This window comes from Rathayibacter sp. AY1C4 (genome assembly GCF_002932195.1).
In the GTDB taxonomy this organism is placed as follows: Bacteria; Actinomycetota; Actinomycetes; order Actinomycetales; family Microbacteriaceae; genus Rathayibacter.
This window is the reverse complement of the sequence record NZ_PSWE01000009.1, coordinates 1-56,560: the sequence shown is the minus strand read 5'-3', so window position 1 is coordinate 56,560 and position 56,560 is coordinate 1. Positions and strand designations below refer to the sequence as shown.

Below are 56,560 nucleotides of genomic sequence, written 5' to 3'. Positions count from 1 at the left end.
GCACGATCGAGACGCCCTTGGCCTTCGTGAGCGCCACGACCAGCGGCTGCTGCCAGTCGGTCATGAAGCCGGGGTGCACGTCGGTCTCGATGATGACCGGCTTGAGCTCGCCGCCCGGGTGGTAGAAGCGGATGCCGTCCTCGGCGATCTCGAACGCGCCGCCGACCTTGCGGAAGACGTTGAGGAAGGTGGTCATCTCCTGCTGGCGGGCGCCGCCGACGAAGATGTCGCCGTCGGTCGCGAGGGCCGCGGCCGCCCAGGAGGCCGCCTCGTTGCGGTCGAAGAGCGCGCGGTGGGAGTAGCCGGTGAGCCGGTCCACGCCCTCGATGCGGATCACCCGGTCGGTGTCGACCGAGATGATGGCGCCCATCTTCTGCAGGATGTTGATCAGGTCCATGATCTCGGGCTCGATCGCCGCGCCCGAGAGCTCGGTGATGCCGGAGGCGCGCACCGCGGTCAGGAGGACCTGCTCGGTCGCTCCGACGCTCGGGTAGGGCAGCGACACCTTGGCGCCGTGCAGGCCCTCGGGGGCCGACATCCGGATGCCGGAGGGCAGCTTCTCGATCACCGCGCCGAAGTTGCGGAGGACCTCGAGGTGGTAGTCGATCGGGCGGTCGCCGATGCGGCAGCCGCCGAGGTCGGGGATGAACGCCTCGCCCAGGCGGTGCAGCAGCGGGCCGCAGAAGAGGATCGGGATGCGGCTGGAGCCGGCGTGCGCGTCGATGTCGGCGAAGTGCGCGGACTCGACGTTGGAGGGGTCGAGGATCAGCTCGCCGATCTCGGCGCCCTGCTTCACCTTGACGCCGTGGACTTCGAGCAGGCCCTTCACGACGCGGACGTCGCTGATGTCGGGCACGTCGCGGAGGGTGGAGGCGGTCTCGCCGAGCAGCGCCGCGACCATCGCCTTGGTGACGAGGTTCTTGGCCCCCTTGAGCTCGATCCGGCCCACCAGCGGTCGCCCGCCGTTGATGGTGATCCGCTCGGTCGTCATTCCCACCCGTGCTCCCGACGCCTTGGCGTCCTGCAGGGCCTTGGCGTCCTGAAGAAGTGTGTTCACGCTATTTCACCGGCAATGTCTTGGGCCGCCAGCTTTCGCGGCGGGTCTCGAATTCGGAAATGAGCGCTTCGTCGCGCAGGGTCAGGCCGATGTCGTCCAGGCCCTCGATCAGGCGCCATCGAGTGTAGTCGTCGATCTCGAAGTCGAAGGTCTCGCCACCGGCGGTGACCGTACGCGCAACCAGATCCACCGTCGGTTCTATTCCCGGGGTGCCCTCGATGATCTCCCACAGCCGCTCGACGTCGGGCTCCGAGACGACGGCCGCGAGCAGTCCCTGCTTGCCGGCGTTGCCCCGGAAGATGTCGCCGAAGCGGGGGGAGATGACGACCCGGAAGCCGAAGTCGCGCAGCGCCCAGACGGCGTGCTCGCGGCTGGAGCCGATGGCGAAGTCGGGGCCGGCGACGAGGATGCCGGCGCCGCGGTAGCGCTCCTGGTTGAGGACGAAGTCCGCGTCCTGCCGCCAGCCGTGGAAGAGCGCGTCCTCGAAGCCGGTCTTCGTGATGCGGCGGAGGTAGATGCCGGGGAGGATCTGGTCGGTGTCGACGTTGGCGCGCTTCAGGGGCGCGGCGATCGCGGTGACGGTCTCGAACTTCTGCACGGTCAGACTCCTGCTCTCTCGCGGACCGGCTCCAGATCGGAGGGACTGGAGAGGGTGCCGCGCACGGCCGTGGCCGCGGCGACGAGGGGCGAGACGAGGTGGGTCTTCGCCCCCTTGCCCTGACGACCCTCGAAGTTGCGGTTGGACGTGGAGGCCACGCGCTCCCCCAGGACGAGCTGGTCGGTGTTCATCCCGAGGCACATCGAGCAGCCGGCGAAGCGCCACTCCGCGCCGAACGCGGTGACGATCCGGTCGATCCCCTCGGCCTCGGCCTCGAGCCGCACCCGGGCGGAGCCGGGGACGACCATCACGCGGACGCCGGGGGCCTTGGTGCGCCCCTCGACGACGGCAGCGAAGGCCCGCAGGTCCTCGATCCGCGAGTTGGTGCAGGAGCCCATGAAGACCACGTCGACCGGGATCTCCTTCATCGGCGTGCCGGGCTCCAGCGCCATGTACTCCAGCGCTCGCAGAGCGCTGGCGCGCTCGTTCGGATCGTCGAGGACGTCAGGGTCCGGTACCGCCTGCGAGAGCGAGACGCCCTGGCCGGGGTTCGTGCCCCAGGTGACGAACGGCTCGAGCGCGTCGGCGTCGATCACGACCTCGGCGTCGAACACGGCGCCCTCGTCGCTCGGCAGCGTCCGCCAGTAGGCGACCGCGGCGTCCCAGTCCTCGCCCGCCGGAGCGTGCGGGCGGCCGTGCAGGTAGGCGAAGGTCGTCTCGTCCGGCGCGACCATGCCGGCCCGCGCACCCGCCTCGATCGACATGTTGCAGATCGTCATCCGGCCCTCCATCGAGAGCGCGCGGATCGCGGAGCCGCGGTACTCGAGGATGTAGCCCTGGCCGCCGCCGGTGCCGATGCGGGCGATGACCGCGAGGATGATGTCCTTGGCCGTCACCCCCTCCTTCAGCGTGCCCTCGACCGTGATCGCCATCGTCTTGAAGGGTTGCAGCGGCAGCGTCTGCGTCGCCATCACGTGCTCGACCTCGCTCGTGCCGATGCCGAAGGCGATCGCGCCGAACGCGCCGTGCGTGGAGGTGTGCGAGTCGCCGCAGACCACCGTGACGCCGGGCATCGTCAGGCCCAACTGGGGGCCGACGACATGCACGATGCCCTGCTCGACGTCGCCCAGGGAGTGCAGGCGGACGCCGAACTCGCCGGCGTTGCGGCGCAGCGCGTCGATCTGGGTGCGGCTGATCGGATCCTCGATGGGGCGTCCGATCTCGAGGGTCGGCGTGTTGTGGTCCTCGGTGGCGATGGTGAGGTCCGGCCGGCGCAGCGGGCGCCCCGCGGCACGCAGGCCGTCGAACGGCTGCGGGCTGGTCACCTCGTGCAGCAGGTGCAGGTCGATGTAGAGCAGGTCGGGAGCGCCGTTCTCGCCCGCGACGACGACGTGGTCGTCCCAGACCTTCTCGGCGAGGGTGCGCGGCTTCTCGGCTCTCCTGCCGGTCCCTGCTCCACTCGACGCGGGCGCGGCTGTGCCGGGTGTGGTCTCGATCATGACGGTTCCTTCTCCTCCTGGAGTCGCTGCTCGGCCGGGCGAGGCACCGCGACGAGGGAGGCCGTCAGTTCGAGGTCTCGTCGCGGCACGGAAGGAGGTGCGGGCCACTCAGCATGGACCGAGAATAGCACCGCGCTCCCCCGCCTCCCGGGCGGGCGCGGCACGGAGTCGCCCGGCTCAGGCGCGGGCGTCGAGCACGGCGTCGACGACGACGACGGTGACGTTGTCCCGTCCGCCGGCCTCGACCGCCGCACGCACGAGCGCCTGAGCGAGGTCGGCAGGGTCGCCGGAGTCGCGGCGGGCGAACAGGGCGGCGATCCGCTGGTCGGAGAGCTCCTTCGTCAGCCCGTCGGAGCAGAGCAGGTAGCTGGCGCGCGGCACGACGGGCAGCGTCCAGACGTCCGTCTCGACCTCCTCGTCGGCGCCGAGGGCGCGGGTGACGATGTTGCGGTCGGGATGCGACTCCGCCGACTCGGGGGTGAGCAGGCCGGCCGAGACGAGCTCCTGCACGGCGGAGTGGTCCACCGTCAGCTGCTGGAGTTCGGCACCGTCCCAGCGGTAGACGCGGGAGTCCCCGACGTTGAACAGCGCCCAGCGGGCCGGGCCCGCGGGCTCGGGGAGCACGAGCATCAGCCCGGTCAGCGTCGTGCCGCAGAGCGCACCGCCCACGTCGAGCGCGCGCACGGCCGTGTTGGCGCCCTCCACCAGGTCGAACACCGCGTCCACCGGACCCAGGCTCGTCGGCCGGTTCTCGCGCAGCGCCTCGACGGCGGCTGCGCTCGCGAGGTCCCCTCGTGCGTGCCCGCCCATCCCGTCCGCGACTGCCAGGAGCAGCTCGTCGGCGAGGAGGGCGTCCTCGTTGACGCGGCGGACGGCGCCGACGTCGGTGCTGCTGCTGACGGCGAGCCGCAGCGCCCCCTGGGGCAGGTCGACCGTGGTCGTCGTCATCGCGGGATCACTTCTCCTCGGCGGAGGACCGGGCGTCGTCCGCGACGACCTCGGGGTGCCCGTCGTGCAGCTGGATGTGGCGGTGCTCGCGGCGCATCTTCGCCAGGCTCGCCAGCGTCGCCACGGTCATGCTCAGCACGATGACCACGAGCGAGGTGATCGTGTCGATGTCCCACACCGGCACCGGCTCGCCCCCGTTGAGGAAGGGCAGGTCGTTCTCGTGCAGGGCGTGCAGGACGAGCTTCACGCCGATGAAGGCGAGGATGAACGCGATCCCGTACTTGAGGTACTCGAGCTTGTCGATCAGCCCGCCGAGCAGGAAGTAGAGCTGGCGGAGCCCCATCAGCGCGAAGACGTTCGCGGTGAACACGATGAAGGGGCTCTCGGTGATGCCGAAGATCGCCGGGATCGAGTCGAGCGCGAAGAGCAGGTCGGTCGAGCCGATCGCGAGGAACACGATCAGCATCGGCGTGAAGTGGCGCGTGCCGTCGATCGTGGTGCGGATCCTGGAGCCGTCGAACGAGTCCGAGATCTTGACGCGGCGGCGCAGGAGCCGGATGAGCAGGTTGTCGGTGCCCTCGTCCTCGTCCTCCGCGCCGAACGCCTGGTTCCAGGCCGTGTAGACCAGGAACGCGCCGAAGAGGTAGAAGATCCAGCTGAAGCTCTCGATGAGCTGCGCGCCGAGCAGGATGAAGACGCCGCGGAAGACCAGCGCGATGATGATGCCCACCATCAGCACCTCCTGCTGGAGCTTCGCCGGCACCGCGAAGCGGCCCATGATGATGACGAAGACGAACAGGTTGTCGACCGAGAGGCTGTACTCGGTCAGCCAGCCTGCGACGAACTGGCCGGCCAGCTCGCCGCCGCCGAGGATCAGCATCAGCAGCGCGAACACGAGCGCCAGCGACACGTAGAAGCCGACCCACAGCCCCGACTCCTTCAGGCTCGGCACGTGCGGGCGCTTGTAGACCAGCAGCAGGTCGGCGGCGAGGATCAGGCTCAGGACGACGAACGAGCCGATCACGAACCAGACGGGCAGATCGAGCATGAGGGCCTTCCGAGTGGGTGGGGGCCGAAAGTCTCTCCCCGGGGAGCGGACGGCCGTGCCGGTCCGCGTCACCCGTCCCGCCCCCGGCGCCGCGCAGGGGCGGTGCGTACTGACGGGAGCGGAAAGGCGGGATACTCCCCTTCGCGGATGCGATCCTAGCGCCGATCCGGCGGGATGCGGCCCCGGGGAGGCGGAGCGGGAACGAGGCGATCGGCGCGATGCGTCGAGCGGGTGCCGCGTGGCGAGCACCCGGGTGTTAAACGAGAAGAACCCCCGGTCAGACCGGGGGTTCTTCTCGTGTTGCCGTGGTGACCCCAGCGGGATTTGAACCCGCGTTACCGCCGTGAGAGGGCGACGTCCTAGGCCGCTAAACGATGGGGCCGCGTTTTTGCAACTCGAAGAGTGTTGCACACGGATCCGCATCGACGCAAATCGAGCGCCCGGCCCATCCGGTCTCCGCTCGGCCCCGGCCTTGCCCGCCGCCCGCCGAGGCGGTTGGCTCGGGGCATGAGACTGACGAAACTCGAGCACGCCGCCGTCCTGATCGAGGAGGACGGCGCCCGGCTGGTGATCGATCCGGGGTCCTTCACCCGGCCCGTCGAGGGGACGACCGACACCGTCGCCGTGGTGCTCACCCACGAGCACGCCGACCACTGGACCCCGGAGCAGCTGCAGCGCCTGCGCGACGCGGCCCCGTCGCTGCGGATCCTCGGCCCGGCCGGGGTCGCCGCCGCCGCCGAGGGCTTCGACGTCGAGACGGTCGCCGACGGCGATGTCGTGACGGTGGGCCCGTTCGAGCTGCGCTTCTTCGGCTCCCGTCACGCGGTGATCCACCGCAGCATCCCCGTGATCGACAACGTGGGCGTCCTGGTGAACGGCCGGGTCTACTACGCCGGCGACTCGTTCACAGTGCCGGAGGGCGTCGATGTCGAGATCCTCGCTGCTCCCTCGGGAGCACCGTGGATGAAGATCGCCGAGGCGATGGACTACGTGCTCGAGCTCGCCCCGCGGCACGCCTTCGCGACCCACGAGCAGGTGCTCTCGGAGGCGGGGCGCTCGCTCGGCCACGACCGGCTCGGCTGGGCGGTGCGCGAGGGCGGCGGCGAGTACCACGCCCTCGAGCCGGGCGACGTGCTGGAGCTCTGACGGCGGGACTCGCCCGCGATCACTCGTACCATCCGGGCGCCCGCTCCTCGTGCCGTGGCTCACCGGACCGGCGGAGCCGCCGTCGCCCGAGCGCGAGAAGCAGCAGGGAGAGGCCCCGAGCGAGGATGCTCGGCGGGACGGCGACGAGGAGCGCCGGGCCCGGAGCGACCGCCTGCAGGACACTGCTCGCGCTCGGCTGCCCGTCGGCCACGCCGACCACGAGCGCTATCGACGGCGACACGACGATTAGGGCTGCCAGCCACGCTGGAACCAGGACGAGGGCCGGAGCGAGCGACGGTGTCGACGTCGATCGCCGAAGTGCCAGCGCCGCACACGGGAGGACGAAGACGAGCGCTCCAGGAAGGAGCCCGACCGCCGCGAGGAAGAGGAGGAGGGAGGCGAAGCCGGGTTCCACGAGCGCTCCGAGTCCCGCCAGCGCCGCCGTCACGCCGACCGGGAGGAGGGAGACGGCTGCGGCCCACCCGAGAACGCGCAGCGCGCGGGGCTCCGCGCCATCGGAGACGTCGATCACGAGGTCCTCGAGGGGGCCGGCGAGCGTCGGCCGCCGGTGAAGCGAGGGGTCGACGACCCCTCACGGCCTGCTGGAGTCCTGGCGGTGCAACGACGACGGCCGGGCCGGGGGCGGGCCCGGCCCGGCCGTCGATCCGATCCCTCACCGGATCAGTAGTACTCGCCCTGGCGGTAGTCCCAGGAGTTGAACTGCTCGGCGAGGTTCAGCATGATGCGCTCGTAGTCGAGCCCGCGGCGGATGAGCACGGGACCCGGGGTGATTGAGCGCTCGCCGCCCTGCACCGGGATGAGGGCGCCCGAGGCGTCCACCATCGAGACCATGACGCCCTGCTCGTGGCGGGAGTCCTCGTCCTTGTCCGGCTGGATCGAGGAGACGTAGGAGTCGGCCGAGACGATGACGTCGGCCTCGTTCTCGATCCGCTCGCCGATGTTCGCGACGCGGCCGCGGTTGCCCACGCCCGAGGGGTTGGCCGAGCTGGCGAAGGTGAGGGTGCGGTCGCGCTCCCACATGGTGGCGACCAGCTGCTCGGCCGGGCGGCCGAAGCGGATGACGAAGCAGCTGGTGCCCCGTCCGTCGCGGACCAGCTCGCGGGCGTCCTCGTCGATCAGGTCGACGGCCTCGGCCTTCCACGGGAGGATGCAGCCGAGCAGGACGTCCTGGTCCCAGTGCTTCTGGTAGAAGGCGAGGACCTCCTCGTTGAGCTCGGCGAGCTCGGTGAGCTGCTCGATGCTGGAGCAGAGCACGACGCCCGGCTTGTTGCGGTTGCGCTGCTTGGCCGAGAACTTGCGCTCGAGGCCCGCTCCGTCGGTCGTCATCAGGATGTAGCCGACCTTGGTCGCGCAGACGACCAGTCCACCGGGGGCGTAGAGCGCGTCCACCGCTTCCGCAGGAGCCTGCTCACGCCATTCGATCACCGTCGTGCTGGTCATTCTTTCCCTTTCGTGGTGTCCAGAGACGCCATGGGCGGGGCCCCGGCCGAGCGGAAGCCTAGCGGATCGCCTCCCGTCGTCCGCGGCGGTGATGCCGCGAACGGACGCGCACCGGGCTCCGGATCGACTCCGGTGCCCGGTGCGCGCCCGTCCGCGCCGCGCGCGCCGACGGGACGGCTCAGGCGAGGGCCGTGAGCGAGCCTCGCGCGAGCGTGTTGACGGTCAGATGGAAGCCGACCAGCGAGGCCGGAGTCGACTCGTCGACCGGCAGCGTCGGCACTCCGAGCGCGTGCACCGTGAAGAGGTAGCGGTGCGGGCGGTCACCGGGCGGCGGGGCCGCACCGGCGTAGGCGAGCGACCCGAGGTCGTTGAGCGCCGGGCGCCCCACTTCCGTCGAGCCGGCGGCCAGCTCGGTGACCTCCTTCGGGATGTCGACCAGGACCCAGTGGTGGATGCCGCCGAGGGTCGGCGCATCGGGGTCGAACACGGTCACGGCGTACGACTGCGTGCCCTCGGGGCCGGCGCTCCAGCGCAGGGACGGGCTGGTGTCGCCGCTCCCCTGGGCCTCGGCGAGCCGCTCGCCGTCGGTCACGTCGTCGCTGGACACCTCCAGGGGCGCCGTCGCGGGCAGGAAGTCGAGCGGGTGCGGGGGCGTGCTCCTGGTCAGATCGGTCATGTCGTTCTCCTTCTCTCTCAGTCGGTGACTCGGCCGCGGACGCCGTCGAGCCAGTAGTCGGAGTGGCGGTCCGCGGTCGCCGCGTCGCGGAACGAGTACGTCTTCAGCAGCCAGCGGAAGCGGGTCTTGTCGCGGTCCTGGACGTCGACGAGCTGACGGCTGTGCAGGCCGTCCTGGTTCGCGATGATCAGCAGGTCCGCGTCGCGGATCCGGTGGTACTGCTCGCTGACCTTCGAGAGCGCATCGCGGAACTGCCAGAGCGCCCACAGGTGCGGCAGGTCGTCCGGGTCGGCCGGCACCGTCCGGGTGTCGTAGTAGCGGAAGCTGTGCTCGTTCTCGAGCAGAGCGTGCTGGTCCGACACGATCTGGTTCTTGTTCTGGGCGCGCGAGAGCTCGTCGAACGGGGTGATGTAGACCGCCTCGCGCAGGAGCGCCTGGTTCTCGGGTGAGATGAAGCGCAGGATCTCGCGGCCGTCGACGTACTTCGTGTAGACGAGGTCGGTCTCGGGCGTGCGCAGTCCCAGGAGCGAGATGAAGTCGGCGCGCACCGGGTGCGCGGTCCGCTCGTTGTGCCAGTACAGCTCGCCGTCGGTCTTCTGCGTCTGGGTGTTCGAGAAGCGGTTGTCGGCGTAGACGTCCTGGAAGAAGTCGCCGTTGTTGCGGGTGGCGTACGCGAGCAGCGGCGAGCCGAGGTACTGCGACTGCAGCTCGAGCAGGCCCTCGCCGACGAACGTCAGCTTCTTGCGGTACTTGTCCTCGAGCGCGTCGTCCTGGTCGAGCCAGGGGATCTCGTCGTCGACCGGGTTGTTCGAGATCAGGTGCGCGTAGGTGATCTTCTCGTCGCGCTCGCGCCGGATGCGGGCGAGCGCGTCGACGAAGCCCTGCGGGACGTCGCCGCTGTCGATCAGCGCGGCGATCGCGTCGCGGAAGCGGTCGTAGTCCTTGTAGGGGTCGATGGCGACCGCCAGCAGCGACTGCTGGAGGGTCGATCTGTCGGAATCGGAGAACGTGTAGATGGGCTGCATTGCTTCACTCCTTGCACGTGGATGAGGGACTCCGCCGGCGGGCTCGTCCCGGACTTCCTCTGTCACTCCGCTTCCGCGGTGACGGCCCTCCTCTCCTGTCGTCGCATCGAGACGGCCCCGATCGTCTGCGCGAGGACCGCGAGGACGACGAGGACGATGAGGGTCGGCGCGGTCCCTCCCGTGAGGGGGACGAGTATCCCGGCGCCGACGAGCAGGACGGCCTGGAGGATCCCCTGGTTGCGCTCCAGTCCGCGCATCACCGCGACCCGGGCGCCGTCCTCGAGCCCGTTCATCGCCGGCGCCAGGGCGATCATCGTCGCGGGCCGCACGAAGCCGCCCGCGATCCCGAGCAGGGCCAGGCCGGCGATCGCGGCGCCGAGCACCCCGAGGGTGGTCAGGGCGAGGCCCAGCACCTGGGTGAGCGCCGTCAGCCGGAAGACCAGGGGCGTGCCGGCGATGAGCGGCGAGAGCCGGGCGGCGGCCAGGCCGGCGAGCGTGTAGAGGCCGAGCACCAGGCCGAACGCGGGCAGCGTCAGACGCAGCTCCTGGAACAGCAGCAGCGGGATCACGAAGGTGTAAGCGGCGAGCAGGACGGCGCGGTTCACGGAGTAGTAGAGGGACCAGAAGCGCACCGCGGCGGGCAGGACGGCCGGCCGCACGGCGCGCGCCGCCACTCCCGAGGCGGCGCTCGCGCCGAGCGGCAGGCGGGCAAGGAGCACCACGGCCAGCGCGGCGCACGACACGAGCGCGCTGAGGAGGAACGGCAGCCGGTCCCAGAGCGCGAGCGAGGCGGCCCCGAGCACTCCCGCGCCGAAGGAGGCGAGGAACATTCCGCTCTGCACCCGCGTCTCCTGGCGGCGAGCATCGGCTCCGGCGCGCAGCGAGGAGGCCAGCGCGGCGTCCCGCCCGGCCGTCAGCGAGAAGCCGCAGCCGGCGAGCAGCTGGCTGATCACGACGGCGACCGGATCCGCGTCCAGCACGATCACGACGAGGCCCAGTGCCTTCACGCCCTCGCCGACGACGAGCGCGCCCGCCGAGGACAGGCGGCGTGTGAGCGGCGAGAGCGGGCCGTCGGCGAGCGCCGCCACCACTCCGTAGAGCGCCAGCAGCAGCGCCACGGCCAGGATCGGGTAGCCCCGCGCCAGCAGGAACACCGCGACCACGGGCAGGTGGAAGTAGGCGCGCGAGACGATCCGGTAGACCGTGATCAGCCCGGCCGCGCTGCGGCCGCGCGGGGCGTCCCCGCGCCCGAGGTCAGACAAGGGAGGGCACGACGACGCGCAGTGCGTCGGCGCCCACGTCGCCCTGACGGACGATCGACGCGCCGCCCACGAGGGAGACGATCGTGCTGCTCATCGTGGAGTCGGGGGCGGTGGTGCTGCGGATCAGGTAGTCGCTGTCGCCGCCGAGGTGCTCCGCGGCGAGGTCGAAGTCGACGAGTCCGGTCGACACCGTGCCGCTGATGTTGGCGGAGGTGGCCGCGAGCGGCAGGCCTGCGAATATCGAGAGCAGGTTGATCGGGGCGCTGAGGTTGTGCACGACCGACACCGTGTCCTGGCCCGAGGTGACCCAGTCCGGGACGACGGGCTTGCGGCGCAGGATGACGTTCAGCGGCCCCGGCCAGAACGCTGCGACGAGCGCGTCCATGTCGGCCGTCTCCGGGGCGAAGGCCCAGGTCGCCCAGTCGCGGGGCGCGGAGACGAAGAGGGTGAGCGGCTTCGCGCCGTCCCGCTTCTTCATGTCGTAGAGGCGGAAGCAGGCGCTGCGCGAGAAGGGGCTGGCGAACACGCCGTAGTTCGTGTCGGTCTGCGCGATGACGGTCGCGCCCTCGCGGAGCTCCTGCCCGACGCGCCGGAGCTCGTCGAGATCGGTCGCGTCGATGATCTGTGCCGTCATGGGTAGTGCTCCTGCTGCGCTCGGGCGCGTCCGGGCGGGGCCGGATCGCGTCGCTGTCGTGTGGCCCGCTGACGGCGGCGCCCCACGGAGGGCGCCTGGCGGGTCGGACGGCGGAGGCCGTCCGGATGCGGGTGACCACGGAGGAGAGATGCGGCTGCGTCCTCCCCCCGAGGACGTCTGCCCGGTGAAAGTAGCAGGGTGCGCATCCGGCCCGCGTGTTCGCGACGCTGCATGACGACAGAAGTCGTCGACGTCGGGGAGCAGGGTCGGGGATCGGTATGTTCCGCTGACGCGCCGCATCTCCGCGGCGTTCTCCCGGCTCCGCGGATCCGCGCGATCGTCCGTCTGGCGGCGCACCACGGCCGGGGCTGGACGGCTCGCGGCGACCCGGTCTCCGGGCCCTCCCGCTCCTCGACAGAAGGACCGCCCATGACCGACTACTGGCCCGTGCTCCTCATCCTGCTCACGATCGTGGCCGTCGTGGTCCTGATCGTCGTGCTGAAGGTCGAGCCGGTGATCGCCCTCCTCGTCTCGGCCCTCGGGCTCGGCCTCGTCTCGGGGCAGGGCGGCGAGGGGACGGTGACCGCGATGACGTCCGGATTCGGCGCGGTCCTCGGCGACATCGGCCTGCTGATCGCGCTCGGCCTGCTGCTCGGATCGCTCCTGGAGGCGCTGGGCGTGGCCCCGCTGCTCGCCCGCTGGCTCGTGAAGCGCTTCGGTCGGCGCGCGCTCCCGGTCGCCTACGCGCTGACCCTGGGCGTCGCCTTCCCCTCGATCTACTCCGACGTGCTGGTCGTGATGAGCGCACCGCTGACTCGTCTGGCCTCGCGGGGGCTCGGTGCCGGTGGCTACGGGCTGCTGGCCGGCTCCTCCATCGTCGGGATGATCGTGGGCGTGGTCTTCGTCGTCCCCGGAGCCGCCGCGCTGGCCACGGCAGGCATCGCGGGCGCTCCCCTGCCGTCGATGGTCGCCATCGGCGCCCCGCTGGGCATCGTCACCATCGTGCTGACCGTGCTGGTGTACAGCGCCCTGGTGAAGCGCGGCGGCTGGCGGGACGAGCGCGACCTCGAGGGCGGGGCGGTCCCGGGGCCCGCTCTCGAGCCCGAGGCGGGCGCGGCCACGGGAGGCACGGCGCTCGCGACGCGGCGGGTGCCGCTCGCGCTGGCCGTCGCTCCGATCGCCCTCACCATCGTGCTGATCGCCGCGAACTCGCTCACCCAGCTGGCCGAGCTCGACGTCCCCCTCCTGCGGTTCCTCGGCGACGCGCACATCGCGCTGCTGGCCGGCTTGGTGCTGGCCTACGCGACGGCACTGCGGACGCTCCCGAAGGGCGCCGTGGCCACGGCACTGGGCGGAGCACTGACCCGCAGCGGCCCGATCGTCGTCCTGACCGGGGTCAGCGGCAGCCTCGCCGCCGTGGTCGGAGGAACCGGGGTCGGCGACGCGCTCGCCGGCGCCTTCGACGGGCGGGCCCTCTCGCCGATCCTGCTCACCTGGGTCGTCGCGGCCGTGCTGCACGCGGCGATCGGCTCGGTCTCGACGGCCGCGATCACCGCGGTCGGCATCGTCGCCCCGCTGATCCCCGTGCTCGACGTGAACCCGGCGCTGATCGCCCTGGCCGCCGGCTCCGGCGCGCTCTTCCTCGGGATGGTCAATGCCAACGCGTTCTGGCTCTTCAAGTCCGTGCTCGGCCTCACCGTGCGGGGCACGTTCACCGCCTACTCGCTGACGCTCTCGATCGCCTCGGTGATCTCGCTGCTGGCGCTGCTGGTGGCGGGAACGTTCGTCTGAGCGTCGGCCGGCCCCCACGAGGCCACGCTCGCGAGGTCGGCGCCGAACTCGACCCGGAGGCGCACGGGCGCGCCCCCGCGCAGCACGCCCGGCAGCCAGAGGCGGGCGTCATCCCACATCCGCTCGAACGGCACCTCCTCGACCGGGACGAAGGCGGCGGCGAGCTCGCTCGACTCGGTGACCTCGCCGGTGACGCGGCGGCAGAGGAAGACGTGCGAGCGCTGGCTCCAGGCCGGCCGGTGCGGGAAGGAGTAGTCGAGCACGCCGCGCGGCTCCAGATCGGCCGCTCGGGCGACGAGCCCGGCCTCCTCCTGCAGTTCGCGGACGGCGGCGGCGACGGGCGACTCGCCGGGCTCGAGCTTGCCGCCGGGGGCGACCACGCGGCCCTCGCCGAGGCCCCTGCGCTTGCGGCCGAGGAGCACCTCCGCGCCCCGCGGGCCGTCGCGGAGGACGTAGACGACGCAGACCTCGGGCAGCCCCACCGCGCACCTCCGCTCCGACGGGCCGGGGGCCCGGCACCGCCGTCGTAGGCTAGCCCGGTGACGACGACCGCGCTCGAGCGCTTCCAGGCCCTGCTGCGCGTCGACACCGTGTCCCACTCGGACGAGTCGGCGACCGACTGGAGCCGCTTCCACGCCTTCCGGGAGCTCGTCGCCGAGCTCTACCCGGCGCTGCACGCGGCGCTGGAGTCCGAGACCGTCGCCGGCCACTCCCTCCTCTGGCGCTGGCGCGGTGAGGAGCCGGGCGAGCCGGCCGTGCTGATGGCCCACTACGACGTGGTCAGCGTGACGGCGGCGGAGTGGTCGCACGACCCGTTCGCGGCCGAGACGGTCGTCGCCGCGGACGGCCGCACCTCCGTCGTGGCGCGCGGCGCCCTCGACGACAAGGGCTCCCTCGTCGCCCTCCTCGAGGCGGTCGAGGCGGCCGTCCTGCGGGGCGAGCGGCCCCGGCACGACGTGTACCTCCTCTCCACGCACAACGAGGAGACGGCGGGCGACGGCGCCCCCTCGGTCGTCGCCCTGCTCGGCGCGCGCGGGGTCCGCCCGCGCCTCGTGCTCGACGAGGGCGGGAACGTGCGGCGCGGCATCCTGCCCGGCGTCACCACCCCGATCGCCGTGATCGGCGTCACCGAGCGCGGGATCATGAACCTCGAGCTGACCTGCCGCGACGTCGGCGGCCACGCCTCCGCTCCGCCGCCCCCGCCCGGGCTGCTCGCCACCCAGCGGCTCGCGAGGGCGATCCACCGCCTGACCGAGAACCCGTTCCCCTCGACCCTCCCGGAGCCGATCGCCCAGCTGGTGCGCGCGGCGGCCGACCACGCGGACGCGGCCCACGCCGTCTGGTACGCCCGCCCGCACGAGCACCCGGACGCCGTCGTCGGCGCGCTCGCCGCCCACTCCAACCGCTCGGCCGCGATGCTGCGGACGACGGTCGCGATCACCGAGCTGCGCGGCAGCACCGGAGCGAACGTCCTCGCCTCCAGCGCCAGCGCCACCGCGAACGTGCGGATCAACCCGGGTGGCACCGTGGCGGGCGTGGTCGAGCGCATCCGCGCCGTCATCGACGACCCGGAGGTCGAGGTCGAGGTGAAGGTCGCCCACGAGCCCTCCCCCGTCTCCCCCACGGGCGAGCCCGGCGACGGCGGGCCGTACGACCTGCTCCGCGCGGTCGTCCAGGAGTCGTTCCCGGACGCGGTCGTCGCCCCCTACGTGCAGACCGGCGGCAGCGACGCCCGGCACTTCCACGCCATCAGCGACCACGTCTACCGCTTCATCCCGTTCGAGATCAGCCCGCGGCAGCAGCTCGGGATCCACGGGGTCGACGAGTCGGTCGAGGCCGACCAGTTCGAGCGCGCCATCGAGTTCTACGCGCGGCTGCTCGCCCGGCTCTGATCGCGGCGGCCCTCCGGGGTCCGGGAGGACCGCGCAGCGACCGGCAACCTGGGAGAACCGTTCGATGACGCGCCGACCGGTGTTGGCCCGGAGTTCACCCCGCGATGATGGACTGATCGCAGCGGGGTCGCCTCCGCTGGAGCAGTGCGCAAGTGCCGACGCCGGGTCGCGTGATCCGGCTCCCGCCGATCGTGGAACCCGAGGATCATGTCCCTCCGCCAGGCCGAGTACCCCCGGCCCAACCACTTCATCCTTCACCTGAGCGACACCCACTTCATCGCCGGAGACGGCGGCCTGTACGGCTCCGACGTCGACAGCGAGGCCCAGCTGCGGCTCCTGTTCGACGAGCTGGAGGCGTCCGGCGGACGTCCGGAGGCCGTCGTCATCACGGGTGATCTCGCCGACAAGGGCGAGCCGGAGGCGTACGCGAAGCTGCGCGCCGTCGTCGAGCCCGCGGCCGCACGCCTCGGCGCCGAGGTGATCTGGGTGATGGGCAATCACGACGACCGCGGCGCGTTCCGCTCGGGGCTGCTCGACCAGCTCCCGACCACGCAGCCGGTCGACCGCGTGCACGACGTCAACGGGCTCCGGATCATCGCGCTGGACTCCACCGTGCCCGGCGCCCACTACGGCGAGATCTCGGACGCGCAGCTCGACTGGCTGGCGGAGGAGCTCTCCAGCCCGGCCCCGCACGGCACGATCCTCGCGCTGCACCACCCGCCGGTGCCGAGCGTGCTCGACCTGTCGGTCCTCGTGGAGCTGCGCGACCAGCCCGCCCTCGCTGAGGTGCTCGAGGGCTCCGACGTCCGCAGCATCATCGCGGGCCACCTGCACTACTCGTCTACGGCGATGTTCGCCGGCATCCCGGTCTCGGTCGCGTCGGCCACCTGCTACACCCAGGACCTCAACGTGCCGGTGGGCGCGACCCGCGCCCGCAACGGCGCCCAGGCGTTCAACCTGATCCACGTCTACGACGGCACGGTGCTGCACTCGGTGGTGCCGATCGGCGCCTCGACCGAGGTGTCCTACGTCTCGGCGAACGAGACGCAGCGGATCCTCGCGGACCACGGCGTCGAGATCGCCGCGGCGACGGCGGCCCCGGTCGCCCGGGACGAGGAGCTCTACCCGCCGCTCGTGGAGCGGGTGGGCGTCAGCGCGTAGCGACGCGACGGGGCGTCGGGGTCGCCCTGACGCCTCCGGGCGCCGCGTCGACCGCGTCCTCGGACACGGCCGGCGGTATCAGCGCCCGCCGGCGCGGTCCCGCGCGAACAGCCATCCGGCGAACGCCAGCGCCGCGGCCAGCGCGACGCCCACGCCGACGCCCGCTCCCACTCCGATGCCCGGGAACACGAGCGAGCTCGCCAGGCCGAGAAGCAGCCCGGCAACCGCTCCCCCGACGGCCCAGCCCACGGTCAGTCCTCGCGCTCCCACGGAGCCGGGATCGGGTAGTACTCCTCGAGGAACCCGATGACGGCCTTGGTGCGCGCCTCCGCCGAGATCTCGGGGAAGCTGCCGTCGTTGAGGCAGAAGAAGTCGACTCCGCGGTTCTTGAGGAGCTTGCGCATGTCCTTCAGCCCCTGGTGCATCGTCGTGTCGACGTACTTCACCGAGGCGTTCTCCTGCACGACCGCGCGCCCGGTCATCAGCGCGTAGTAGTGGTAGAGCGAGTTGGTGACGGAGACGTCGCTCGCGGAGCGGAAGCGGCTCGCGGCGGTCGCGGTGAACTCCGGCTCGAACTCGGCCTCGAGCTCGGCCATCACGGTCTTGCGGAGCGGCGTAGCGGCGTGCTCGAGGTGACGGGTCGTCATCGCGCCGAAGCGCTCGCGGAGCAGGCGCCGGTTGACGCGGGCCGCGTTCTCGAAGCCGCTGCGGGAGGCGTTGGAGTCGCCCATGCCGATGCGCGTCGTCGCCTCGATGAACTTCGTGATGCCTCCGGGCGAGAAGAAGATCGACGGGTCGACCGGGCGCCCGAAGAACATGTCGTCGTTGGAGTAGAGGAAGTGCTCCGCCAGCCCCGGGATGCGGTGCAGCTGGCTCTCGACCGCGTGGGAGTTGTGCGTCGGCAGCACCGAGAGGTCGCGGAAGTGGTCCTCGCTGCGCACGAGGGTGACGTCCGGGTGCTCGTCCAGCCAGCGCGGGCGCGGGGAGTCGGTGACGATGTAGATGTGCCGGATCCACGGCGCGTACATGTAGACGCTGCGCAGGGCGTACTTGAGCTCGTCGATCTGGCGGAAGCGCGCCGGAGCGTCGTCGCCCTCGCCCACCACGTAGCTCGCCATGCGGGCCGCACGGGCGCGCTGGAACTCCAGGTCGGTGCCGTCGACCCACGAGAAGACGATGTCCACCTCGAAGCGGATGTCGCTGACGAGCGGCTCGAACATGCCCTCGAACGTCGGCCAGGTGCGGCCGTACGCCTCGACGTGGGCGTCGATGGCTTCGGCGACGGGGAGGCTGTTGCGCATGAGCGCGTTCTCGGCGGGAGTGATGATCTCCTCCTCGCCCACCTTCCACAGCTCGAGGCGGACGCCGCTGCGGGCGCCGTAGCGCAGCGATCCCGTCGAGGAGACGCGTGGGCGGAAGAGCTTGAAAACGGAGGCGCGCGGGTACGGCGCGAGCACGCCCTCGGCCAGGAGCTGGGGCGGGGTGCCCCGCTTGTCGACCGTCTTGGCGTAGAAGGGCTCGGTCGCGAAGGCGCGCGCCAGCAGCGTGGCCAGCTCGGCGCCGAGCACGCGGTCCACCGCGAGGAAGGGCGAGCCGTCGGTGCCGCGGATGAGGCGGTAGGGGAATTCGGCGGCGTCGAGGACCTCGCCGATGGCGATCAGGTCCTCGGTCCAGGCCGCGCGGGGCGTCGTACTCGAGTTCACCAGCGAGAACAGGCCGGCATGGACCACGACGTCGTCGCGGTCGAAGTGGCGCGGGCGCAGGAGCGGTGACGGATGAGCACGGACGGAAGGCATGATTCACATTATCCGCCGTGGATTTCGTCCGTGTGACCGGGCCGTCGGCTTGACAGCGACCGCGGGGCCGCGCGGTCAGCGCGAGAGCGACTCGAGACGGTCCCCCGCCTTCTCCGCGGCTTTCGCGGCCCGTCTGGCGCGGTGCCGCTCCTCGGCGGCGACGACCCCCAGCGCGAAGGCTCCCTCCCCGCTGCGATCGGCCTCCTCCAGGATCAGCGCACGGGCGGCGAGCGCGTCGCGCTCCTCCCCCAGGGCGTCGGCGAGGTCCTCTCCCGCCTCGGCGAGCGAGCGGCGCCGGGCGCCGACGGCCTCGGGGACGACCGCCCGCCACGCCTCCACGGTGTAGCGGAGCCGCTTCGCCGCCTTCCGCAGGTCGTGACGAGCCTCGAGCGAGCCGCCGGCCGCCGCGGACCCCGCCGCGGAGATGCGCGCGAGGTCCTTCGCGACGGAGCGGCGCACCAGCGCCGTCGCGCTCGAGCCGGCCCGCGCGGTGCGGGGCGGATCCGCGAGCAGGGCGTCGAGCGAGGCGAGGAGCGCGAGGTAGCGGCCGCCGCGCAGAGTGCGGTCGACGCGGCGCAGCGCCGAGGCGTGCCGGTGCTCGATCTCCTCCAGCAGGGCGGTGGGGGTGCTCGGGGCGCCCTCGACGGCCGCCAGGGAGGTGCGGAACCGCTCGGCGAGCACCTCCTGGTCGCGGGCCGCGCCGAGGACCCCTCCCAGCCAGCGCAGCTCGTCCCGCACGGGGTCGGTCGCCGCACGGTCGAGCACGGAGCGGGAGGCGGCGAGGACGGACCGGAGCCGGCGCGCGAGCACGCGCATCCGGTGCAGGGCGTCGTCGGCCTCGAGGCGCACCCGCGGGTCGACGGCGCGCAGCTCGCGCAGGAGCGAGCGGACCGCGGCGAGCGCCGCCTCCCCGCCGTTCCGCGGATCCGGGACCGTCTCCTCGATCGGGCCGCCGGTGGCCCGGGCGAGCTTGGAGGCGCTGGCGGCCGGGCGGGCGCCCGCGGCGAGGAGGCGCTGCTCGATCGCGTCGAGGACCCGCTCGCCCTCGTCGCCCGGGACGTCGACGAGCTCGACCTCCCACTCCCTCCAGCGCCGCTCGCGGCCGGTGCGCTGGTCGCGCGCGGTCACCAGGTCGTCGGCGATCTCGGCGAGCTCCCGCCCGTGGGAGTCGAGGGCGCGGGTGATCGAGCGGACCGTCTCGAGCAGCGCCAGCGGCTCGAGCGGCGCGCGCCCCACCTGCCCGAGCACCGGCTCGCGGACGGCGGACGGGACCGTGCGCGAGGCCGTGAGCTCCGCGTGGATCTCGGTGCGGCCGGAGGAGCCGGGCAGCTTGACGTGCCAGCCCTGGTCGGATCCGCCCTCGCGGCGGCGCAGCGTGATCCGCGCCCGGGACAGAGCGCGCTCGGCGGTGTCGAAGTACTCGGCGCGGAGGGTCACCGGCTCCTCGGTGCGGACGCTCGCGACGCTCCCGGTGCCGGTCAGGTCGGGCAGCCGGGTGCCCGCGTCGACGTCGTACTTGCGCTCGACCTCGGTCTGCACTCTCCGCGCACCGCCCGCCCGGGACGTCGCCGACTCGTTCTCCGCACCGCTGGCCATGCTCCATTGTGATCACGCCCGGCGCCGCTGCGGCACCCCGGGCGGCCAGGGGCGCCCTCGCCCTAGGCTGGAGCGATGACCGCGCCCGTTCCGCCCGTCGCCCGCCGCGTCCCCCTCGAGCGCCGCCACCACGGCGACGTGGTGGTCGACCACTACGAGTGGCTGCGCGAGAAGGAGAGCCCCGAGGTGATCGCGCACCTCGAGGCCGAGAACGCGTACACCGAGGCGGTGCTGGCTCCTCTCGCTCCGCTGCGCGAGCGCCTGTTCGAGGAGATCCGCTCGCGGACGAAGGAGACCGACCTCTCGGTCCCCGTCCGGGAGGGCTCCTGGTGGTACTTCTCGCGCTCCTACGAGGGCCGCCAGTACGCCGTGCACTGCCGGGCGCCGATCAGCGGGCCGGACGACTGGACGCCGCCGTCGATCGCCGAGGGCGGTCCACTCGAGGGCGAGCAGGTCGTCCTGGACGGCAACGCGGAGGCGGAGGGACACGACTTCTTCTCGCTCGGCAGCTTCGACGTCTCGGCGGACGGCCGACGGCTGCTCTTCGGCACCGACGTCGAGGGCGACGAGCGCTACACCCTCCGCATCCGCGACCTCGAGACCGGCGAGGACCTGCCGGACGTCATCGAGGGGACCGGCGGCGGAGCGACCTTCGGCGCGGACGCGCGCTTCGTCTTCTACCCGACCGTCGACGAGTCCTGGCGCCCCGACACGATCTGGCGGCACGAGGTCGGCGCCGGGACCCCGGACGAGGTCGTCTTCGCCGAGCCCGACGAGCGCTACTGGATCGGCGTGGGCCTCACCCGCAGCCGCCGCTTCCTCGTCATCGAGATCGGCAGCAAGATCACGAGCGAGTGCCTGCTGCTGGAGGCGTCCGACCCGACCGGCTCCTTCCGCTCGGTGTGGCCGCGCCGAGAGGGCGTGGAGTACGAGGTCGAGCACGCCGTCGTCGACGGGCACGACCGCCTGCTGATCGTGCACAACGACGGCGCCCTCGACTTCGAGATCGTCGAGGAGCCGGCCGACCTGTCGCTCGACGCCGATGCCCGGGCCCGCGAGCGCCGCGTGGTGGTGCCGCACCGCGAGGGTCGCCGGATCGAGGGCGTCGACGCCTTCGCCGGGCACGTCGTCGTCTCGTACCGCGCCGACGGAGCCACCCGGCTCGGGCTGCTCCGCGAGGACGGCGCCGGAGCGCGGCTCGAGGAGATCGTCTTCGACGAGCCGCTCTACGACGCGGGCCTGGCGGGGAACCCGGAGTGGGAGCAGCCCTCCCTCCGCCTCGCCTACACCTCGTTCGTCACCCCCTCGACCGTGCTCGCGCTCGACGTCGCGACGGGCGAGCGCACGGTGCTCAAGCAGCAGCCGGTGCTCGGCGACTACGACCCCGCGCTCTACGTGCAGAGGAGGGAGTGGGCCGTGGCGGAGGACGGCACGCGGGTGCCCCTCTCGCTCGTCTGGCGCCGCGACGCCGCCGATCCGGACTCGGCCCCCGCGCCGCTCCTCCTCTACGGCTACGGCTCGTACGAGGCGAGCATCGACCCGGGCTTCTCGATCGCGCGCCTCTCGCTGCTCGACCGCGGCGTCGTCTTCGCCGTCGCGCACGTCCGCGGCGGCGGGGAGATGGGCCGCTCCTGGTACGAGAACGGGAAGACGCTGGCGAAGCGGACGACCTTCACCGACTTCGTCTCCGCGGCGCGGCACCTGGTCGACGCGGGCTTCACCACTCCGGACCGCCTGGTCGCGCAGGGAGGGTCGGCCGGCGGCCTGCTGATGGGCGCGGTCGCGAACCTCGCCCCGGAGGCGTTCGCCGGCGTCCTCGCGCAGGTCCCGTTCGTCGACGCGCTCACCTCGATCCTCGACCCGTCGCTCCCGCTCACGGTGATCGAGTGGGACGAGTGGGGCGACCCGCTGCACGACGCCGAGGTCTACGCCTACATGAAGTCGTACTCGCCCTACGAGAACGTCCGCGAGGGCGTGCAGTACCCCCGGATCCTCGCGACGACGAGCCTCAACGACACCCGGGTGCTGTACGTGGAGCCGGCGAAGTGGGTGGCCAGGCTCCGCGAGGTCGGCGCTCCCGCGCTGCTGCGCACCGAGATGACCGCAGGACACGGCGGAGTGAGCGGACGCTACGAGCGCTGGCGCGAGATCGCGTTCGAGTACGCCTGGACGCTGGACGTGCTCGAGCTGGCCTGAGCGCCCCGCCGCAAGCCCCTCCGCCCGTCGTCCGCGGCCAGTAGGGTTCGGGGTGCCGACGGAGGGAAGAGCATGAGCGCAGGCCTGTCGATCGACCGCATCGCCGCATGGGTGGCGGACCAGAGGTGGTACGCGAGCAAGGGGCGGCGCCCCGAGCTGGAGGTCCGCGGCGCCTGGTCGCTGCACCCCGGAGAGGCGGAGGTGGTGGACCACCTCTTCATCGACCGGGCAGGCACGAGCCCGGTGCTGTACCAGGTGCCGGTGACCGTCCACGCGGCTCCGGTGCCCGGGCTCGAGGACGCCCTCGTCTACTCCGACGACTCGCACTACGTGTACGACGCTCCGCGCGACCCGGTGTTCGCCCGCGCCCTGCTCGGGATGATCGCCGACGGTGGCCGCTCCGACGAGGACGGCGCCCAGGGCGGCGCCCGCGCCGAGGGCCACCGGCAGCCGGGTGCCGCGATCGGGGCGTTCGCGTCCTCGAAGGTGCTCAGCGGCGAGCAGTCGAACACCTCGGTAATCGTCCGCACCACCGCCGACGACGGATCCGACGCGACCCCGGTGATCGTCAAGGTCTTCCGCGCCCTCCACCACGGCGACAACCCGGACGTGACGGTGCAGTCGGCGCTCAACGCCGCCGGGAGCGCCCTCGTCCCGCCCGTGATCGGCAACGTGACCGGCGAGTGGGACGACGAGGGCGAGGAGACGGGCCGCGCCTTCGGGCACCTCGCCTTCGCGCAGGAGTTCCTCCCCGGGGTCCAGGACGCGTGGCGCGTCGCCCTCGAGGCGGTCGCCGCCGACTCCGACTTCACCGGACCCGCCCGCGAGCTGGGCCGCGCCACCGCCGAGGTGCACGCGACGCTGGCGGAGGTCATGCCGACCGAGGACACCACGTCCGAGGTCGTCGAGCGGATGGTCGCGGCCATGCGCCGTCGCCTGCGCATCGCCTCGGCAGAGGTCCCCGTGATCGCCGAGGACTCGGAGGCGATCGAGGCCGTGTTCCGCGCCGCCGAGACCGCGCCGTGGCCGAGGCTCCAGCGCATCCACGGCGACTACCACCTCGGGCAGGTCCTGTCCGTGCCCGATCGCGGCTGGGTGCTCCTCGACTTCGAGGGCGAGCCGCTGCGGCCCATGCACGAGCGCCGTCTTCCCGACGTGGCCCTTCGCGACGTGGCGGGGATGCTGCGCTCCTTCGACTACGCGGCGGGTGCGCACGAGCAGGCCGAGCCGGGCGCCTCGAGGGCGGCGTGGGCGGCGGCGAGCCGTGCCGCGTTCCTCGAGGGCTACGCCGAGCAAGCGGGCGACGCGGTCACCGCGCACCGGGCGGTGCTCGACGCGTTCGAGCTCGACAAGGCCGTCTACGAGGCGATCTACGAGGCGCGCAACCGGCCGGAGTGGCTGTCGATCCCGGTCGCCGCGGTGCAGCGCCTCGCCGGACGCTCGTAGGGTGGCAGGCATGAGCGACGATACCGACGACAAGAAGCCCCTGGACCCGCTGAGCGACTTCAGCATCCCGGGCGACACCGATCTGCACACGACCGGCGACGCCTCGGGCGCGGACGGCGACGAGGTCGCGGAGCCCGGAGCGGACGAGGACTGAGCCGCCTGCTCCGCGGGGCCTGCCTCGGCCGTCGGCTCCGCTGAGCCGGCGGCCGTCCTAGCCCAGCGGGGCGAGCGGCTCGACCGCCGGCCCCTCCAGCACCGTCCCGTCGGCTGCGAAGCGGGAGCCGTGCAGCGGGCAGTCCCAGCTGCGCTCCGAGTCGTTCCAGGTGACGATCCCGCCCAGGTGCGGGCACACCGCCGACACCGCGCAGCGCCGCCCCTCCACGGTGGAGACCGCGACGGGCTGCAGGCCGTCGCGGGCGAGCGAGCCCTGGCCCTCCGCCGGCACCACCCCGGCCGAGCGGGGCGCGCGGAGCGCTGTCGACCACCCGCGGGCGTACCAGGCGCCCACCGCCAGCCCGGCGCCGAGCCCCTCCGCCATCACCCGCGGCAGCGTGGGCCGGCGGTGCAGCGTCCTCGCCCAGGCCGGCGTCCCGCCCTCGAGGTCGGCGACGAGCGTCAGCGCGGCCTGCACCGCGTTGGTCATCCCCCACTTGTCGTAGCCGGTCGCCAGGAAGATCCGTCCGCGGCCCCGCGGCAGCCAGCCCACGAACGGGACACGGTGGAACGGCTCGTAGTCCTGGGCGCTCCACTGCACGACCGGCTCCGCCCCCGGGAAGGACCGCCGCGTCCAGGCGACCAGGTCGTCCACCGCCTCCGAGGTGACGGGCCTGCGCCCCACGGGGTGGCCGTTGCCGCCGATCAGGAGGAGCCGCTCGCCGTCGCGCTCGGCGTCGCGCACCGAGCGGGACGGCTCGTCGACCGAGAGGTACATGCCGTCGGGGATCGGCACGTCGGTGCGGAACGCGACCGCGTACGAGCGCAGCGCGGCGATCTTGGCGAAGTACAGGCCGCGGTCGAGGATCGGCGTCCCCGTGAGCAGGTAGGCCCGGTCCCCGGTCACCGGGCCCGCGCTGGTGCGGACCCGGACGGGAGCGGTCGCTCGCATCCCGAGGGCCCGGACGCCCTGCACCAGGGTGCCCCCGGCGGCGCGGAAGTCGGCGGCGAGCGCCGTGAGGACGTCCATCGGGTCGAACTGGGCCTGGTCGTCGAGGGCGACGGCCGCCGTGCTGGGGAACGGCACGTCGAGCTCGCCGACGAGGCGGGTCGCGAGGCCGAAGCGGCGCGCGGTCGCGTGCTCCTTCAGGACGGCGTCCACGCCCTCGGGCGTCTGCGCGTAGCTGTAGGCGGTGCGCCTCTGCACCGGCACGCCCGCGCCCTCGCAGTAGTCGAGCAGCCAGCGGAAGCCCGCGAGGTTCGCCGCGACGTAGGCCTCGGTCACCGCGGGGATGTTGCGCTCCGAGATCCGGGAGAGGTGCGCTCCCTGCAGGAGGCTGAGCTTCGCCGTCGTGTTCCCGGTCGTGACGGCGCCGACCTCCCGCGCCTCCAGCACCAGCACGCGCCGGCCGGTCCGCTGCAGGAGGAGCGCGGTGACCAGCCCGGTGAGCCCGGCGCCGACCACGACGTCGTCGTAGTGCGCGCCCGGCACGAACTCGTCGGAGGGGATCGGAGCCGCGCCCGCCCGCCAGAGGGAGCGGGGCCGCGGGGCCGTCGTGGTCGTGTCCTCCGGAGTCATCGGGAGTCCCTCCGTTCAGGGGCCGGACGGCCCGCGAGCGACGCTACGCGGAGCCTCCGGGACCGTCACGGTGTTGACACGTCGCGGGACGCGGGCTCAGAGCCAGCCCCACCGCTTGAAGAGCCGGTGCAGCACCACGCTCGAGGCGAGCATCGCCGCGAGCGCCGCCGGGTACCCCCACGCCACGTGCAGCTCGGGCATCACGTCGAAGTTCATGCCGTAGATGCTCGAGATCATGGTCGGCGCGAAGAAGATGGCCGCCCAGGCGGAGATCCGCTTGACCTCGTCGTTCTGCTGGTTGCCCACCTCCGCGAGCTTCTTCATGTCCTCGTTCTGGCGCTGGGCGACGAGGGTCGCGTTCACCGCCAGGATCTCCCGCAGCGTGGTGCGGAAGCCGTCGACCCGCTCGGTGACGAGCGCGACGTGGTCGGCGACGTCGCGGATGTAGCGGCGCAGCTCCACATCCGACTGGAACACCTCGAAGTCGGTGACGAGCCGCCCGAGCATGCCGGTCAGCGGAGCGACCGCACGCTGGAAGTCCAGCACCTCCTGGCTGAGCTCGTAGATGCGTCGGGACACCGCCGGGTCGCCCTCGAAGACCTGCGCCTCGATCTCGTCGATGTCGTTCTCGAGACCGGCGACGACGGGCGAGTACTGATCCACGACGGCGTCGAGGATCGCGTACAGCACGGCGACCGGGCCGACGCGCAGCAGCTCCGGATCGGCCTCCATCCGCCGCCGCACCAGCGAGAGGTCGGGCTTCTCGGAGTGGCGGACCGTGACGACGAAGTTCGACCCCACGAACAGGTGGAGCTCGCCGAAGTCGACCTCCTCGCGCTGGTCGGAGTAGCTGGCGGCGCGCAGCACCACGAACATGTCGCTGCCGTACCGCTCGAGCTTGGGCCTCTGGTGCGCGCTGATCGCGTCCTCGAGGGCGAGCGGGTGCATCGAGAACTCGTCCTCGAGCGCGGCGAGCTCGGCCGCGTTCGGCCGGTACAGCCCGATCCACGCCATCGCGTCGGGCAGCTTCTGCAGGGCGGCGAGCGCCTCCGGGATGCTGCCGGGTGAGACGACCCGGCGGCCGTCCTGGTAGATCGCGTTGTCGACCGTGCTGGTGCGGGCCGGCTCGTCGTCCGGGCGCAGACGCTGGATGGGAGCGGTGTCCTCGGCGGCGGCGCGGGTGCGCGAGCCCAGACCCAGGATCGTCGCGGGGACGCGGGGCAGCTTCACGACCATCTCCTCTGCTCGACCGACGCCCTATTGTGCACCTCCCGGTGAACGGGAGGTGTCCGCTGCGCCGCCGGTGTCGGAGGGCCTCACTAGCCTGGAGTTGCTCCCCCGGACGACGCAGAGGAAGGACGACCGTGAAGCTGCTGCACACCTCGGACTGGCACATCGGCCGCACCTTCCACGGGCACTCCACGACGGCGGCGCTCGCGACCGTGCTCGAGGCCCTGGTCGAGACGGTGCGGGCCGAGCGCGTGGACGCGGTGCTGATCGCCGGCGACGTCTTCGACTCCGCCGTGCCCGCCGCGGAGCACTACACCCTCCTCACCCGCACGCTCGAGGCGATCCGCGCGGCCGGCGCCGAGGTCGTCCTCACCAGCGGCAACCACGACTCCCCCGCCCGGCTCGGCTTCCAGGCGGGGCTCCTTCGCGGAGCGGGCGTCCACGTCCTCACCGACCCCGAGGCGTACGCCGAGCCGGTCGTGCTGCGCGACGCGTCCGGGCTCGAGGTCGGCGTCCACGGCATCCCCTTCCTCGAGCCCGCCCTCTACCGCCACCGGCACCCGGAGGAGCAGCTGCGCCGCCACGAGGACGTGCTCGCCTTCGCGATGGCGCGGGTGCGCGCCGCCGCCGAGGCGGCGGGCCGTCCCTGGGTCGTGCTCGCGCACTGCTTCGCGGTCGGAGCCCCGGCCGCGGTCCTCGAGCGCGACATCACGGCGGGCGGGCTCGACTACGTCTCGGTCGAGCACTTCGCCGCGGCCGACTACGCGGCGCTCGGGCACATCCACGGACGCGCCGAGCTGCTGCCGGGCGTGCGCTACTCCGGAGCGCCGCTGCACTACTCGTTCGGCGAGGCGTCGAAGCCGCGCGGCGCCTGGCTGGTGACGATCGGGCCCGAGGGGCTCGAGGGCGTCGAGTGGTCGCCGCTCCCCGTGCCGAGGAGGCTCAGCGTGATCGAGGGCGAGCTCGAGCAGCTGCTGCGCGATCCCTCCCTGGCCGAGGTGGAGGGCGACTGGGTCTCGGCGGTGCTCACCGATCCCGTGCGCCCGCTCGACGCGATGGCGCGCCTGCAGTCGCGCTTCCCCGGCTGCGCCACGCTCGAGCACCGGCCCCCGCACGCCGCGGCCGAGCCGCGCGCGTACGCCGAGCGGATCCGCGGGCGGAGCGACGTGGATGTCGTCGACGACTTCCTCGCCCACGTCCGCGGCGGTCACGGCGCCACGGAGACCGAGCGCGCCCTCACCCTCGACGCGCTCGCGGCCGTCGAGGCCGAGGCTCTGCGGTGAGGATCCGCCGACTCGCCTTCGCCGGACTCGGACCGTTCCGCGCCGAGCAGTGCGTCGACTTCGACCGGCTCGAGGACGTGGGCGTGTACCTCATCGCCGGGCGCACCGGAGCGGGCAAGTCGACGATCCTCGACGCGATCGCGTTCGCGCTCTACGGCTCGGTCCCCCGCTTCGACGGCACCGCCTCGCGCCTCCGGAGCGACCACAGCGGCCCCGAGGACGAGACCTTCGCCGAGCTCGACTTCGAGGCGGCGGGGCGCGTCTACCGCGTCCGGCGCTCGCCCGAGTACGAGCGGCCGAAACGGCGCGGCACCGGCACCACGACCCAGCCGGCGAAGGTCGAGCTGCTGGAGCAGGTCGACGGCGCCTGGGTAGGGCTCTCGTCGAGCGCGAAGGAGGTGGGCGCCGACATCGGCCGGATCGTCGGCCTGACGAAGGACCAGTTCCTCCAGGTGATCCTGCTGGCGCAGAACCGCTTCCACGAGTTCCTGCTCGCGAAGAACGACGACCGGCAGCGGCTCCTGCGCACGCTCTTCGCGACCGAGCGCTTCGATCTGCTCCGCCGCCGCCTGCTCGAGCAGCGCGACGCGAGCGCCGTCGGGCTCGAGGAGGAGCGCGCGGCCGTGACGGCGCTCGCGGACGAGGCCGTCCGGCTCCTCGATGACGGAGCCGAGCCGCCCCTGCCGGACGCCGCCTGGTTCGCCGGGCTGCCGGCGCGGCTCGCCGCTCCGCTCGAGGCGGCCCGGGCCGGCTCCGCCGCGGCCGACGCGGCGCACGAGGCCGCGGGCGCCGCTCTCGACGAGGCCCGGCGCACCGCCCGGGGCCAGGAGCGGCGCCGGCGCGCCCTCATCGAGGCGGAGGAGCTCGTGGTCGCCGAGGCGCACGTCGAGCAGCAGCGGGCCGCGATCGAGCGCGCGCGCCGGGCCGACGGCGTGCTGCCGCTGCTCCGCTCCGCCCGGGCAGCCGCCGAGAAGGAGCGGGCCGCCCGGCAGCAGCGCGACCTCGCGGCCGACGCCTACGGGGACGCGTCCGGGGGCCCGGCCGCCGAGACGGCCGAACGGCTCGCCGCTGTCCTCGGCGCCCTCACCGAGGCGCTGGCCGAGGAGCGCCGGCTCCCCGACGCGGAGCGCGTCGCCGAGCGGTCCGCGCGCGCCGAGCAGGCGGCGGCGACCGCGCTCGCCGGGATCGAGGCGGAGCTGCGCGAGCTGCCCGCCCACGTCGACGCGCTCGCCGGCGAGGAGGAGTCCCTGGCCGGGGAGGCCGCCGCCGTCCCCGCGCGCGTCGACGAGCTCGCCGCGCTCGAGCGGAGGATCGCCGCGGCCCTCGAGCGCGATCTCACTGCGGCGGGCCTGCAGCGGCTCCGCACGGCCTACGCCGACGCGGCGCACGTCCACGGCGAGCGCGCCGCGGAGCAGGCCGCCCTGATCGCGCGCCGGTTCGCCGGGTTCGCCGGGGAGCTCGCCGAGCGGCTGGAGCCGGGCGAGCCCTGCCCCGTCTGCGGCTCGTGCGAGCACCCCCGCCCGGCCGAGCACGACGGCCCGACGACGGTCGGCACCGACGACCTCGACCGGGCCCGCGTCGCGGTGGAGCGCGCCGCCGCCGCCCTCGACGGCGCCCGCGAGCGCGAGGGAGCCGCGGCTCGGGCTCTCGCGGCGCTCGAGGAGCGTGTGGGCGAGGACGCGGATCCGGAGTCGCTCCGCCCGGCGCACGAGGAGCGGCTCGCCTCGGCGCGCCGCGCCGCCGCCCGCATGGAGGAGCTGCGGCGCGAGCGCACCCGGCTGCGCACCCGGATCGACGCTCTCACGTCCGGACGGGACGCCGCTCGCGAGGAGCACCGCGCCCGCGCCGACGAGTCCGCCCTCGCCGCTGAAGCGCTGCGGCTGCTGCGGGAGCGCGTCGAGGCCTTCCGCGACGGCGCGACGAGCGTCGCCTCGCGCGTCGAGCAGCTGAACGCCCAGCGCCGTCGTGCCGTCGCCCTGGTCGAGGCCGAGGAGGCGGCCGTCTCGCGGTCCGAGGCCGCCGCCGCCGCCCGGGAGGAGCTCGCCGAGGTCCTCGCCGAGCGCGGCTTCACGACCGCCGAGGAGGCCGAGTCGGCCGCGCTGGCCAGCGGGGACCGGGCGCGGGCCGAGGCCGTCGTCGCCGAGCACGAGCGACGGCGGAGCGCGACGGAGGCGGTGCTCGCCGACCCGGAACTCCGCGGACTGCCGGGCACGGCCGTCGACCTCGCCGCCGCCGAGGAGCGCTCGCGCGAGGCCTCCGCCCGTCGCGACGAGGCGCGAGCCGGCCTCTCCGTGCTCGAGCACCGCTCGGAGCGCCTGGCCGAGCTCGCCGCGACGGCCGCGGGCCGCCTCGCCGTGCTGGGTGAGCGTCTCCACCGCCACGAGGAGCTGCGCGCGCTGGCCGAGACCGTCTCCGGCCGGGGGCAGAACACGCGCCGGATGGACCTCGAGGCCTTCGCCCTCGCCGGACGCCTGGAGGAGATCGTGACCGCGGCGAACCTCCGCCTCGACGCGATGACCAGCGGCCGCTACGCACTCGCCCACGACGACTCGCTCGCCTACCGCGGCGCCGCCTCCGGCCTCGGGATCGACGTGCTCGACGCCTTCACCGGCGTCCGCCGGCAGCCCGCCTCGCTCTCCGGCGGCGAGACGTTCCTCGCCTCGCTCGCCCTCGCCCTCGGCCTCGCCGACGTGGTGACGGCGCAGTCCGGCGGCATCTCGCTCGAGACCATGTTCATCGACGAGGGCTTCGGTTCGCTCGACGCCGAGACGCTCGAGACGGCGCTCAGCACGCTGGACGAGCTGCGGTCGGGCGGTCGGACGATCGGCCTGATCAGCCACGTCGACGCGATGCGCGAGCGGCTGCCGATCGGCCTCCGCGTCGCGGTGGGGCCGCGCGGCGACTCGACGATCCTCACCGGCTGAGCGGCCGCTCCCGGGCGAAGGGGCGGCGACGGCCCGCTCCCTCCTCTCACACTGCAGCAGCGAGCGCGCCCGCGCCCGCTGCTAGGGTCGTGCGCAGTGACACGGGGTGCCCGCCAGGGCTGAGAGAAGACCCGTTGAACCTGATCTAGTTCGTACTAGCGAAGGGATGTCGCGAATGAGCATTCGCACGCCTGTCCACCCGACCCTCCCCGCCGACACGGCGCCCGACCCGGCGTCCGTGGGTCGCGATCTCGCCGAGCTCCGCGCCGCCGGGCCCCTGGTGCAGTGCATCACGAACACGGTCGTCACCGGCTTCACCGCCAACAGCCTCCTGGCCCTCGGCGCCAGCCCGGCGATGTGCGACCTGCCCGGCGAGGCGGGCGTCTTCGCGGGCCTCGCCTCCGCGGTGCTCGTCAACCTCGGCACGCCCGGAGCGGAGCAGCGCGAGGGTGCTCGCGAGGCGGTCGCCGCGGCCGGACGCGCCGGCACCCCGTGGGTGCTCGATCCGGTCGCCGTGGGCCCGCTGCCCGTCCGCACCGCTCTGGCGGTGGAGCTGCTCGAGGCGCGGCCCGCGATCATCCGCGGCAACGCCTCCGAGATCCTCGCCCTCGCGGGAGCCGGTGCGGGCGGCCGCGGCGTGGACGCCGTCGACACCGCCGAGCAGGCGCTCGACTCCGCCCGCGTCCTCGCCCGCCGCACCGGCGGCGTGGTCGCCGTCTCGGGAGCGGTCGACCTCGTCACCGACGGCGAGCGGATCGTCCGGGTCACGGGCGGCCACCCGCTGCTGACCCGCGTGACCGGCGGCGGCTGCGCGCTCGGCGCCGTGATGGCGGCGTTCCTCGGCGCGGGCGCCCGCCCGCTCGACGCGGCCGTCAGCGCCTCCGCGGTCTGGGGCCTCGCCGCCGAGCGGGCCGCCGCCGCGAGCAGCGGTCCCGGATCCTTCGCCGTCGGCCTCCTCGACGCCCTCGCTGCCCTCCAGCCGGCCGACGCCGAGGCCGGGGCGCGGATCGCATGAGCCTCGACCTCTCGCTCTACCTCGTCACGGACACCGCCCAGTGCGGCCCGCGCGGCGTGCCCGCGGTGGTCGCCGCCGCCGTCCGGGGCGGAGTCACGACCGTGCAGATCCGCGATCACGACGCCCCCGCCGCCGAGCTCGTCGCCCTGACCCGGGCCGTCGCCGCCGTCCTCGACGAGCGCACGACCCTGCTGGTCGACGACCGCGTCGACGTCGCCCTCGCCGCCCGCCTCGCGGGCGCCCGCGTCCACGGCGTCCACCTCGGGCAGTCCGACCTCCCCGTCACCGCCGCCCGCTCGCTGCTCGGACCCGACGCGGTGATCGGGCTCACCGCGAACACCCCCGAGCACCTCGCCGCCGTCCGCGCCCTGCCCGCGGGGACGGTCGACTACCTCGGCGTCGGCGTCATCCGGCCCACCGCGACCAAGCCCGACCACCCCGCTCCCCTCGGTGTCGACGGGTTCGCCGCCCTCGCCGCGGCCACGGCGCTGCCCTGCGTCGCCATCGGCGGAGTCGGAGCCGCGGACGCGGGGCCACTCCGCCTCGCCGGTGCGGCCGGCCTCGCGGTCGTGTCGGCGCTCTGCACGGCCGCCGACCCCGCGGCGGCCGCCCGCCTGATCCGAGCGGAGTGGGACCGGTGACCGCCGGCGCCCGCGTCCCCCGTGTCCTCAGCATCGCCGGCACCGATCCGACCGGCGGTGCAGGCGTCCAGGCCGACCTCAAGTCGATCGGCGCGCTCGGCGGCTACGGCATGGCGGTCGTCACCGCGCTCGTCGCGCAGAACACGCACGGTGTCCGCTCCGTGCACCTGCCACCCGCCGCGTTCCTCCGCGAGCAGCTCGACGCGGTGAGCGACGACGTCACGATCGACGCGGTGAAGATCGGGATGCTCGCCACGGCCGAGTACGCCGGAGTCGTCGCCGAGTGGCTCGACGAGGTCCGCCCGCCCGTCGTGGTCGTGGATCCGGTGATGGTCGCGACCAGCGGTCACCGGCTGCTCGCTCCCGAGGCGGAGGACGCCGTGCGCGACCTGCTCCGCCGCGCCGACCTGGTGACGCCGAACCTCCCCGAGCTGGGCGTGCTGGCCGGAGAGCCGACCGCCTCCGACTGGCCGGCCGCGCTCGCGCAGGGAGCGGCACTCGCCCGCGCCCTCGAGGCCGCCGTGCTGGTGAAGGGCGGCCACCTCGACGGCCCCGCCACCCCGGACGCGATCGTCACCCCCGACGGCCTCGTGCGCGAGGTCCCCGGCGAGCGCGTCGCCACCTCGAACACGCACGGCACCGGGTGCTCGCTCTCGTCCGCGATGGCGACGCTCCTGGCCGGGCGCGACGCCTCCTCCGACGCCCTGGTCGAGGCGCTGACGGAGGCCAAGGAGTGGCTGACCGGCGCCCTGCGCGCCGCCGACGCCCTGGAGGTCGGCACCGGCAACGGCCCGATCGACCACTTCCACCGGCAACGTCCTCCGGCGTTCTGCGCGGACGTCTGGGAGCGGACCCGGACCCTCCGCGACGAGATCGACGCGCTCCCGTTCGTGCGGGCCCTCGGCGACGGCTCCCTCGGGCGGGAGGACTTCGAGTGGTACCTCGAGCAGGACGCTCTCTACCTCACCGAGTACGCCCGCGTCCTGGCCGTGGCGGCGCAGCGCGCGCCGACCACCGCCGAGCAGGTCTTCTGGGCCGAGGGCTCGGCGTCCGCCCTCGCGGCGGAGGCGCAGCTGCACCGCGACCGGCTCGGGACCAGGGACGCGGCTCCCGCGCCCGTGACCCGCGGCTACACCGACCACCTGCTCGCGGTCGCCGCGCGGGGCGGCTACGGCGAGATCGTCGCCGCCCTGCTCCCCTGCTTCTGGCTCTACGCCGACGTCGGGTCGCGCCTCGCCGCCTCCGGGCACCCCGAGCACCCCTACGCGGACTGGCTGCTCACGTACGGCGACCCGGTCTTCGCGACGGCCACCGAGCGGGCGATCGAGTTCACGGAGCAGGCCGCCCGCGACGCCTCACCGAGGCAGCGCGCCGCGATGAGGGACGCGTTCCTGCGGTCGAGTTCGTTCGAGAAGGACTTCTTCGCCGCACCGCTCGCCCGGACCGGCTGAGCTCTCAGCCGGCCCGGTCGGGTGCGCTCAGCCGATCGCCTCGCGCAGGACGTGCATGAGGGCGTCCAGCTGCACCGTGTCGGCCGAGGCCGTCTCGGCGTCCGCGCCGTCGAGCGCCCGGGCGGCGAGACCGGCCTTGGCGTCGATGAGCTCGGCGATCTTCGCGTCGATCGTGTGCGCCGCGATGATCCTCCACGCCGTCACCGGCTCCTCCTGGCCGATGCGGTGCACGCGGTCGATCGCCTGCGTCTGCTCGGCCGAGGTCCACGACAGCTCGGCGAGCACCACGTTGGAGGACGCCTGCAGGTTCACGCCGACTCCCGCCGCGGTGAGCGAGCACACGGCGACAGAGACGTCGGGGTCCTCGTTGAAGGCGTCGATCTGCGTCTGGCGGAACGCCGCGGTCTGGTCGCCGCGGATGGAGACGGACGTCAGCTCGCGCTTCTCGAACGTGTCCTCCGCCTGGTCCATCACGTCGATGTGCTTCGCGAAGAAGACGACCTTGCCCACCGAGCGGGCCAGCTGCGAGGCGTAGTCGGCGGCCAGCGCCGCCTTGGCCTGGCCGATCCGGCGCACCATGGTGAAGACGTTCTCGCCGGTCTTGGCCGACTTCGACTCCTCGAGCTCGCTCTGCGCCACGATGCGGATGAACCGCTCGCGCTCGTCGTCGTCGAGCTCGTGCGTGATCGAGGAGGTGACCGCCCTGAAGCGCTGCAGCATGCGGGCGCCGAGCTCGCGCTCGGCCTTCTGGATGGAGCGGCCGAGGTCGTCGTCCAGCTCGACGGGCAGGTCGACGATCCGCTTCGACGGCAGGTCGGCGGCGACGTCGATCTTCTTGCGCCGGACGATGCCGAGGTCGATCACGGCCTCGCGCGCCTCCGGGTAGAAGCCCGTGTCGGCGGGGGTGAGGCCCGTCTCCTCGAGGCGGCCCATCAGCTCCGGCCCCGGCTTGGTCTCGTCGATCCAGCCGAGGAAGCGCCAGATGGCGCGGAAGTCGTCGACGTCGTTGATCAGCGGGGTGCCGGTCAGCGCGATCATCAGCGGATCGTGCCCCGGAGTGGTCTCGCGGATCCTCGACGCCAGCGCGAGCACGCTCTGCGAGCGCTGCGAGCGGAGGTTCTTGATGAAGTGCGCCTCGTCGACGACCATGCCGCGGAAGCCCAGGCTCCCGAGCCAGCCGATGTGCCGGTCGAGGATGTCGTAGTTGACGATGACCACGTCGGCGAACGCGTCGAGCGTGCCGCCGTCTCCGTGGATGACCGTGGCGCGCCGCTGCGGGGTCCAGTGCTCGACCTCGCGCGCCCAGTTCATCTTGACCACGTTCGGCACCACCGCGAGCAGCGGGTACGCCCCGACCACCGAGGCGGCGAGGAGGCTCTGCGCGGTCTTGCCCAGACCCGGCTCGTCGGCGAGCAGGAAGCTGCGGTGCCCCTCGCGGGCGCTCTCGATGAAGCGCGCCTGGTGCGGCATCAGCTCGCGGCCGCGCGGCGAGACCCGGTCGAGCTTCGGCGGCTCCGGGAGCTCCATGCTCGCGGCCCGTCCGCCCGCTCCGTACTCGAACGCCTTGAAGAGCGGCCCGAGCAGCTCCCAGTCGTCGAGCCTGCGGCGCGGCGCCGGAGCCGAGGCCTCGGCGATCGAGAAGTCCGGCGGGAGGAAGGGGTTCGCCAGCTGGCGGGCGCGCACCGACTGCGGCACGACCTGGTTGACCGGCACCTCGGGCTTGGGCTCCGGCTCGGTCACGATGAGCAGCTCGTCGGGGCTGAGCTCCGCGCCCGCCTCGAGCAGCCAGTCGCGGCGGAGCTTCTGCGCGGCCGCCGTGACGCCGGCCTCCGATTCGAGCAGCGCGATCAGGCTGGTGTCGCGGGCGGCCGTCTTGGCCAGGATCGTGGCGATGCCGTCGAGGCGCTTCATCTCCTCGGCGCGCTGCGCGTCGCTGAGCGAGGGATCGACCTTGACCCGCTTGCGCTCCTCGCGCATCAGGAGGGCGATCACCAGGAACTTCGTCCGGTTGGTCGGCCCGACCTTGCCGGTCTGGGCCTTCGCCTCCACCTCGCGGACGCGGCGGGCGAGGATCGGGATGATCCCCGCGTTGTCCACGCCGCGCGAACGCGATCGGGGTCGGCTCCCGGCGGCGTTCGACGCTCGTCGCGTCTGACCGGACTGACGCTGGCCGCTGCGAGCCATGCTCCTCCTCGATGTGTGACGGGGGGCGGAGGAAGGGTTCCCGCGCGCTGCCGTCGCCGTGCATCCGCCGGATCGCCTCCGGGGAGGCGTCGGGCGTCGGTGCATCCGGTGGCCGTCGAGAGCTCCGAGCAACGGGTCTGGGACCCGGTCGCAGCATCCCCGGCGTGCGGGTGCGGCGCCAGTCTACTCCTCGGGGCGGTCCGGTCGGCGCTCAGACGCGCGGACGGTCGCGCTCGTCGTCATTCCGGGGTCGGGACGCGGATGACGAGGCCCGCCGCCACGAAGACGCCGACCGCGGCGAGGCTCAGCGAGGACCAGATCGCGTCCGGGAACGCGAACGGCAGCACCGGGTTCCACAGCACGAGCACCGGGACGAGCCCGATCAGCCAGAGGAGTGCGCGCGCCTGGATCGCGAACCAGCCGATGACCGCCGCGAGGATCGCGACCGGGTAGCGGATGAAGTCGTAGGCATCGGAGCCGACGAGGGCGAGCCCGGCCAGCAGCACGATCGCGCCGAGGATCCCGGGCGCGAGCGCCATGCGGGCGCGGTCGCGCGAGGGGTAGCGGGCGGCGGTCGCGCGGGACGGCTTGCGGGTGCTCACCCCTCGATCGTAGGCGCGCGCATACCCCGCCCGGGTACCGCCCGCGGCGCGTAGGCTGGAGGAGTGATCGAGGACCTCAAGAAGCGCTCGCTGCACCGTGCCCGGATCCTGGGCGGCCAGATGCGCGGCCTCGAGCGGATGATCGAGAACGAGGACTACTGCGTCGACATCGTCACGCAGTCCCTCGCGATCCAGAAGTCGCTCGGCTCGCTCAACAAGCTCATCGTCGAGAACCACCTCCGCACGCACATCACCGCGATGTTCGAGGAGGGCGGAGACGCCCGCGAGGCGGCCATCGCCGAGCTCGTGAAGATCTTCGAGCTCTCCAACAACCGCTCGTGACCGCCGGCCTCGTCGCCGCGGCGCGGGTGCGCCCGCTGCTGCTCGACGGGGGCCTGGGCACGGAGCTGGAGGCGCAGGGCGCCGCGGTGGACTCCTCGCTCTGGAGCGCCCGGGTCCTGCTGGAGGAGCCCGGCCGGGTCGTCGCCGCGCACCGCGCCTTCGCCGAGGCGGGCGCCCGGGTCGCGGTGACCGCGAGCTACCAGGTGTCCGCGAGCGGATTCGCAGCCGCGGGGCTGGCCCCGGGCCTCGTCGAGCGCGCCCTCCGGGAGAGCGTCGACCTGGCCCGGCGCGCGCAGAGCGGCTGGGTCGCCGCCTCCGTCGGCCCTTTCGGTGCGAGCCTCGGCGACGGCTCCGAGTACCGCGGCGACGACGGCCTCACCGTCGGCGAGCTCGCCGCCTGGCACCGCCCGCGCCTGGAGACCCTGGCCGCGGCCGGGCCCGACCTGCTCGCCGTCGAGACCATCCCGTCGGTGCGGGAGGTGCGGGCCGTCGTGGAGGCCCTCGCGGGCTCCTCGGTCCCCGCCTGGATCGGCGTGAGCGGCCGTTCGGGCCGCACCGCGGCCGGCGAGCCCCTGGCCGAGGCGTTCGCCGTCGCCGCCGCCTCCGAGGAGGTCGTCGGCGTGGGAGTGAACTGCTGCCCGCCCGGCGACGTCGCCGAGGCGGTCCGCATCGCCCGCTCCGTCACCGGCAAGCTGGTCGTCGTGTACCCGAACAGCGGCGAGGAGTGGGACGCCGTCGAGCGTCGCTGGGCAGGCGACGCGGCCTTCGACCCCGCGCTGGTCGCCTCCTGGCGCGCGGCGGGAGCGGATCTGATCGGCGGCTGCTGCCGCGTGGGACCTGCGGCGATCGCTGCCCTCGGACGAAGCCTGGAGGAGGAGTCGTGACCACCCTGAGAGCCGTGCGCGGCGACCTCACCCGCGAGCACGTCGACGCGATCGTGAACGCGGCGAACTCGTCGCTCCTCGGCGGCGGCGGCGTCGACGGCGCGATCCACCGCGCGGGCGGACCGGAGATCCTCGCCGAGTGCCGCCGGCTCCGCGGGACCGAGCTGCCGGACGGTCTGCCCGCCGGCTCCGCGGTCGCCACGACCGCCGGCCGCCTCCCTGCCCGCTGGGTCGTGCACACCGTCGGTCCCGTCCACTCGCGGTGGGAGGACCGCAGCGCCGTCCTCGCCTCGGCCTACCGCGAGTCGGTGCGCACCGCCGTCGGTCTCGGTGCGCGGACGCTCGCCTTCCCGGCCGTCTCGGCGGGCGTCTACGGCTGGCCGATGGACGACGCGGCGCGCATCGCGGTGGAGACGGTCCGCGAGGCGACCGCGGACGGCGCACTCGACGAGGTCCGGTTCGTCCTCTTCTCCGCGGACGCCCTCGCGGCCTTCGAGGCCGCCCTGGCCGCGGAATGACGGAAGGGGAGCCGACCCTGCGGTCGACTCCCCCTCCACGGTGCTGCGCTAGGCCGTCTTCGGCCGCGCGAACTCGTCGTAGGGCAGAGTGATCGGGCGGGTCCGCGGAGGCATCCGCACGACCGCCTCGAGCGCCGGGCCCAGTGCCTCGCGCCACGCGCGGTAGCCGTCCTCGTTGAGGTGCAGGCCGTCCGGCGAGTACTGCTCGAGCAGCCCGCCGTCCTCGCCCGCGAGCACCGGCCACAGGTCGAGGTAGCCCGCGTGCGCCGTGGGCGCGAACTGCCACAGGTGGCGGTTGATCTCGCGGATCTGCGGCGCGAACTCGTGTCCGCGCGGCAGGACCGAGGTCACCAGGATGCGCACGTCCGGAAGATCGCGCCGGAACGTCGCGACGATCGTCTCGATGTTGCGCACGACGTGCTCCGTCGTGCGGTGCCAGGCGAGGTCGTTGGTGCCGATCAGCAGCACCACCGTGTCCGGCTCCTGCGCGACCAGCTCGGCGAGCCGCGCGACGACGTCCGCCGTGGTGGCCCCTCCGACTCCCTCGTCGACGACCGTCGACTCCGTCAGCCACTCGCCCCAGGCTCCCGACTGGATGATGCTGTCCCCGATGAAGAGGACCTTCCCCAGCTGGAGTCCGCGCCCCGCGTCCGTACTCGACCGTTCGCTCATCGTGCTCCTCTCGTCGGCGTCCCGGGCGGCCTCGCCGCCGCCGGACCCCTCCATTGTCACCGCTGCACCCGGCGCCCGCCAGGGGAGCGCTCGTCGCCGGAGTCCGGCAGGTCGGCCGCGGTGGCCGTGATGCGGTTGGCCATGCCGTTGAAGATGATGCCGTGGAAGGGCAGGATCGCGAACCAGTAGAGCCTGCCCGCGAGGCCCTGCGGGAAGAACACCGCGCGCTGCGTGTAGACCGAGCCGCCGTCTCCGGAGGGCTCGGCGCGCATCTCGAGCCAGGCCCCGCCGGGCACCTTCATCTCGGCGCGCAGGCGCAGGAGCTTCGGCCGCTCGATCTCCTCGACGCGCCAGAAGTCGAGGGCGTCGCCGGCGTGCAGGCGCGCGGAGTCGCGGCGCCCGCGCTGCAGGCCTACTCCCCCGACGAGGCGGTCCATCCAGCCGCGGATCACCCACGCGAGCGGGAAGGAGTACCAGCCGTTGGTGCCGCCGATGCCCTCGATGACGCGCCAGAGCTTGGCCGGGTCGGCCTGGGTGCGGCGCTCCTTGAGGTCCACGTAGACCGTGTGGCCGGCCCACTCCGGGTCGCTCGGCAGCGGATCGCTGGGAGCGCCGACGACCTCCGCGTTCTGCCAGCTCGTCTCGATCTCGCCCGCCTGCATCTTTCCCAGCGCGAGCCGGACGGCGCGGCGGTAGGAGGTCAGCCCGCCCTCGGGGTCGGGGATGAGCGCGCGGATGTCCTGCTCGTGCACGACGCAGTCGTACTGCAGCGAGGCGATGATGGGCACCGCGAGCGAGCGCGGGATCGGCGTGACCAGGTTGACCCACTGCGAGGCCAGCCACGGGGTGAACACCGGCAGGGACGCGATCGGCCGCTGCGGGAGCCCGGCCTCGACCGCGTAGCCGTTCATCATCTGGCCGTAGCGGAGCACGTCGGGCCCGCCGATGTCGAAGGTGCGGTTGAGCGTGGCGTCCTCGAGCGACGCGGAGCCGATCAGGTAGTGCAGCACGTCGCGCACGGCGATCGGCTGGATGAAGTTGCGCACCCACTGCGGCGCGGGCATGTACGGCAGCACGTCGGTGAGGTGGCGCACCATCTCGAACGAGGTCGACCCGGAGCCGATGATCACGCCCGCCTGCAGGGCGATCGTCGGCACTCCCGACTCCATCAGGATCCGGCCCACCTCAGCGCGCGAGCGGAGGTGCTTCGAGAGCTCCTGGCCCTCGGGGTGCAGGCCGCCGAGGTAGACGATGCGGCCGACGCCGGCCGACTCCGCGGCCGTGGCGACGTTGTGCGCGGCGCGGCTCTCGACCTCCTCGAAGTGGGCGTGGTCGTTGCCCGAGCCCATCGAGTGGACGAGGTAATAGAGGACGTCGACGCCCTCGACCGCGGCCTCCAGCGACTCCGGATCGCCGAGATCGCCCTGAGCGACCTCGACCTCCTCCGCCCACGGCACGTCGACCAGCTTGCGCGGGTCGCGCACCAGGACACGCACCCGGAAGCCCGCCTCGAGGAGGCGCGGCGTCAGCCGGCCGCCGATGTAGCCGGTCGCGCCGGTGACGAGCGCGAGGGGGCGCGCCGAGTCGGAGGGGGTTTCGCTCATGCGGCCACGGTACGCCGATGGCCCCGGGACCTCTCCCGCTGGTGCGGGCCCGCGGCCCCTGCTAGGCGGCGCCCGGCATCCCGCTCAGTCGATGCCGAGGACCTCGCGGACCTGCACCACGTCGTGGTTCATCTGGCGGATGAGGGGCTCGACGCCCTCGTAGGCGACCTGGCCGCGGATCCGGCCGACGAACGCCACGTCGACCACGCGGTCGTAGAGGTCGAGGGTGTCGAGCGTCTGATCGAGCACGTACGCCTCGACCTGCTTGGGCGGCACTCCGACGAAGGTCGGGTTGCTGCCGACCGAGATCGCGGCGGGATGCGTGACGCCGTCGGTGGTGAGCCGGCCCGCGTAGACGCCGTCGCCCGGGATCAGGCCCTGCGACTGCGGCGAGAGGTTCGCGGTCGGGAAGCCCAGCTCGCGGCCGCGCTTCGCTCCGTGCACGACCACGCCGCGGACGACGGGCTCGTGCCCGAGCAGGCGCGTCGCGTGCTCCACGTCGCCCTCGGCCAGCAGCTCGCGGATCCAGGTGGAGGAGACGCGGCGGCCGTCCTCGGGCCGCACGTCGTCGATCAGCTCCACCTCGAATCCGTGCTGCCCGCCGAGCACGCGCAGCAGGTCGACGTCGCCCGCTCCCCGGGCGCCGAAGCGGAAGTCGGAGCCGACGAGGACCACACGGGCCTCGAGCGCCTTTACCAGCACCTGCTCGACGAACTGCTCGGGTGAGAGCGCCCGGAACGCCTCGTCGAAGGTGAGCAGCAGCGTCGCGTCCACGCCGGTCCCGGCGAGGAGCTCGAGCTTCTGCTCGTTGCCGACCAGGACGGGCGGGCACTTCTCCGGCGCGATCACGCTGAGCGGATTGCGGTCGAAGGTGACGACGACGGCGGCGAGCCCCTGCTCGCGGGCCCGCTCGTGCAGCCGGCCGATGACGGCCCGATGCCCGGAGTGGACGCCGTCGAACTTGCCGATCGTGACGGCGGAGGGTCCGATCCCGGCCAGGTCGCCGGGGCGGGTCTCGACGCGCATCAGGCGGCCGCCCGGGCCGTGCGCCGCCCCTGCGCGCGGAGCCACCAGAGGCCGAGCACGGGCAGGACGAGCGGGATCAGCAGGTAGCCGGCGCCGAAGGCCGCCCACACCGTCGACTGGCGCCCGAACGGGTCGGCGCTCGCGAGCCCGAGGAGCTGCGGAGCGAGGAGGCTGAGCGCGCCGACCACGAGCACGCCCACCAGCTCGAAGGTGATCGTCACCCACGCGACGCGCTGCCAGGTGCGGCCCGGGACGATCAGGGCGACCGTCGCGACGATGTACACGACGGCCGAGAGCGCCGAGAGCGAGAACGCCAGCGGCGCCTCGTCGAACCGGTCGATGATCTGGAAGACGGAGCGCCCCGTCGCGGCGAGCGCGAGGATCCCGTAGACCACGACCAGGAGGCTGCCGATCCCGCGCGAGCGGGCGGAACGGGTCGGCTCTCCGCTCCCGGGGGCCGAGGGGACTGAGGGGTCGTGAGCGGCCCGTCCGGACGCATCGCTGGCTGGTTTCGACATCGCACGTCCATGCTAGGCGCTCGCCGGGCCGGGCCCGGTGGCGGGCCCGATCAGGCGCTCTGGAAGAACCAGATTTGGTGCATCCGGTAGACCATGACCGCGATCGAGAGGCAGACGACGCCCAGGATCACGGTGCTCCAGCGGCTCCGCTCGATGAGCGCCCAGAACCCGGCCGCGAGCGGCAGGAGCAGCGCCGAGATCAGGTAGATGTAGTACTCCGGCAGGCTCCCCGACGGGCGGTTGCCGACCAGCGGCGACACGATCGCGACCGCCAGCTGGACGATCAGCAGCAGCTCGACGATCGCCGTCGCGCCGACCGAGACGTCCGAGGGACGGCGGGCGAGCAGCCCGAGCACGAGGCAGAGCAGGCCGGCCGCGACGGCGATCCCCACCTGGAGGATCGTGAACCACTCGATCACGAGGCGGCCGTCCGCAGGTCCTCGGTCGGGAAGTTGACGACGCTCTTGAGCTGGGTGCCGCGCCGCTCGGCGAGGCCGATCAGCCGCTCCCCCGGGCCGACCGCGGCGAGGAGGCCCTTCGCGCCCGCCACCGCCTCCGGGGCCGGGATGCGCTTGCCGTTTGCGAGATCGCCCGCCTCCTGGGCGTCGAGGCGCAGCAGGGGGAACAGCTCGCCCGCCACGAGCGTCGGCGGCAGGAGCGCGGCGGGGACGTCGAGCTCGTCGATCTCGCCGGCCTGGGCCACGGAGAAGGGGCCGACCGCGGTGCGCCGCAGCGCGGTCAGGTGGCCGCCGACTCCGAGGGACGCGCCCAGGTCGCGGGCGAGCGCGCGGATGTAGGTGCCGGAGGAGCAGGTGACGCGCACGTCCAGGTCGAGGAACCCCTCGACCGGGCGGCTCGCCAGGACGGCGAACTCCGAGACGGTCACGGGGCGGGAGGCGAGCACGACCTCCTCGCCGTCGCGGGCGCGGGCGTAGGCGCGGCGGCCGTCCACCTTGATCGCGCTGACCGTGCTCGGGACCTGCTCGATCGCTCCGGTGAGGGCCGCGATCGCGTCGGACACCGACTCCGGGGCGAGGGCCGCGACGAGGGCGGGCTCCGCCGAGGCGAGCACCTCGCCCTCCTGGTCGTCGGTGGTGGTGGAGGAGCCCAGCCGGATCGTCGCCTCGTACTGCTTGTCGAGGCCGACGAGGTAGGTGAGCAGGCGCGTCGAGGGGCCGAGACCGAGGATCATCAGCCCGGTCGCCATCGGATCGAGCGTCCCCGCGTGGCCGACCTTGCGGGTCCCCGCGCGGCGGCGGGTCCGCGAGACGAGGTCGTGGCTGGTGATGCCGCCGGGCTTGTCCAGCAGGAGGATCCCGTTCGGAGCCGGGGCGGGGGTCTCGAGCACGGGTGCGAGGATACACGGACGGATCGGGAGTACCCCCGGGGTGGAGCCGGAGCCCTCGCCCGCCCGTCCTAGGCTGTCCGGATGAGGATCGCAGTACTCGGAGCAGGCGCCGTCGGCGGCACCATCGCCGCCCTTCTCGACCGCGCCGGGCACGACGTCGAGGTCACCGCCCGAGGCGACCACCTCACCGCGATCCGCCGGTCGGGGATCCGGCTCGACGGGGCGTGGGGCGAGCACACCGCCTGGGTCCGCTGCGGCGAGTCCCTCGACCTCGTGCCCGATCTCGCCTTCGTCTGCACGAAAGCGCAGGACGCCGAGGACGCGCTGCGCACCAACCGCCGCACGGTCGACGGCACTCTCGTCGTCGTCGTCCAGAACGGACTGGACGGACTCACCGCGGCGGCCCGGCAGGTGCGCGACGCCCGGCTCGTGGGTGCTCTCGCCCTCTTCGCCGCGAGCCACCTCGAACCCGGCCGGGTCACCGTCACGGCTCCTGCCACGACCACGCTCGGCGTCCCCGGCCGCCCGGCCGACGACGACGTCCGACGGGCCGCCGCCGTGCTCGGCGAGGCGGTCCCCACCGCCGTCACCGACGACTTCACCGGAGCGCAGTGGACGAAGCTGCTGATCAACGAGGTCAACGCCCTGCCCGCGATCACCGGGCTCTCGGTCCAGGAGACGATCGACGATCCGGGGCTGCGGCGCGTCCTCGCCCGGTCGATGCGCGAGGCCGCCCGGACGGGCCTCGCGTCGGGCGTCCGCTTCGGCTCGCTGCAGGGACTCTCGAACACGTCCGTCCGCGCCCTGGCCGCCGCTCCCCTGCCCCTGGTCGAGTTGCTCCCCCGCCGGATGGCCGCGCGGATGGGCGAGGTGCCGAACCCCGGGTCGACGCTGCAGAGCGTCCGCCGCGGAGTGCCGAGCGAGATCGACCACCTGGCCGGGGCCGTGGTCCGCACCGCTCACCGCGGCGGGCGCGAGGCACCGGTCAACCAGCTGCTGGTCGACCTGGTGCACGAGGTCGAGCGGGCGGGCGCCTTCGTGCCGCCGGCGGAGGTCGTGCGCCGCGCCGCCCTGGTCTGAGCCCGCGGCCCTGTCGGACGGACGCCGCCCGCGGCGGCGGCCTCCGTCCCGAGGCTCAGCAGGAGTCGGCGAAGAGGCGCCGGGGCTGCTCCGGATCGCGGATGTCGACGAGGATCCCCGCCAGCCGGCGCGGATCCGTCGTGGCGCGGTACGCCGCGTCCACCGGCGGCTCCTGCGTGTCGAGGCGGATGCTGGTGCTCCACGCGCCGCGCAGCTCCGGCCGGAGGGCGAACTCGCCGTCGACGAGCAGCACCGCGTCGCGGCCGGCGGTCCGCCAGCGCGCCTGCCGCGCCTCGTCGCGCACCGCGTCGAAGCCCGCGAGCACGAACCCGGTGCTGCCGCCGAGGGTGAACGGATCGAGCAGCACGCGGCGCAGGAGCTCGTAGTCGTACCCGGCCGCGTAGGAGCGCTGCTCGTCGGGCACGGCGGGGTCGTCCCGATCGGCGCGGGGACGTCGGAAGTCGGCGAGGTGCGCGACGATCGCGTCCTTGCCGGCCCGGCGGAGCGCCGCCGCGAGGTCGAGCGCGAACGCCGCGCTCACCGCGGGGTCGTCGCCGTCGATCCCGACCTTGACCCGTCCGCGCCCGTAGTTGTGCAGCACCTCCGCCGCGAGAGCGTCGAGCACATCGGCCTTCTGCGGAGCCCACCTGGTCATCCGCCCACGATACGCGCCGCCGCCTAGTGTGGGCTGATGCCCTCCGACTCTCTCGCCGACGCGATCACCGCCTGGTTCCGCACGAGCGCCCGCGACCTGCCGTGGCGCCGCGAGGGCTTCCCCGCCTGGGGCACGCTCGTCAGCGAGTTCATGCTGCAGCAGACCCCGGTGGTCCGCGTCGTCCCGCGTCTGGCGGAGTGGCTGGAGCGCTGGCCGACACCCTCCGCTCTCGCCGCCGTCCCTCCCGGCGAGGCGGTGCGCGCCTGGCAGTCCCTGGGCTATCCGCGGCGGGCCCTGCGCCTGCACGCCTGTGCCGTGGCGATCGCCGAGGAGCACGGCGACGTGGTCCCCGACGACGTCGAGACCCTCCTCGCGCTGCCCGGCATCGGCGACTACACCGCCCGCGCCATCGCCGTGTTCGCCTACGGGAGGCGGCACCCCGTGGTCGACACCAACGTCCGCCGGGTCCTCGCGCGCGCGGTCGACGGAGCGGCGGAGCCCGGCCCGGCCCGCGCGAGGGCCGACCTCGCCGCGATGTCGGCGCTGCTGCCCGAGTCGCTCTCCGAGGCGGCGGCCTTCAACGCGGGCGCGATGGAGCTGGGGGCGATCGTCTGCACCGCCCGCGCTCCGCGCTGCGACGAGTGCCCGATCCGCGACCTCTGCCGCTGGCGGGCGGAGGGGTACCCCGAGCACACCGGGCCCGTGAAGGCGAAGCAGAAGCGGTTCGAGGGCTCGGACCGCCAGGTCCGCGGCCTCATCCTCGCCGAGCTGCGCGCCGCGCACGGCCCGGTCACCGCGGCCGAGGTGGAGTCTCTCTGGCCGGACGCCGACCAGCGCGGTCGCGCCCTGGCCGGGCTCCTCGCCGACGGCCTGGCGACGGGCGGCCCGGAGGACGGCTACCTCCTCCCCGGCTCCTGAGGGCCCGTCGACCGCCGTCCGCGTCGGAGGAGGCGGGTAGGGTCGGCGCCGTGACCGGTCGCCGCCTCCGCCTCCCCCGCCCCGACGCCGCCGTCGAGCGCGCCCTCGACGTCGACCTCGCCCTGGACGTCCAGCGCGCCCTCGCCGCGGTCCGCGTCGAGAACGACCTGCCCGGCCCGTTCCCGCCGGCCGCGCTGGCCGAGGCCGAGCACGCGGACGCCGGAGCGGACGACGAGGACCGCGTCGACCGGACGGACCTCCCCTTCGTGACGATCGACCCGCCCGGCTCGCTCGACCTGGACCAGGCCCTCCACCTGGAGCGCACGTCGGAGGGCGTCGTCCTCCGCTACGCCATCGCGGACGTGCCCGCGGTCGTCCGCACCGGCGGAGCGCTCGACGCCGAGACGCGCCGCCGCGGCCAGACCTACTACCTCCCGGACGGCCGCGTCCCGCTGCACCCCGCGGTCCTCTCCGAGGGGACCGCGTCGCTCCTGCCGGACGAGACGCGCCGAGCGCTGGTCTGGACGCTGACCCTCGACGAGCGGGCGGAGCCGCGCTCGGTGCACCTCGAGCGGGCGCTCGTCCGCAGCGTGGCCCGGCTCGACTACGAGGGCGTGCAGCGCAGCGTCGACGCGGGCGATCCGCACCCCTCCCTCGCCCTCCTCCCCTGGTTCGGACGCGAGCGCCTGGCGCGCGAGGCCGAGCGTGGAGGAGCGAGCCTGACGCTGCCCGAGGAGGAGATCGTCGCCGCCGACGGCGGCTACCGGGTCGAGCGCCGCGCTCCCCTGGCCGTCGAGGGCTGGAACGCCCAGGTCTCGCTGCTGACCGGTATGGCGGCGGCGACGATGATGCTCGACGCGGGGGTGGGCATCCTCCGGACCATGCCCGAGGCCGACCCCGCCACCGTCGCGGCCTTCCGCTCCCGAGCCGCGGCGCTCGGCGTCCCGTGGCCCGAGGAGGAGGCCTACGGCGCCTACCTGCGCCGCCTCGACACCGCCGACCCCGCCCAGCTCGCCATCATGTACGCCGCGGCGAGCCTGTTCCGCGGCGCCGGCTACACCGCCTTCGACGGCGCCCCGCCGGAGCATCCCGAGCAGGCGGCTCTCGCCGCGCCGTACGCGCACGTCACCGCGCCGCTGCGGCGCCTGGTCGACCGGTTCGGCCTCGCCGTCTGCCTCGCGGTGTCCCGCGGCGGAACGATCCCGTCGCAGCTGCGCGAGGCGCTGCCCCTGCTCCCGCCGCTCCTCGCCGCGAGCGACCGCCGGGCCGGAGCCGCCTCCCGTGCGGCGACCGCGATCGTCGAGGCCGCCGTCCTCCGCGGCCGCGAAGGAGCCTCCTTCAGCGGGATCGTCGTCTCCTCGACGCGCACCCGCTCCTCGGTCCAGCTGCTCGACCCGGAGATCACCGTCGACGTCCCGGCCCCGCTCACGCCGGGATCCCGTGTCGTCGTCGTCCTGGAATCGGTCGACGTCGCCACGGGCTCCGCGGTGTTCGGGCTCGGCGCCTAGTCCTCGTCGTCCTCGCGGGGCTTCACATAGGGGTCGGCCTCGCCGGCGTAGTCCGCCTGAGCGGCGAGCGACTGCACCTGCGAGTCCTGGCTGCGCGCGGCGGCGAGCAGATCCTCGATGTGCTTCGCGTTCTCGGGCACCGCGTCGAGGATGAACTCGAGCGACGGCGTGAGCCGGGACGTGATGTTCCTGCCCACCTCGGTGCGGAGCATTCCGGTGGCGGCCTTGAGGGCCGCGGCCGAATCGGCGCGCTCCTCATCGGTGCCGTAGACCGTGTAGAACACCGAGGCGTGCTGCAGGTCGCCGGTCACCTGGACATCGGTGATGGTGACGAAGCCGAGGCGCGGGTCGCGGAGACCGCGCTCGAGCCGCTTCGCGACGATCACCTGGATACGTTCGGCGAGCTTCCTCGCCCGGGCCGGATCTGCCATGGCTGGTCCTCACATCTCTCTCGGCGAACCGTTCAGCTCGCCATTCAACCACTCTCCGCCCGGACGACCGGTCGCGTCCGAGGGGGCCTTGCTTCTGGGGCGTGATGCCCCTCGACCGCGCGTCTGCGACGGCGCGGGTGGGGCGCGTCTGCGACGGCGCGGGTGGGGTGCCTCCTCGCGGCTCCCTGATCCTCGGGGATCGGGGGGGGCGGGAAGGCTCAGGTGCTGGATCGGGAGCCGGACGTCGCCCGCAGGCTCGCTGCTCGCTCAGCGGGCGCAGTCACCGCTGCAAGAACGTCTGATCGGGGCCGGCCTCCCACGCCCGGAGGTGCGGAAGCGCACGCTGGAGGGTGCGCACCTCCGGGACACGGGCGGCCCCCGATTCCTCCCGCAGGGCGCGAGAGGACGAGAGTCCCCTCCCGATCCCGCACGAACAGCGCCGTGAGACGCCGGAAGGCCCGGGCGGACCCGGGCCTTCCAGTGGAGCGGATCAGCCTCGCGGCTTCTCCTTCATCTCGATCGTCTCGATCTCGTCGCCGATCTGGATGTCGTTGTACTTTCCGAGTCCGATACCGGCCTCGTAGTCCGTACGGACCTCCGTGACGTCGTCCTTGAAGCGACGCAGCGACTCGATGGCCAGGTTGTCCCCGACCACGACGCCGTCACGGATGACGCGCGCCTTCGAGTTGCGGGTGATCGTGCCGGAGCGGACGATGACACCCGCGATGTTGCCGAACTTGGAGGAGCGGAACACCTCGCGGATCTCGGCGACACCGGACTGGACCTCCTCGAACTCGGGCTTGAGCATGCCCGTGAGCGAGTTCTCGACCTCTTCGATCGCGTTGTAGATGACCGAGTAGAAGCGGATGTCCACTCCTTCTCGAGCAGCGCGCTCGCGGGCCTTCGGGTCGGGGCGGACGTTGAAGCCCACGATGATCGCGTTGTCGATCGTCGCGAGGTTGACGTCCGACTCCGTGATCGCACCGACACCGCGGTGGATGATGCGCAGCTGCACCGAGTCGTCGACCTCGATCTTGACGAGCGACTCCTCCAGCGCCTCGACGGCACCGGACACGTCGCCCTTGATGATGAGGTTGAGCGACTCGACCTTGCCCTCCTCGAGAGCACGGGTGAAGTCCTCGAGCGAGATGCGCTTGCGGGCCTTGGCCAGCAGGGCGTTGCGCTGAGCGGCTTCGCGCTTCTCGGCGATCTGACGGGCCGTGCGGTCCTCCTCGGTGACGAGGAAGGTGTCGCCGGCGCGGGGCACGGACGAGAGTCCCTGCACCTGCACCGGACGCGACGGCACGGCTTCGAGGACGGCGTTGCCGTTCTCGTCCGCCATCGCACGGACGCGGCCGTAGGCCGTTCCGGCGACGATCGCGTCTCCGACGCGCAGCGTTCCCGACTGGATGAGCACGGTCGCGACCGCACCGCGTCCCTTGTCGAGCTTCGCCTCGATCGCGACTCCGCGCGCCTCCTTGTTGGGGTTGGCGCGCAGGTCGAGACCGGCGTCCGCGGTGAGCAGCACGGCGTCCAGGAGGTCCTGGATGCCGGTGCCCGCGCGAGCCGACACGTCGACGAACATGACGTCTCCGCCGTACTCCTCGGCGACGAGCCCGAACTCGGTGAGCTGCTGGCGCACCTTGGCCGGGTTGGCGTCGGGCTTGTCCACCTTGTTCACCGCGACCACGATCGGCACGTTGGCCGCCTGGGCGTGGTTCAGCGCCTCGATGGTCTGCGGCATGATGCCGTCGTCCGCCGCGACCACGAGGATCGCGATGTCCGTGACCTGGGCACCGCGGGCTCGCATGGCGGTGAACGCCTCGTGACCCGGGGTGTCGATGAAGGTGATCGGGCGCTCGATGCCCTCGTGCTCCGCGACGACCTGGTACGCACCGATGTGCTGCGTGATGCCGCCCGCCTCGCCGGCGACGACGTTGGCGTTGCGGATCGCGTCGAGCAGGCGCGTCTTTCCGTGGTCGACGTGACCCATGACGGTGACGACGGGGGGACGGATCTCGAGGTCCTCGTCCGTCTCGTCGTCGAGCTCCTGCTCGAGGTCGAGACCGAAGCCCTCGAGGAGCTCCTTGTCCTCGTCCTCGGGCGAGACGACCTGGATCTTGAAGCCGAGCTCGGAGCCGAGCACCTCGAAGGTGGCCTCGTCGAGCGACTCGGTGGCCGTCGCCATCTCGCCGAGGGCGAAGAGGACGGTGACCAGGTTGCCGGGGGGCACCGGCACGCCGGTCATGGCCTCGATCTTGTCGGCGAAGTCCGAGATCGACGCGCCGCGGCGCAGACGGATGACCGTCCTGCCGTCGCCGCGGGGGACGCTGACGCCGCCGAGCGACGGGGCCTCCCTGAGCTCGAACTCCTGACGCTTCGTGCGCTTGGACTTCCGGGCCTTGCTCTTGCCGCCACCGCGACCGAAGGCTCCTGCGGTTCCACCGCCGGGGCCGCGACCGCGACCGCCACCGCCACCGGGACGCGGGGCGAAGCCGCCACCGGCACCGGGAGCGCCGCCGGGGCGCTGGAAGCCGCCGCCGGCCGGACGACCGGCACCGCCGGGACGTCCTGCTCCGCCGCCGGCTTCGGCCAGCGTCCCGGCGGACCCGGCGGCGGAGCAGCGGGGCGGGGGATGTTGCCCGGGGTCGGACGCGATCCCATGCCCTGCGAGCTGGCGAAGGGGTTGTTGCCGGGGCGCGGGGCGGCGGGACGCTGTCCCATGCCCTGGTTGCTGGCGAACGGGTTGTTGCCCGGGCGCGGGGTGCCGCCGGGGCGGTTGGAGCCGCCCGAGGCGCCGCCGGGGCGCGGGGTGTTCGCGGCGGGAGCCGGACGCGGGGTGACGGGCTTGGGTCCGCCGGGGGTCGCGCCGGACGCCGGCTTCTCGGCGGCGGCCGGAGCCGCGGGGGCCTCGGTCGGAGCCGGAGCGGCGGCCTCGGCGGGCGCGTCCTTGGCTGCCTGAGCGCGCTGAGCGGCCGCGGCCTCCTGGGCGGCCTGAGCCTGGGCCTGGCGCTCGGCGACCGACATCGGCGGTGCCGGCGCCGGAGCGGGCGGCTTGGCCGGTCCGGGCGTGGGCGCGGACGGACGCGCGCCGGAGGGGCGCGGGGCCCCGGGACGGGCGCCGGCGGCGGGGGCGGCCGGGGTCGCCGACGCTCCCGCGGAGGAACCGCCCTGGCCCTGGAGGGCCTGGCGGAGCTTGCGCGCCACCGGGGGTTCGATGCTCGAGGACGGGCCCTTGACGAACTCGCCGAGCTCCTTCAACTTCGCAAGTGCGACCTTGCTATCGACACCCAGTTCGGATGCGATCTCGTGTACGCGTGGTTTTGCCACTTCTCTCCTGTCTTGGGCCTGCACCCAAGACGGGGGCAGGCGTCACGAACGGACGGGTCTCATTTCGAGCCGCTCATCAGTCTTCGCTCATGATCAGTTCACGGGCCGTTCTGCCTGTTCTCTATGGTGTGATCGTGCGCTGCTCCGGCCCCTCCGGTCGAGGGGCCGAGCCGGTCGGATCGTGCGATGTACTGCTCCAGCTCGCTCGCGTCCACGCTCTCGCGTGTCCGGAACGCTCTTCCGAACGCGCGGCGCTTGACCGCGAGCTCGTAGCAGTCGGCAGTGTCGTGGAGCCACGCTCCCCGACCAGGACGGACGGCACGCGGGTCTACCGCGAGGACGTTCGAGTGGAGGACCAGCCTCAGAAGAGAGGCCCGGGGGGCGCGCAGACGGCAGCCGACGCACGTTCTGACGGCTTCCACTCTACTCCCTCCCCTCCAGGACCGCTCCCCCGCACGGCCGATGCTCGGGGATCACTCCCCGTCCATCACCGAATCGGGCTGGATGTCGATCTTCGCGCCGGTCAGCTTGGCGGCGAGGCGGGCGTTCTGGCCCTCCTTGCCGATGGCGAGCGAGAGCTGGTAGTCGGGGACGAGCGCCCGGACGGCCTTGAGGCTCTGGTCGATCACGAACGCGCTGGTCACCTTGGCGGGCGAGAGCGCGCTGGCGACGAAGGTCGGCAGGTCGGAGGAGTAGTCGACGATGTCGATCTTCTCGTTGTTGAGCTCGGCGGTCACCGCGCGCACGCGCTGGCCGAGCTCGCCGATGCAGGCGCCCTTGGCGTTCACGCCGGGCTCGGTCGCGCGCACCGCGATCTTGGTGCGGTGGCCCGCCTCGCGGGCGAGGGAGACGATCTCCACAACGCCGGACGCGATCTCGGGGACCTCGAGGGCGAACAGCTTGCGCACCAGCGACGGGTGGGTGCGGGACACCTGGACCGACGGGCCCTTGGGTCCGCGGCCGACGCTCGTGACGTAGACGCGGATGCGGCGTCCGTGGCTGTAGTCCTCGCCGGGCACCTGCTCCTCGGGCGAGAGGATCGCCTCGATGGAGCCGAGGTCGACGTGGATCATCCGCGGGTTGGGGCCCTGCTGGATGACGCCGGCGACGATGTCGCCCTCGCGGCCCTTGAACTCGCCGAGCACGTGCTCGTCGGCGATGTCGCGCAGGCGCTGGTTGATGACCTGCTTCGCGGCGAAGGCGGCGATGCGGCCGAAGTCGCGCGGGGAGTCCTCGGCCTCGCCCACGACGGCGCCCTCCTCGTCGAGCTCGGGCACGAAGACCGAGACGTGACCGGTCTTGCGGTCGAGGTGCACTCGCGCGTCGACGGCGGTGGCCTTGTCGGCGTCGTCGGCCTGGCCGATGTGCTTGAGGTAGGCGGTCAGGATCGCCTGCTCGATGATCTGCACGAGTTCCTCGAAGGGAATCTCGCGCTCGCGCTCCATGAGTCGCAGAACGCTCAGGTCGATGTCCACGGGCGGGCCTTTCTCTCTATTCACTTGGATGCCGCGGTGGTGACCGCGGTCGTTCGCCTGCCGGGCTCTCACCCGGATCAGCCCTCAAGGGTACCCGACGCGGCCCGGGGTTCCACCCGCGGATCCCGCCGAGGCACGGAGGACCCCGCCTGCCGCGGGAAGCGGTGGCGGGGCCCTCGGCGTGTCGGGTCTAGGCGCCCAGCCGGGCGAGCGCCTCGGCGTGTCGGGTCTAGGCGCCCAGCCTGGCGAGCGCCTCGGCGACCGGGAGCTGCTCGCGCTCGCCGGACCGGCGGTCCCACAGCTCGACGATCCCGTCGGCCGCTCCTCGGCCCGCGATGACGATCACGGGCACCCCGATCAGCTCGGCGTCGCCGAACTTGACGCCGGGCGAGACCTTCGGGCGGTCGTCGATCAGCACGTCGCGGCCGGCGGCCTCGAGGGAGGCGCCGACCGACTCGGCGAGCTCGAGAGCCGCCGCGTCCTTGCCGGTCGCGATGACGTGCACGTCGAACGGCGCGACGTTCGCGGGCCAGAGCAGTCCTCGGTCGTCGTGGGTGGCCTCGGCGATGATGGCGAGGATGCGGGTCACGCCGATGCCGTAGGAGCCCATCGTGACGGTGACGAGCTTCCCGTTCTCGTCGAGCACCTTCAGCCCGAGGACGTCGGCGTACTTGCGGCCGAGCTGGAAGACGTGGCCGATCTCCATGCCGCGGGCGGTCTCGATCGGGCCCGAGCCGTCGGGCGCCTCGTCGCCGGTGCGGACGTCCGCGACCTCGACGGTGGCGTCGCCGTGGAAGTCGCGGCCGGCGACCAGGTCGAGGACGTGCTGCCCGGAGACGTTGGCCCCGGTGATCCAGGCGGTGCCGTCGACCACGCGCGGGTCGAGCAGGTAGCGGACGCCGGTCGCCGACTCCTCGCCCAGGACGGCTCCCTCGGCCGACCAGGGTCCGATGTAGCCCTTGACCAGTCCGGGGTGCTTCGCGAAGTCCTCCGCCGTGGCGGCCTCGACCTCGGCCGGGGCGAACGCCACCTCGGCGCGCTTGAGGTCGACGTCGCGGTCGCCGGGCAGGCCGACGATCACGAGCTCGCGGGTGCCGTCGAGCGCGGTGAGCGCGAGGACGACGTTCTTCAGGGTGTCGGCGGCGGTCCAGGCGCGGCCGTCGGGGCGGGGCTGCGTCGCGTTCGCCAGGTCGACCAGGGTCTGGATGGTCGGGGTGTCGGGCGAGTCGAAGACGCGCGCCTCGGGCAGGCCCTCGACGGGCAGCGCCGCGGGGACGGGCGTGCGGTACGCCTCGACGTTCGCCGCGTACCCTCCCGCCGACCGGACGAAGGTGTCCTCGCCGACGGGGGTGGGGTGCAGGAACTCCTCGCTCCGGGAGCCGCCCATCGCTCCGGCGTCGGCCTGCACGATCACGTACTCCAGGCCCAGACGGGCGAAGATCCGCTCGTAGGCGTCGCGCTGGCGCTGGTAGCTCGCGTCGAGGCCGGCGTCGGTGTAGTCGAAGGAGTACGCGTCCTTCATCGTGAACTCGCGGCCGCGCAGGAGGCCCGCGCGGGGCCGCGCCTCGTCCCGGTACTTGTCCTGGATCTGGTAGATCGACAGGGGCAGGTCCTTGTAGGAGGAGTAGAGGTCCTTCACGAGCAGTGTGAAGAACTCCTCGTGCGTGGGAGCCAGCATGTAGTCGGCGTCCTTGCGGTCCTTCAGGCGGAACACGCCGTCGCCGTACTCGGTCCAGCGGCCCGAGAGCTCGTAGGGCTCGCGGGGCAGGAGCGCGGGGAAGTGCACCTCCTGGGCGCCGGCCGCCTCCATCTCCTCGTGGATGATCCGCTCGATGCGGCGCTTGACGCGCAGGCCCAGCGGCAGCCAGGCGAAGACGCCGGGCGCCTGACGGCGGATGTAGCCCGCGCGGACGAGGAGGCGGTGGCCCGCGACCTCGGCGTCGGCGGGATCCTCCCGGAGCGTGCGGACGAACAGATGCGAGAGACGGGTGACCACGAGGGACGATCCTATCCGCTGCGCTCCCCCGGCTCGCGAGGGCGCCGGGAGCCTCAGTCGGGGATCCGCGAGAAGACGACCGCTCCGCCCGTGCCGTCCAGCAGCACGTCGTCGGGGGTGCCGCCGATCGTCATCGGGCCGGAGAGGAGCGCCCGGAGCCGGATGGCCTCGGGGCTCGGCGTGTCGGAGCAGCTGTCGGATCCGGTCACCTCGTCGCCGGGGACCAGCACGCCGTCGTCGATCCGGTAGGCGGCGCTGACCACGAGGCAGCCCGTGCCGACGACCAGGGTCGGCGCACCCCCGACGCTCTCGGAGCGGAGGCGGACGCGGGCGTCCTCGACCCAGGCCGTGTACGGGGTCTCCCCTTCGGCCGCGGTCAGCACCCAGCGGTCGCAGCCGAAGGGGTCCTGCGGGCTGCGGCTGTCGATGCATTCGCCGGCCTCGGAGGACGGGCCGCTGCGGAGCGCGGCGACACCGGAGGCGAGGAGCGCGGCGGCGACGACCACGAGCGCGAGGCGCAGTGCGGGGCGGACCACGTCGATCCGCCCCGCGCCGTCAGTTCGCGCCGACGGTGACGACCGGGGCTCCGGTCGAGGTGTCGTCGGCCGGCATCTCGGCGGCCAGGCGGTTGGCCTCCTCGATGAGGGTCTGGACGATCTCGGCCTCGGGGACGGTCTTGATGACCTCGCCCTTGACGAAGATCTGGCCCTTGCCGTTGCCGGAGGCGACGCCCAGGTCGGCCTCGCGGGCCTCGCCGGGTCCGTTGACGACGCAGCCCATGACGGCGACGCGCAGCGGGACGCTCATGCCCTCGAGGCCGGCGGTGACGTCGTTGGCGAGCGTGTAGACGTCGACCTGCGCGCGGCCGCAGCTGGGGCAGGAGACGATCTCGAGCTTGCGCTCGCGGAGGTTCAGCGACTGGAGGATCTGCAGGCCGACCTTGACCTCCTGCGCGGGCGGGGCCGAGAGGGACACGCGGATGGTGTCGCCGATGCCCTCGCCGAGGAGGATGCCGAAGGCGGTGGCGGACTTGATGGTCCCCTGGAATTCGGGGCCGGCCTCGGTGACGCCGAGGTGGAGGGGCCAGTCGCCGCGCTCGGCGAGCTGGCGGTAGGCCTTCACCATGACGACGGGGTCGTTGTGCTTGACCGAGATCTTGAAGTCGTGGAAGTCGTGCTCCTCGAAGAGGCTGGCCTCCCAGACGGCGCTCTCGACGAGGGCCTCGGGGGTGGGCTTGCCGTACTTCTGCAGGATGCTCGGCTCGAGCGAGCCGGCGTTGACGCCGATGCGGATCGAGACGCCGGCGGCCTTCGCGGCGGCGGCGATCTTGCCGACCTGGTCGTCGAACTTGCGGATGTTGCCGGGGTTCACGCGGACCGCGGCGCAGCCGGCGTCGATCGCGGCGTAAACGTAGTTGGGCTGGAAGTGGATGTCGGCGATGACCGGGATCTGGCTCTTCTTGGCGATGATCGGCAGCGCCTCCGCGTCGTCGCGGCTCGGCACCGCGACGCGGACGATGTCGCAGCCGGACGCGGTGAGCTCGGCGATCTGCTGGAGGGTCGCGTTGATGTTCGTCGTCGGTGTGGTGCACATCGACTGGACGCTGACCTGCGCGTCACCGCCCACGAGCACCTTGCCCACCTTGATCTGGCGGGACTTGCGGCGGGGGGCGAGGGTCATGGGGACCTTGGGAAGACCCAGATTCACTGCTGGCACGCGCCCCATCGTACGCGCGCCGCGGGACCCCTCGTCCGCTCGCCGCACCTTCCCAGCCGCCGCCCCTCCTGCGCGCCTCGGAACCCGTCCACCGCACCTGCTCTCAGCCCGAGACCGCACGACGATCCGCGGTCGCCTCGCTCCCGAGCCGAACCGCCGATCCCGTCCGAGCGACCGGCCCCAGCCGCCCGCACCCCGACCATCCAGACCCTGGTCGACCTGGCGAACGCGACGCAGCCCCGCCC

50 protein-coding genes, 1 tRNA gene, 1 pseudogene and 1 riboswitch (1 of these 53 cut by a window edge) are annotated in these 56,560 nt (G+C 73.3%); of the genes and pseudogenes, 18 read left to right on the top strand and 34 right to left on the bottom strand.

Annotated features, from left to right (window positions below):
* From murA to C5C99_RS06445, 6 genes are all read right to left on the bottom strand, one after another.
* A protein-coding gene (gene murA / locus C5C99_RS06470; protein WP_181065448.1) for a UDP-N-acetylglucosamine 1-carboxyvinyltransferase crosses the window boundary here: on the bottom strand, positions 1-991 show its 5' portion. The gene continues 332 nt to the left of window position 1, outside the view; the window shows 991 of its 1,323 coding nt (coding positions 1-991); its start codon is at positions 989-991; its stop codon lies beyond the left edge, outside the window.
* A 67-nt stretch (positions 992-1,058) separates the two neighbouring features.
* Positions 1,059-1,655 carry a 3-isopropylmalate dehydratase small subunit gene (leuD, locus tag C5C99_RS06465; RefSeq protein ID WP_104223089.1) on the bottom strand — a complete coding sequence of 199 codons (597 nt, stop codon included), beginning with the start codon at positions 1,653-1,655 and terminating at the stop codon, positions 1,059-1,061.
* 2 nt (positions 1,656-1,657) lie between these two features.
* Positions 1,658-3,154 (bottom strand): 3-isopropylmalate dehydratase large subunit, encoded by a 1,497-nt coding sequence (leuC, locus tag C5C99_RS06460; RefSeq protein ID WP_104223088.1) that lies wholly within the window; start codon positions 3,152-3,154, stop codon positions 1,658-1,660.
* A 177-nt stretch (positions 3,155-3,331) separates the two neighbouring features.
* Positions 3,332-4,102 (bottom strand): PP2C family serine/threonine-protein phosphatase, encoded by a 771-nt coding sequence (locus tag C5C99_RS06455; protein WP_104223087.1) that lies wholly within the window; start codon positions 4,100-4,102, stop codon positions 3,332-3,334.
* A gap of 7 nt (positions 4,103-4,109) precedes the next feature.
* A complete protein-coding gene (locus tag C5C99_RS06450) occupies positions 4,110-5,150 on the bottom strand; it encodes a TerC family protein (protein WP_104223086.1) in 1,041 nt (346 codons plus the stop codon).
* 306 nt (positions 5,151-5,456) lie between these two features.
* Positions 5,457-5,532 (bottom strand) — tRNA-Glu (locus tag C5C99_RS06445).
* A gap of 125 nt (positions 5,533-5,657) precedes the next feature.
* On the opposite strand from C5C99_RS06445, the gene C5C99_RS06440 reads away from it, so the two are divergent.
* Entirely contained in the window at positions 5,658-6,296 is a 639-nt protein-coding gene (locus C5C99_RS06440) for an MBL fold metallo-hydrolase (RefSeq protein ID WP_104225619.1), read from the top strand.
* 19 nt (positions 6,297-6,315) lie between these two features.
* Here C5C99_RS06440 and C5C99_RS06435 read toward each other — a convergent pair whose 3' ends face one another.
* The 6 genes from C5C99_RS06435 to C5C99_RS06410 form a co-directional block, all read right to left on the bottom strand.
* Positions 6,316-6,828 carry a hypothetical protein gene (locus tag C5C99_RS06435; protein ID WP_104327299.1) on the bottom strand — a complete coding sequence of 171 codons (513 nt, stop codon included), beginning with the start codon at positions 6,826-6,828 and terminating at the stop codon, positions 6,316-6,318.
* 149 nt (positions 6,829-6,977) lie between these two features.
* Positions 6,978-7,757: an L-threonylcarbamoyladenylate synthase gene (locus tag C5C99_RS06430; RefSeq protein WP_104223084.1), complete on the bottom strand. Its 780-nt coding sequence runs from the start codon at positions 7,755-7,757 to the stop codon at positions 6,978-6,980.
* A gap of 178 nt (positions 7,758-7,935) precedes the next feature.
* Entirely contained in the window at positions 7,936-8,433 is a 498-nt protein-coding gene (locus C5C99_RS06425; protein ID WP_104223083.1) for a YbhB/YbcL family Raf kinase inhibitor-like protein, read from the bottom strand.
* A 17-nt stretch (positions 8,434-8,450) separates the two neighbouring features.
* Positions 8,451-9,458 (bottom strand): TauD/TfdA family dioxygenase, encoded by a 1,008-nt coding sequence (locus tag C5C99_RS06420; protein WP_104223082.1) that lies wholly within the window; start codon positions 9,456-9,458, stop codon positions 8,451-8,453.
* Between the two features lie 62 nt (positions 9,459-9,520).
* Positions 9,521-10,720 carry a hypothetical protein gene (locus C5C99_RS06415; protein WP_104225617.1) on the bottom strand — a complete coding sequence of 400 codons (1,200 nt, stop codon included), beginning with the start codon at positions 10,718-10,720 and terminating at the stop codon, positions 9,521-9,523.
* The gene (locus tag C5C99_RS06410; protein WP_104225616.1) at positions 10,713-11,354 is read right to left on the bottom strand and encodes an L-threonylcarbamoyladenylate synthase; all 642 of its coding nucleotides are present in this window, start codon (positions 11,352-11,354) and stop codon (positions 10,713-10,715) included. Before C5C99_RS06410 ends, C5C99_RS06415 begins: the two co-directional genes overlap by 8 nt.
* Before the next feature lie 429 nt (positions 11,355-11,783).
* Between C5C99_RS06410 and C5C99_RS06405 the strand changes: the two genes are divergently transcribed.
* Positions 11,784-13,145, top strand: a complete 1,362-nt coding sequence (locus C5C99_RS06405) for a GntP family permease (RefSeq protein WP_181028702.1) — start codon at positions 11,784-11,786, stop codon at positions 13,143-13,145.
* Here C5C99_RS06405 and C5C99_RS06400 read toward each other — a convergent pair.
* Positions 13,073-13,627 carry an 8-oxo-dGTP diphosphatase gene (locus C5C99_RS06400; protein ID WP_181072714.1) on the bottom strand — a complete coding sequence of 185 codons (555 nt, stop codon included), beginning with the start codon at positions 13,625-13,627 and terminating at the stop codon, positions 13,073-13,075. The genes C5C99_RS06405 and C5C99_RS06400 overlap by 73 nt on opposite strands.
* A gap of 57 nt (positions 13,628-13,684) precedes the next feature.
* Between C5C99_RS06400 and C5C99_RS06395 the strand changes: the two genes are divergently transcribed.
* The gene (locus tag C5C99_RS06395) at positions 13,685-15,037 is read left to right on the top strand and encodes a M20/M25/M40 family metallo-hydrolase (RefSeq protein ID WP_104295021.1); all 1,353 of its coding nucleotides are present in this window, start codon (positions 13,685-13,687) and stop codon (positions 15,035-15,037) included.
* A gap of 207 nt (positions 15,038-15,244) precedes the next feature.
* Positions 15,245-16,198, top strand: a complete 954-nt coding sequence (locus C5C99_RS06390) for a phosphodiesterase (protein WP_104237890.1) — start codon at positions 15,245-15,247, stop codon at positions 16,196-16,198.
* A 78-nt stretch (positions 16,199-16,276) separates the two neighbouring features.
* Here the strand turns inward: C5C99_RS06390 and C5C99_RS17090 are convergent, their stop codons facing one another.
* The 3 genes from C5C99_RS17090 to C5C99_RS06380 all read right to left on the bottom strand — a co-directional run bounded on the left by C5C99_RS17090 (position 16,277) and on the right by C5C99_RS06380 (position 19,590).
* Complete coding sequence (locus tag C5C99_RS17090; protein ID WP_159939285.1) at positions 16,277-16,447, bottom strand: hypothetical protein; 171 nt, start codon at positions 16,445-16,447, stop codon at positions 16,277-16,279.
* Positions 16,448-16,449: 2 nt separating this feature from the next.
* Positions 16,450-17,994, bottom strand: coding sequence for a stealth family protein (locus tag C5C99_RS06385; RefSeq protein ID WP_104339806.1), 1,545 nt, complete (start codon positions 17,992-17,994; stop codon positions 16,450-16,452).
* 75 nt (positions 17,995-18,069) lie between these two features.
* Positions 18,070-19,590, bottom strand: coding sequence for a CYTH and CHAD domain-containing protein (locus C5C99_RS06380; protein ID WP_104324187.1), 1,521 nt, complete (start codon positions 19,588-19,590; stop codon positions 18,070-18,072).
* A gap of 75 nt (positions 19,591-19,665) precedes the next feature.
* Between C5C99_RS06380 and C5C99_RS06375 the strand changes: the two genes are divergently transcribed.
* From C5C99_RS06375 to C5C99_RS17085, 3 genes are all read left to right on the top strand, one after another.
* Complete coding sequence (locus tag C5C99_RS06375) at positions 19,666-21,786, top strand: S9 family peptidase (RefSeq protein WP_104339805.1); 2,121 nt, start codon at positions 19,666-19,668, stop codon at positions 21,784-21,786.
* Positions 21,787-21,858: 72 nt separating this feature from the next.
* Positions 21,859-23,232, top strand: a complete 1,374-nt coding sequence (locus tag C5C99_RS06370; RefSeq protein ID WP_104223072.1) for a phosphotransferase — start codon at positions 21,859-21,861, stop codon at positions 23,230-23,232.
* A gap of 10 nt (positions 23,233-23,242) precedes the next feature.
* Positions 23,243-23,386 carry a hypothetical protein gene (locus C5C99_RS17085; protein ID WP_159914626.1) on the top strand — a complete coding sequence of 48 codons (144 nt, stop codon included), beginning with the start codon at positions 23,243-23,245 and terminating at the stop codon, positions 23,384-23,386.
* A 57-nt stretch (positions 23,387-23,443) separates the two neighbouring features.
* Here the strand turns inward: C5C99_RS17085 and C5C99_RS06365 are convergent, their stop codons facing one another.
* Together C5C99_RS06365 and C5C99_RS06360 are read right to left on the bottom strand one after the other, a co-directional pair.
* Entirely contained in the window at positions 23,444-24,964 is a 1,521-nt protein-coding gene (locus tag C5C99_RS06365) for an FAD-dependent oxidoreductase (RefSeq protein WP_104335088.1), read from the bottom strand.
* Positions 24,965-25,060: 96 nt separating this feature from the next.
* On the bottom strand, positions 25,061-26,200 hold the full coding sequence (locus C5C99_RS06360) for a magnesium and cobalt transport protein CorA (protein WP_104223070.1): 1,140 nt from the start codon (positions 26,198-26,200) through the stop codon (positions 25,061-25,063).
* Between the two features lie 128 nt (positions 26,201-26,328).
* Here C5C99_RS06360 and C5C99_RS06355 point away from each other — a divergent pair, with 128 nt between their 5' ends.
* From C5C99_RS06355 to thiD, 5 genes are all read left to right on the top strand, one after another.
* A complete protein-coding gene (locus C5C99_RS06355; RefSeq protein ID WP_104339804.1) occupies positions 26,329-27,477 on the top strand; it encodes an exonuclease SbcCD subunit D in 1,149 nt (382 codons plus the stop codon).
* The gene (locus tag C5C99_RS06350; protein ID WP_104339803.1) at positions 27,474-30,401 is read left to right on the top strand and encodes an AAA family ATPase; all 2,928 of its coding nucleotides are present in this window, start codon (positions 27,474-27,476) and stop codon (positions 30,399-30,401) included. The genes C5C99_RS06355 and C5C99_RS06350 overlap by 4 nt, the downstream gene beginning before the upstream one ends.
* Before the next feature lie 92 nt (positions 30,402-30,493).
* A riboswitch (TPP riboswitch) is annotated at positions 30,494-30,585 on the top strand.
* Positions 30,577-31,416, top strand: a complete 840-nt coding sequence (gene thiM / locus C5C99_RS06345; protein WP_104339802.1) for a hydroxyethylthiazole kinase — start codon at positions 30,577-30,579, stop codon at positions 31,414-31,416. Its footprint overlaps the riboswitch before it by 9 nt.
* Complete coding sequence (gene thiE, locus C5C99_RS06340; RefSeq protein WP_104255108.1) at positions 31,413-32,057, top strand: thiamine phosphate synthase; 645 nt, start codon at positions 31,413-31,415, stop codon at positions 32,055-32,057. Before thiM ends, thiE begins: the two co-directional genes overlap by 4 nt.
* The gene (thiD, locus tag C5C99_RS06335) at positions 32,054-33,508 is read left to right on the top strand and encodes a bifunctional hydroxymethylpyrimidine kinase/phosphomethylpyrimidine kinase (protein WP_104339801.1); all 1,455 of its coding nucleotides are present in this window, start codon (positions 32,054-32,056) and stop codon (positions 33,506-33,508) included. Before thiE ends, thiD begins: the two co-directional genes overlap by 4 nt.
* A gap of 27 nt (positions 33,509-33,535) precedes the next feature.
* Here thiD and C5C99_RS06330 read toward each other — a convergent pair whose 3' ends face one another.
* Positions 33,536-35,692 (bottom strand): DEAD/DEAH box helicase, encoded by a 2,157-nt coding sequence (locus C5C99_RS06330; protein ID WP_104225603.1) that lies wholly within the window; start codon positions 35,690-35,692, stop codon positions 33,536-33,538.
* A gap of 239 nt (positions 35,693-35,931) precedes the next feature.
* Positions 35,932-36,294, bottom strand: a complete 363-nt coding sequence (locus C5C99_RS06325) for a DUF6804 family protein (protein WP_244229446.1) — start codon at positions 36,292-36,294, stop codon at positions 35,932-35,934.
* A 63-nt stretch (positions 36,295-36,357) separates the two neighbouring features.
* On the opposite strand from C5C99_RS06325, the gene C5C99_RS06320 reads away from it, so the two are divergent.
* The 3 genes from C5C99_RS06320 to C5C99_RS06310 are packed head-to-tail and all read left to right on the top strand — an operon-like array spanning position 36,358 to position 38,038.
* On the top strand, positions 36,358-36,636 hold the full coding sequence (locus C5C99_RS06320; RefSeq protein WP_104223062.1) for a metal-sensitive transcriptional regulator: 279 nt from the start codon (positions 36,358-36,360) through the stop codon (positions 36,634-36,636).
* Positions 36,633-37,520: a homocysteine S-methyltransferase gene (gene mmuM / locus C5C99_RS06315; RefSeq protein ID WP_104339800.1), complete on the top strand. Its 888-nt coding sequence runs from the start codon at positions 36,633-36,635 to the stop codon at positions 37,518-37,520. The genes C5C99_RS06320 and mmuM overlap by 4 nt, the downstream gene beginning before the upstream one ends.
* Positions 37,517-38,038, top strand: a complete 522-nt coding sequence (locus tag C5C99_RS06310; protein ID WP_104246566.1) for an O-acetyl-ADP-ribose deacetylase — start codon at positions 37,517-37,519, stop codon at positions 38,036-38,038. Before mmuM ends, C5C99_RS06310 begins: the two co-directional genes overlap by 4 nt.
* A gap of 48 nt (positions 38,039-38,086) precedes the next feature.
* Here the strand turns inward: C5C99_RS06310 and C5C99_RS06305 are convergent, their stop codons facing one another.
* The 6 genes from C5C99_RS06305 to truB all read right to left on the bottom strand — a co-directional run bounded on the left by C5C99_RS06305 (position 38,087) and on the right by truB (position 43,206).
* Positions 38,087-38,710 (bottom strand): GDSL-type esterase/lipase family protein, encoded by a 624-nt coding sequence (locus C5C99_RS06305; protein WP_104268531.1) that lies wholly within the window; start codon positions 38,708-38,710, stop codon positions 38,087-38,089.
* A gap of 56 nt (positions 38,711-38,766) precedes the next feature.
* Entirely contained in the window at positions 38,767-40,314 is a 1,548-nt protein-coding gene (locus C5C99_RS06300) for an SDR family oxidoreductase (protein ID WP_104268494.1), read from the bottom strand.
* Between the two features lie 84 nt (positions 40,315-40,398).
* Positions 40,399-41,340 carry a bifunctional riboflavin kinase/FAD synthetase gene (locus C5C99_RS06295; protein WP_104327315.1) on the bottom strand — a complete coding sequence of 314 codons (942 nt, stop codon included), beginning with the start codon at positions 41,338-41,340 and terminating at the stop codon, positions 40,399-40,401.
* Complete coding sequence (locus C5C99_RS06290; protein WP_258063425.1) at positions 41,340-41,858, bottom strand: hypothetical protein; 519 nt, start codon at positions 41,856-41,858, stop codon at positions 41,340-41,342. The genes C5C99_RS06295 and C5C99_RS06290 overlap by 1 nt, the downstream gene beginning before the upstream one ends.
* A 50-nt stretch (positions 41,859-41,908) precedes the next feature.
* Entirely contained in the window at positions 41,909-42,277 is a 369-nt protein-coding gene (locus C5C99_RS06285) for a hypothetical protein (protein WP_104327287.1), read from the bottom strand.
* Entirely contained in the window at positions 42,274-43,206 is a 933-nt protein-coding gene (truB, locus tag C5C99_RS06280) for a tRNA pseudouridine(55) synthase TruB (RefSeq protein ID WP_104223057.1), read from the bottom strand. The genes C5C99_RS06285 and truB overlap by 4 nt, the downstream gene beginning before the upstream one ends.
* Positions 43,207-43,287: 81 nt before the next feature.
* Here truB and C5C99_RS06275 point away from each other — a divergent pair, with 81 nt between their 5' ends.
* Positions 43,288-44,286 carry a ketopantoate reductase family protein gene (locus tag C5C99_RS06275; RefSeq protein ID WP_104249600.1) on the top strand — a complete coding sequence of 333 codons (999 nt, stop codon included), beginning with the start codon at positions 43,288-43,290 and terminating at the stop codon, positions 44,284-44,286.
* 55 nt (positions 44,287-44,341) lie between these two features.
* Here C5C99_RS06275 and C5C99_RS06270 read toward each other — a convergent pair whose 3' ends face one another.
* A complete protein-coding gene (locus C5C99_RS06270; RefSeq protein ID WP_146085184.1) occupies positions 44,342-44,941 on the bottom strand; it encodes a hypothetical protein in 600 nt (199 codons plus the stop codon).
* A 36-nt stretch (positions 44,942-44,977) separates the two neighbouring features.
* On the opposite strand from C5C99_RS06270, the gene C5C99_RS06265 reads away from it, so the two are divergent.
* Together C5C99_RS06265 and C5C99_RS06260 are read left to right on the top strand one after the other, a co-directional pair.
* The gene (locus tag C5C99_RS06265) at positions 44,978-45,859 is read left to right on the top strand and encodes an A/G-specific adenine glycosylase (protein ID WP_104339799.1); all 882 of its coding nucleotides are present in this window, start codon (positions 44,978-44,980) and stop codon (positions 45,857-45,859) included.
* A gap of 50 nt (positions 45,860-45,909) precedes the next feature.
* A complete protein-coding gene (locus C5C99_RS06260; protein ID WP_258063650.1) occupies positions 45,910-47,367 on the top strand; it encodes a ribonuclease catalytic domain-containing protein in 1,458 nt (485 codons plus the stop codon).
* Here the strand turns inward: C5C99_RS06260 and rbfA are convergent.
* The 7 genes and pseudogenes from rbfA to ispG form a co-directional block, all read right to left on the bottom strand.
* Positions 47,364-47,798 carry a 30S ribosome-binding factor RbfA gene (gene rbfA / locus C5C99_RS06255; protein WP_104223052.1) on the bottom strand — a complete coding sequence of 145 codons (435 nt, stop codon included), beginning with the start codon at positions 47,796-47,798 and terminating at the stop codon, positions 47,364-47,366. The two genes, C5C99_RS06260 and rbfA, sit on opposite strands and share 4 nt — an antisense overlap.
* A gap of 490 nt (positions 47,799-48,288) precedes the next feature.
* Positions 48,289-51,128 (bottom strand): annotated as a pseudogene (gene infB, locus C5C99_RS06250) (translation initiation factor IF-2).
* A 98-nt stretch (positions 51,129-51,226) separates the two neighbouring features.
* Positions 51,227-51,550 carry a YlxR family protein gene (locus C5C99_RS06245; protein WP_104225593.1) on the bottom strand — a complete coding sequence of 108 codons (324 nt, stop codon included), beginning with the start codon at positions 51,548-51,550 and terminating at the stop codon, positions 51,227-51,229.
* Positions 51,551-51,601: 51 nt separating this feature from the next.
* The gene (nusA, locus tag C5C99_RS06240; protein WP_104225180.1) at positions 51,602-52,603 is read right to left on the bottom strand and encodes a transcription termination factor NusA; all 1,002 of its coding nucleotides are present in this window, start codon (positions 52,601-52,603) and stop codon (positions 51,602-51,604) included.
* 229 nt (positions 52,604-52,832) lie between these two features.
* Positions 52,833-54,599: a proline--tRNA ligase gene (locus tag C5C99_RS06235; RefSeq protein ID WP_104225179.1), complete on the bottom strand. Its 1,767-nt coding sequence runs from the start codon at positions 54,597-54,599 to the stop codon at positions 52,833-52,835.
* Positions 54,600-54,652: 53 nt separating this feature from the next.
* The gene (locus C5C99_RS06230) at positions 54,653-55,135 is read right to left on the bottom strand and encodes a hypothetical protein (protein WP_104339798.1); all 483 of its coding nucleotides are present in this window, start codon (positions 55,133-55,135) and stop codon (positions 54,653-54,655) included.
* Positions 55,136-55,154: 19 nt separating this feature from the next.
* Positions 55,155-56,315, bottom strand: a complete 1,161-nt coding sequence (gene ispG, locus C5C99_RS06225; protein ID WP_173244694.1) for a flavodoxin-dependent (E)-4-hydroxy-3-methylbut-2-enyl-diphosphate synthase — start codon at positions 56,313-56,315, stop codon at positions 55,155-55,157.
* Between the last annotated feature and the right edge of the window lie 245 nt (positions 56,316-56,560).

Excerpts from the sequence above, each read along its gene's own strand:
- C5C99_RS06430 (WP_104223084.1), bottom strand. The coding sequence starts at position 7,757 with ATGACCAGCACGACGGTGATCGAATGGCGTGAGCAGGCTCCTGCGGAA.
- C5C99_RS06290 (WP_258063425.1), bottom strand. The coding sequence starts at position 41,858 with ATGTCGAAACCAGCCAGCGATGCGTCCGGACGGGCCGCTCACGACCCC.
- C5C99_RS06330 (WP_104225603.1), bottom strand. The coding sequence starts at position 35,692 with ATGGCTCGCAGCGGCCAGCGTCAGTCCGGTCAGACGCGACGAGCGTCG.
- C5C99_RS06390 (WP_104237890.1), top strand. The coding sequence starts at position 15,245 with ATGTCCCTCCGCCAGGCCGAGTACCCCCGGCCCAACCACTTCATCCTT.
- leuC (WP_104223088.1), bottom strand. The coding sequence starts at position 3,154 with ATGATCGAGACCACACCCGGCACAGCCGCGCCCGCGTCGAGTGGAGCA.
- C5C99_RS06300 (WP_104268494.1), bottom strand. The coding sequence starts at position 40,314 with ATGAGCGAAACCCCCTCCGACTCGGCGCGCCCCCTCGCGCTCGTCACC.
- C5C99_RS06265 (WP_104339799.1), top strand. The coding sequence starts at position 44,978 with ATGCCCTCCGACTCTCTCGCCGACGCGATCACCGCCTGGTTCCGCACG.
- C5C99_RS06365 (WP_104335088.1), bottom strand. The coding sequence starts at position 24,964 with ATGACTCCGGAGGACACGACCACGACGGCCCCGCGGCCCCGCTCCCTC.
- C5C99_RS06410 (WP_104225616.1), bottom strand. The coding sequence starts at position 11,354 with ATGACGGCACAGATCATCGACGCGACCGATCTCGACGAGCTCCGGCGC.
- C5C99_RS06305 (WP_104268531.1), bottom strand. The coding sequence starts at position 38,710 with ATGAGCGAACGGTCGAGTACGGACGCGGGGCGCGGACTCCAGCTGGGG.
- C5C99_RS06270 (WP_146085184.1), bottom strand. The coding sequence starts at position 44,941 with ATGACCAGGTGGGCTCCGCAGAAGGCCGATGTGCTCGACGCTCTCGCG.
- C5C99_RS06370 (WP_104223072.1), top strand. The coding sequence starts at position 21,859 with ATGAGCGCAGGCCTGTCGATCGACCGCATCGCCGCATGGGTGGCGGAC.
- C5C99_RS06420 (WP_104223082.1), bottom strand. The coding sequence starts at position 9,458 with ATGCAGCCCATCTACACGTTCTCCGATTCCGACAGATCGACCCTCCAG.
- C5C99_RS17085 (WP_159914626.1), top strand. The coding sequence starts at position 23,243 with ATGAGCGACGATACCGACGACAAGAAGCCCCTGGACCCGCTGAGCGAC.
- thiE (WP_104255108.1), top strand. The coding sequence starts at position 31,413 with ATGAGCCTCGACCTCTCGCTCTACCTCGTCACGGACACCGCCCAGTGC.
- C5C99_RS06360 (WP_104223070.1), bottom strand. The coding sequence starts at position 26,200 with ATGGTCGTGAAGCTGCCCCGCGTCCCCGCGACGATCCTGGGTCTGGGC.
- C5C99_RS06385 (WP_104339806.1), bottom strand. The coding sequence starts at position 17,994 with ATGCCTTCCGTCCGTGCTCATCCGTCACCGCTCCTGCGCCCGCGCCAC.
- C5C99_RS06405 (WP_181028702.1), top strand. The coding sequence starts at position 11,784 with ATGACCGACTACTGGCCCGTGCTCCTCATCCTGCTCACGATCGTGGCC.
- C5C99_RS06275 (WP_104249600.1), top strand. The coding sequence starts at position 43,288 with ATGAGGATCGCAGTACTCGGAGCAGGCGCCGTCGGCGGCACCATCGCC.
- C5C99_RS06375 (WP_104339805.1), top strand. The coding sequence starts at position 19,666 with ATGACCGCGCCCGTTCCGCCCGTCGCCCGCCGCGTCCCCCTCGAGCGC.
- C5C99_RS06440 (WP_104225619.1), top strand. The coding sequence starts at position 5,658 with ATGAGACTGACGAAACTCGAGCACGCCGCCGTCCTGATCGAGGAGGAC.
- C5C99_RS06455 (WP_104223087.1), bottom strand. The coding sequence starts at position 4,102 with ATGACGACGACCACGGTCGACCTGCCCCAGGGGGCGCTGCGGCTCGCC.
- rbfA (WP_104223052.1), bottom strand. The coding sequence starts at position 47,798 with ATGGCAGATCCGGCCCGGGCGAGGAAGCTCGCCGAACGTATCCAGGTG.
- C5C99_RS06425 (WP_104223083.1), bottom strand. The coding sequence starts at position 8,433 with ATGACCGATCTGACCAGGAGCACGCCCCCGCACCCGCTCGACTTCCTG.
- C5C99_RS06295 (WP_104327315.1), bottom strand. The coding sequence starts at position 41,340 with ATGCGCGTCGAGACCCGCCCCGGCGACCTGGCCGGGATCGGACCCTCC.
- C5C99_RS06450 (WP_104223086.1), bottom strand. The coding sequence starts at position 5,150 with ATGCTCGATCTGCCCGTCTGGTTCGTGATCGGCTCGTTCGTCGTCCTG.
- C5C99_RS06380 (WP_104324187.1), bottom strand. The coding sequence starts at position 19,590 with ATGGCCAGCGGTGCGGAGAACGAGTCGGCGACGTCCCGGGCGGGCGGT.
- thiM (WP_104339802.1), top strand. The coding sequence starts at position 30,577 with ATGAGCATTCGCACGCCTGTCCACCCGACCCTCCCCGCCGACACGGCG.